General features: G+C 71.5%; 43 protein-coding genes and 2 pseudogenes (1 of these 45 running past the window's edge). 19 read left to right on the top strand and 26 right to left on the bottom strand.

Annotated features, from left to right (window positions below; all coding sequences use genetic code 11):
• Positions 1–129 precede the first annotated feature (129 nt).
• Both KYY02_RS04080 and glgB read left to right on the top strand, forming a co-directional pair.
• Positions 130–1,539 carry a maltokinase N-terminal cap-like domain-containing protein gene (locus tag KYY02_RS04080; RefSeq protein ID WP_371236003.1) on the top strand — a complete coding sequence of 470 codons (1,410 nt, stop codon included), beginning with the start codon at positions 130–132 and terminating at the stop codon, positions 1,537–1,539.
• Between the two features lie 32 nt (positions 1,540–1,571).
• Positions 1,572–4,037 (top strand): 1,4-alpha-glucan branching enzyme, encoded by a 2,466-nt coding sequence (glgB, locus tag KYY02_RS04075; RefSeq protein ID WP_371236002.1) that lies wholly within the window; start codon positions 1,572–1,574, stop codon positions 4,035–4,037.
• Between the two features lie 15 nt (positions 4,038–4,052).
• On the opposite strand, the gene KYY02_RS04070 is transcribed toward glgB, so the two are convergent.
• From KYY02_RS04070 to KYY02_RS04055, 4 genes and pseudogenes are all read right to left on the bottom strand, one after another.
• Positions 4,053–6,284, bottom strand: a complete 2,232-nt coding sequence (locus tag KYY02_RS04070; protein ID WP_371236018.1) for a HelD family protein — start codon at positions 6,282–6,284, stop codon at positions 4,053–4,055.
• A 169-nt stretch (positions 6,285–6,453) separates the two neighbouring features.
• Positions 6,454–6,777, bottom strand: coding sequence for a thioredoxin family protein (locus KYY02_RS04065; RefSeq protein WP_371236001.1), 324 nt, complete (start codon positions 6,775–6,777; stop codon positions 6,454–6,456).
• A pseudogene (locus KYY02_RS04060) lies at positions 6,774–7,278 on the bottom strand (MerR family transcriptional regulator). Before KYY02_RS04060 ends, KYY02_RS04065 begins: the two are co-directional and overlap by 4 nt.
• A 213-nt stretch (positions 7,279–7,491) precedes the next feature.
• Positions 7,492–8,892, bottom strand: a complete 1,401-nt coding sequence (locus tag KYY02_RS04055) for a cation:dicarboxylate symporter family transporter (RefSeq protein WP_371236000.1) — start codon at positions 8,890–8,892, stop codon at positions 7,492–7,494.
• A gap of 156 nt (positions 8,893–9,048) precedes the next feature.
• Here KYY02_RS04055 and KYY02_RS04050 point away from each other — a divergent pair, with 156 nt between their 5' ends.
• On the top strand, positions 9,049–10,689 hold the full coding sequence (locus tag KYY02_RS04050) for a sensor histidine kinase (protein ID WP_371235999.1): 1,641 nt from the start codon (positions 9,049–9,051) through the stop codon (positions 10,687–10,689).
• Entirely contained in the window at positions 10,686–11,387 is a 702-nt protein-coding gene (locus tag KYY02_RS04045) for a response regulator (protein WP_371235998.1), read from the top strand. Before KYY02_RS04050 ends, KYY02_RS04045 begins: the two co-directional genes overlap by 4 nt.
• 380 nt (positions 11,388–11,767) lie before the next feature.
• Here KYY02_RS04045 and KYY02_RS04040 read toward each other — a convergent pair whose 3' ends face one another.
• The 3 genes from KYY02_RS04040 to KYY02_RS04030 all read right to left on the bottom strand — a co-directional run bounded on the left by KYY02_RS04040 (position 11,768) and on the right by KYY02_RS04030 (position 15,346).
• Positions 11,768–13,615, bottom strand: coding sequence for a peptidoglycan recognition protein family protein (locus KYY02_RS04040; RefSeq protein ID WP_371236017.1), 1,848 nt, complete (start codon positions 13,613–13,615; stop codon positions 11,768–11,770).
• A gap of 270 nt (positions 13,616–13,885) precedes the next feature.
• Positions 13,886–14,245: a hypothetical protein gene (locus KYY02_RS04035; protein WP_371235997.1), complete on the bottom strand. Its 360-nt coding sequence runs from the start codon at positions 14,243–14,245 to the stop codon at positions 13,886–13,888.
• Positions 14,246–14,320: 75 nt separating this feature from the next.
• On the bottom strand, positions 14,321–15,346 hold the full coding sequence (locus tag KYY02_RS04030; RefSeq protein WP_371235996.1) for an ATP-dependent 6-phosphofructokinase: 1,026 nt from the start codon (positions 15,344–15,346) through the stop codon (positions 14,321–14,323).
• A gap of 201 nt (positions 15,347–15,547) precedes the next feature.
• Between KYY02_RS04030 and pta the strand changes: the two genes are divergently transcribed.
• The 3 genes from pta to pyk all read left to right on the top strand — a co-directional run bounded on the left by pta (position 15,548) and on the right by pyk (position 20,416).
• On the top strand, positions 15,548–17,656 hold the full coding sequence (gene pta / locus KYY02_RS04025) for a phosphate acetyltransferase (RefSeq protein ID WP_371235995.1): 2,109 nt from the start codon (positions 15,548–15,550) through the stop codon (positions 17,654–17,656).
• A complete protein-coding gene (locus KYY02_RS04020; RefSeq protein WP_371235994.1) occupies positions 17,653–18,915 on the top strand; it encodes an acetate kinase in 1,263 nt (420 codons plus the stop codon). The genes pta and KYY02_RS04020 overlap by 4 nt, the downstream gene beginning before the upstream one ends.
• Before the next feature lie 73 nt (positions 18,916–18,988).
• Positions 18,989–20,416: a pyruvate kinase gene (gene pyk / locus KYY02_RS04015; RefSeq protein ID WP_371235993.1), complete on the top strand. Its 1,428-nt coding sequence runs from the start codon at positions 18,989–18,991 to the stop codon at positions 20,414–20,416.
• 88 nt (positions 20,417–20,504) lie between these two features.
• On the opposite strand, the gene KYY02_RS04010 is transcribed toward pyk, so the two are convergent.
• From KYY02_RS04010 to KYY02_RS03995, 4 genes are all read right to left on the bottom strand, one after another.
• Entirely contained in the window at positions 20,505–21,722 is a 1,218-nt protein-coding gene (locus tag KYY02_RS04010) for a hypothetical protein (protein ID WP_371235992.1), read from the bottom strand.
• A 58-nt stretch (positions 21,723–21,780) separates the two neighbouring features.
• Positions 21,781–22,356, bottom strand: coding sequence for a DUF6114 domain-containing protein (locus KYY02_RS04005; protein ID WP_371235991.1), 576 nt, complete (start codon positions 22,354–22,356; stop codon positions 21,781–21,783).
• A gap of 183 nt (positions 22,357–22,539) precedes the next feature.
• Positions 22,540–23,184, bottom strand: a complete 645-nt coding sequence (locus KYY02_RS04000; protein ID WP_371235990.1) for a DUF6230 family protein — start codon at positions 23,182–23,184, stop codon at positions 22,540–22,542.
• Positions 23,185–23,839: 655 nt separating this feature from the next.
• On the bottom strand, positions 23,840–24,817 hold the full coding sequence (locus KYY02_RS03995) for a tetratricopeptide repeat protein (protein ID WP_371235988.1): 978 nt from the start codon (positions 24,815–24,817) through the stop codon (positions 23,840–23,842).
• A gap of 235 nt (positions 24,818–25,052) precedes the next feature.
• Here KYY02_RS03995 and KYY02_RS03990 point away from each other — a divergent pair, with 235 nt between their 5' ends.
• The 4 genes from KYY02_RS03990 to KYY02_RS03975 all read left to right on the top strand — a co-directional run bounded on the left by KYY02_RS03990 (position 25,053) and on the right by KYY02_RS03975 (position 28,905).
• Positions 25,053–25,673 carry a TetR/AcrR family transcriptional regulator gene (locus tag KYY02_RS03990; protein ID WP_371235987.1) on the top strand — a complete coding sequence of 207 codons (621 nt, stop codon included), beginning with the start codon at positions 25,053–25,055 and terminating at the stop codon, positions 25,671–25,673.
• Between the two features lie 119 nt (positions 25,674–25,792).
• Positions 25,793–26,611 (top strand): SAM-dependent methyltransferase, encoded by an 819-nt coding sequence (locus KYY02_RS03985; protein ID WP_371235986.1) that lies wholly within the window; start codon positions 25,793–25,795, stop codon positions 26,609–26,611.
• A 100-nt stretch (positions 26,612–26,711) separates the two neighbouring features.
• Complete coding sequence (locus tag KYY02_RS03980) at positions 26,712–27,146, top strand: VOC family protein (RefSeq protein WP_371235985.1); 435 nt, start codon at positions 26,712–26,714, stop codon at positions 27,144–27,146.
• Positions 27,147–27,552: 406 nt separating this feature from the next.
• Complete coding sequence (locus KYY02_RS03975; RefSeq protein WP_371235984.1) at positions 27,553–28,905, top strand: YncE family protein; 1,353 nt, start codon at positions 27,553–27,555, stop codon at positions 28,903–28,905.
• A gap of 186 nt (positions 28,906–29,091) precedes the next feature.
• Here KYY02_RS03975 and icmA read toward each other — a convergent pair whose 3' ends face one another.
• From icmA to KYY02_RS03935, 8 genes and pseudogenes are all read right to left on the bottom strand, one after another.
• A complete protein-coding gene (gene icmA / locus KYY02_RS03970) occupies positions 29,092–30,792 on the bottom strand; it encodes a coenzyme B12-dependent isobutyryl-CoA mutase large subunit (protein ID WP_371235983.1) in 1,701 nt (566 codons plus the stop codon).
• 79 nt (positions 30,793–30,871) lie between these two features.
• A complete protein-coding gene (locus KYY02_RS03965) occupies positions 30,872–31,204 on the bottom strand; it encodes a DUF3817 domain-containing protein (RefSeq protein WP_371235982.1) in 333 nt (110 codons plus the stop codon).
• 59 nt (positions 31,205–31,263) lie between these two features.
• A pseudogene (locus KYY02_RS03960) lies at positions 31,264–31,669 on the bottom strand (hypothetical protein).
• 170 nt (positions 31,670–31,839) lie between these two features.
• On the bottom strand, positions 31,840–32,790 hold the full coding sequence (locus KYY02_RS03955; RefSeq protein ID WP_371235981.1) for a methyltransferase domain-containing protein: 951 nt from the start codon (positions 32,788–32,790) through the stop codon (positions 31,840–31,842).
• A 157-nt stretch (positions 32,791–32,947) separates the two neighbouring features.
• Positions 32,948–33,925 (bottom strand): MvdC/MvdD family ATP grasp protein, encoded by a 978-nt coding sequence (locus tag KYY02_RS03950; protein WP_371235980.1) that lies wholly within the window; start codon positions 33,923–33,925, stop codon positions 32,948–32,950.
• Between the two features lie 4 nt (positions 33,926–33,929).
• Positions 33,930–34,205: a hypothetical protein gene (locus KYY02_RS03945; protein WP_371235979.1), complete on the bottom strand. Its 276-nt coding sequence runs from the start codon at positions 34,203–34,205 to the stop codon at positions 33,930–33,932.
• Positions 34,206–34,365: 160 nt separating this feature from the next.
• Positions 34,366–34,605 (bottom strand): hypothetical protein, encoded by a 240-nt coding sequence (locus KYY02_RS03940; RefSeq protein ID WP_371235978.1) that lies wholly within the window; start codon positions 34,603–34,605, stop codon positions 34,366–34,368.
• Complete coding sequence (locus KYY02_RS03935; RefSeq protein ID WP_371235977.1) at positions 34,602–34,766, bottom strand: hypothetical protein; 165 nt, start codon at positions 34,764–34,766, stop codon at positions 34,602–34,604. Before KYY02_RS03935 ends, KYY02_RS03940 begins: the two co-directional genes overlap by 4 nt.
• Positions 34,767–34,926: 160 nt before the next feature.
• On the opposite strand from KYY02_RS03935, the gene KYY02_RS03930 reads away from it, so the two are divergent.
• Complete coding sequence (locus KYY02_RS03930; RefSeq protein ID WP_371235976.1) at positions 34,927–36,093, top strand: helix-turn-helix domain-containing protein; 1,167 nt, start codon at positions 34,927–34,929, stop codon at positions 36,091–36,093.
• 99 nt (positions 36,094–36,192) lie between these two features.
• On the opposite strand, the gene KYY02_RS03925 is transcribed toward KYY02_RS03930, so the two are convergent.
• The 3 genes from KYY02_RS03925 to KYY02_RS03915 are packed head-to-tail and all read right to left on the bottom strand — an operon-like array spanning position 36,193 to position 37,406.
• The gene (locus KYY02_RS03925) at positions 36,193–36,702 is read right to left on the bottom strand and encodes a MarR family winged helix-turn-helix transcriptional regulator (RefSeq protein WP_371235975.1); all 510 of its coding nucleotides are present in this window, start codon (positions 36,700–36,702) and stop codon (positions 36,193–36,195) included.
• A gap of 21 nt (positions 36,703–36,723) precedes the next feature.
• On the bottom strand, positions 36,724–37,065 hold the full coding sequence (locus KYY02_RS03920; protein WP_371235974.1) for an MTH1187 family thiamine-binding protein: 342 nt from the start codon (positions 37,063–37,065) through the stop codon (positions 36,724–36,726).
• Positions 37,062–37,406 (bottom strand): DUF3817 domain-containing protein, encoded by a 345-nt coding sequence (locus KYY02_RS03915; RefSeq protein WP_371235973.1) that lies wholly within the window; start codon positions 37,404–37,406, stop codon positions 37,062–37,064. Before KYY02_RS03915 ends, KYY02_RS03920 begins: the two co-directional genes overlap by 4 nt.
• A gap of 206 nt (positions 37,407–37,612) precedes the next feature.
• On the opposite strand from KYY02_RS03915, the gene KYY02_RS03910 reads away from it, so the two are divergent.
• From KYY02_RS03910 to KYY02_RS03895, 4 genes are all read left to right on the top strand, one after another.
• Positions 37,613–38,245: an AIM24 family protein gene (locus tag KYY02_RS03910; RefSeq protein ID WP_371236016.1), complete on the top strand. Its 633-nt coding sequence runs from the start codon at positions 37,613–37,615 to the stop codon at positions 38,243–38,245.
• Position 38,246: 1 nt separating this feature from the next.
• Complete coding sequence (locus tag KYY02_RS03905; protein WP_371235972.1) at positions 38,247–38,897, top strand: AIM24 family protein; 651 nt, start codon at positions 38,247–38,249, stop codon at positions 38,895–38,897.
• Positions 38,894–39,670, top strand: coding sequence for an AIM24 family protein (locus tag KYY02_RS03900; RefSeq protein WP_371235971.1), 777 nt, complete (start codon positions 38,894–38,896; stop codon positions 39,668–39,670). Before KYY02_RS03905 ends, KYY02_RS03900 begins: the two co-directional genes overlap by 4 nt.
• A 97-nt stretch (positions 39,671–39,767) precedes the next feature.
• Complete coding sequence (locus KYY02_RS03895; protein ID WP_371235970.1) at positions 39,768–40,244, top strand: MarR family winged helix-turn-helix transcriptional regulator; 477 nt, start codon at positions 39,768–39,770, stop codon at positions 40,242–40,244.
• 6 nt (positions 40,245–40,250) lie between these two features.
• Here KYY02_RS03895 and KYY02_RS03890 read toward each other — a convergent pair whose 3' ends face one another.
• Together KYY02_RS03890 and KYY02_RS03885 are read right to left on the bottom strand one after the other, a co-directional pair.
• Positions 40,251–41,669: a sensor histidine kinase gene (locus tag KYY02_RS03890; protein ID WP_371235969.1), complete on the bottom strand. Its 1,419-nt coding sequence runs from the start codon at positions 41,667–41,669 to the stop codon at positions 40,251–40,253.
• Positions 41,666–42,331: a response regulator transcription factor gene (locus tag KYY02_RS03885; protein ID WP_371235968.1), complete on the bottom strand. Its 666-nt coding sequence runs from the start codon at positions 42,329–42,331 to the stop codon at positions 41,666–41,668. The genes KYY02_RS03890 and KYY02_RS03885 overlap by 4 nt, the downstream gene beginning before the upstream one ends.
• Positions 42,332–42,452: 121 nt before the next feature.
• Here KYY02_RS03885 and KYY02_RS03880 point away from each other — a divergent pair, with 121 nt between their 5' ends.
• On the top strand, positions 42,453–43,121 hold the full coding sequence (locus KYY02_RS03880) for a PepSY domain-containing protein (RefSeq protein WP_371235966.1): 669 nt from the start codon (positions 42,453–42,455) through the stop codon (positions 43,119–43,121).
• Positions 43,122–43,237: 116 nt separating this feature from the next.
• Here the strand turns inward: KYY02_RS03880 and meaB are convergent, their stop codons facing one another.
• Positions 43,238–44,212: a methylmalonyl Co-A mutase-associated GTPase MeaB gene (gene meaB, locus KYY02_RS03875; protein WP_371236015.1), complete on the bottom strand. Its 975-nt coding sequence runs from the start codon at positions 44,210–44,212 to the stop codon at positions 43,238–43,240.
• A gap of 51 nt (positions 44,213–44,263) precedes the next feature.
• Positions 44,264–45,496, bottom strand: coding sequence for an acetyl-CoA C-acetyltransferase (locus KYY02_RS03870; protein WP_371235965.1), 1,233 nt, complete (start codon positions 45,494–45,496; stop codon positions 44,264–44,266).
• 147 nt (positions 45,497–45,643) lie between these two features.
• On the opposite strand from KYY02_RS03870, the gene mce reads away from it, so the two are divergent.
• Together mce and scy are read left to right on the top strand one after the other, a co-directional pair.
• Positions 45,644–46,084 (top strand): methylmalonyl-CoA epimerase, encoded by a 441-nt coding sequence (gene mce / locus KYY02_RS03865; protein WP_371235964.1) that lies wholly within the window; start codon positions 45,644–45,646, stop codon positions 46,082–46,084.
• 228 nt (positions 46,085–46,312) lie between these two features.
• Positions 46,313–46,760: the beginning of a polarized growth protein Scy gene (gene scy / locus KYY02_RS03860; RefSeq protein WP_371235963.1), read on the top strand. The gene runs 3,431 nt beyond the window's last position; the window shows 448 of its 3,879 coding nt (coding positions 1–448); the start codon lies at positions 46,313–46,315; the stop codon falls past the right edge of the window.

Raw genomic sequence — 46,760 nt, 5'->3', positions numbered from 1 at the left:
CGCAAGGACGCCGCGTAGAACCCGGGGCGGGGCGGTTTCCACCGCTCCGCCCGGGGCACGCATGAGTAACACCCCGCCCACCGGCGGCACCCCCGTGGGCGCGCCGAAAAGGGGAAAGGACGCGACGCCATGTCGGAAGCCGTCACACGCACCGTCACGACCCCGCCCGGCCTCCTTGCGTCACTGGATCCACTGCTGAGGGAATGGCTGCCGCGACAGCGCTGGTTCGCGGGCAAGGGACACCCCGTCACGGGCTTCTCCCTGGTGGCGGCCACCGAACTGCTGCCGCCCACGGCCAAGCTGGGCCTGTACCACCTGCTGGTGCGCACGCGCCAGCCGCTCCAGCCGGGCGGCCCCGAGCAGCCCGGCGACTGCTACCAGCTGTTCATAGGCGTGCGCGAGGCGCTGCCGCCCCGGCTCGCGCCCGCGCTGATCGGTCATGTGACGCGGGGCCCGCTGGCCGGGCTGACGGTCTACGAGGCCCTGCACGACACCCGGCCCGCCGAGCTGCTCCTGGAGGCCCTGCGCACCCAGGCCCGGATCGGCGGGCTTCGCTTCGAGCGGGACCCGCGCCAGGAGATCCGGTCCGGTCTGGTGCCGCGCCTGATGACCGTCGAGCAGTCGAACTCGTCGGTCGTCTACGGAGATACGTTCATCCTGAAGTTGCTGCGCCGGGTGCTGCCCGGGACCAACCCCGACCTGGAGCTGCCGCTGGCGCTGGCCCGCGAGGGCTGCCCCCGGGTGCCCCCGCCGACGGCCTGGCTGGTCGCGGAGCCCGGGGTGGCGCCCGGCCCACCGCCGACCGAGCCGTACGTCCTGGGGGTGCTCCAGCCGTTCGTGCAGGGCGCGACCGACGGCTGGGAGCTGGCGCTGCGGGAGCTGGCCAAGGGGGAGGACTTCGTCGCCGAGGCGCGGGACCTGGGACGGGTCACCGCCGAGGTGCACACCGCGCTGGCCCGCGCGCTGCCCACGGTCACGCTGGGGCACGCCCAGCTCCGCACCATGGTCGTCGGCATGACCGAGCGGCTCGAGGCGGCCGCGCACGCGGTGCCCGCGCTGCGGCCGTACGCGGACGGGCTGCGCTCGGCGTTCACGGCGCTGGACGACCTGGCCGCCGAGGGCCGCGTCTGGACCGCCCAGCGGGTGCACGGCGACCTGCACCTCGGGCAGTGCCTGCGCTCCCCGGCCGGTGAGTGGTCCCTGATCGACTTCGAGGGGGAACCGGCCCGGCCGCTGGCCGAGCGGCGGATGCCGCAGCCGGTGGTGCGGGACGTGGCCGGCATGCTGCGGTCCTTCGACTACGCGGCGCGTTCGGTGGCCCCGGCACAACCGGACTGGGCCGTGCGGTGCCGGGCGGCGTACTGCTCCGGCTACGCGGAGACGGCCGGCCGGGACCCGCGCACCGATCCGGTGCTGATGCGCGCGTACGAGACCGACAAGGCGGTCTACGAGGTGGTCTACGAGGCCCGGCACCGTCCCCAGTGGCTGCCCGTACCGCTGGCCGCCGTGCACCGGCTCGCCACGACCGACCTGATCTGACCCATCCGACCCGCGTCCAGGAGGCTTCGCCCGTGACCCCCCGCCCCGAGTCCAGCGGTCCGCATCCGGAGCAGCCGGCCGAGCGACGGCCCGCGGCGGCCGAGCCGGCGAAGAAGGCCGCGAAGAAGGCGGCCGCGGCGTCGAAGAAGGCCACGGCCGAGAAGGCAGCGGCCAAGAAGACGGCGGCCCCGAAGACGACGGCCGGGAAGGCGGCGGCCAAGAAGGGGACGGCCGGGGGCCCGGCCGGGCGGACCCCGGCGCCGGAGGAGGCCGTGCGGGACGCCGCCGCCCCGCGCGGGAGGGAGATCGCCGTCTCCCCCGCCGTGGACAGCGCCGACCGGGAGCGGCTGCTGAACGGCACGCACCACGCCCCGCACTCCGTGCTCGGCGCGCATCCGGTGCCCGGCGGGGTCGTCCTGCGGGCGTTCCGGCCGTACGCCCTCGCGGTGACCGTCGTCTCCGGGGGCCTCACCGTCGAGCTGCACGACGACGGCGACGGCTTCTTCTCGGGACTGCTGCCGCTGGGCGGGGTCCCGGCGTACCGGCTGCTCGTCACGTACGAGGGGACGGTGCAGGAGACGGAGGACGCGTACCGCTTCCTGCCCACGCTCGGCGAGTTCGACCTGCACCTGATCGGCGAGGGCCGGCACGAGGAGCTGTGGACGGTCCTCGGCGCGCACCCGATGACCCACCAGGGGGTCACCGGCACCCGGTTCTCGGTGTGGGCGCCGAACGCGCGCGGGGTGCGGGTGGCCGGCACCTTCAACTTCTGGGACGGCACCGGCTTCCCCATGCGCTCGCTGGGCTCGACGGGGGTGTGGGAGCTGTTCGTGCCGGGGATCGGCGAGGGCGAGCTGTACAAGTTCGAGATCACCCGCCCCGACGGCTCGAAGACCCTGCGCGCCGACCCGATGGCCCGCCGTACGGAGGTGCCGCCGGCCACGTCGTCGGTCGTCACGTCCTCCGCGTACGAGTGGGGTGACGCCGAGTGGCTGGAGCGCCGGGCCGAGGCGCCCGCGCACCGGGCGCCGTTCTCCGTGTACGAGGTGCACCTGCCGTCCTGGCGCCCCGGACTGACGTACCGTCAGCTCGCCGAGCAGCTCCCCGCGTACGTCAAGGACCTCGGCTTCACCCACGTGGAGCTGATGCCGGTCGCCGAGCACCCCTTCGGCGGCTCCTGGGGCTATCAGGTCACCGGGTTCTACGCGCCCACCGCGCGCCTGGGCACCCCGGACGACTTCCGGTGCCTGGTCGACGCCCTGCACCGGGCCGGGATCGGCGTGCTGATGGACTGGGTGCCGGCGCACTTCCCGCGCGACGCGTGGGCGCTGGCCGAGTTCGACGGGCGTCCGCTGTACGAGCACGGGGATCCGCTGCGGGCCGCGCACCCCGACTGGGGCACCCTGGAGTTCGACTTCGGGCGGCGCGAGGTGCGCAACTTCCTGGTGGCCAACGCCGTGTACTGGTGCGAGGAGTTCCACATCGACGGGCTGCGGGTGGACGCGGTCGCCTCGATGCTCTACCTCGACTACTCGCGTGAGCCCGGCCAGTGGACGCCGAACGAGCGCGGCGGCCGGGAGAACCTGGACGCGGTGGCGTTCCTGCAGGAGATGAACGCGACCGTGTACCGCAGGGTGCCGGGGGTCGTGACGATCGCGGAGGAGTCCACGGCCTGGGACGGCGTCACCCGGGCCACCCACCACAGGGGCCCCAGCGGCTTCGGCGGGCTCGGGTTCGGGCTGAAGTGGAACATGGGCTGGATGCACGACTCGCTCCAGTACATGAGCCACGACCCGGTCCACCGCCGCCACCACCACGGCGAGATGACCTTCTCGATGGTGTACGCCTACAGCGAGAACTACGTGCTGCCCATCTCCCACGACGAGGTGGTGCACGGCAAGCGGTCCCTGGTGTCGAAGATGCCCGGCGACTGGTGGCAGCAGCGCGCCAGCCTGCGCGCCTACCTGGGCTTCATGTGGGCCCACCCGGGCAAGCAGCTCCTCTTCATGGGCCAGGAGTTCGCGCAGGGCGCCGAGTGGTCGGAGGCGCACGGCCCTGACTGGTGGCTGCTGGACCCGCACTACGGCGCGGAGGCCGACCACCGCGGGGTGCGGGACCTGGTGCGCGACCTCAACACCGTGTACCGGGACACCCCGGCGCTGTGGCGGTGCGACACCGAGCCGTCCGGTTTCCGGTGGGTGACCGGGGACGCGGCCGAGGACAACGTGTTCGCGTTCCTGCGGTACGACGGCGACGGCTCCCCGCTGCTCGCGGTGGCGCACCTGGCCCCGGTGGTCCGGCAGGACTACCGCATCGGGGTCCCCGACGACGTGCCCGCCTGGCGCGAGGTGGTGAACACCGACGCCGGCCGCTACGGCGGCAGTGACGTCACCCGTCCGGACCCGGTCAAACCGGAGCCGCAGGGACGGCACGGGTTCCCGGCGAGCATCCGGCTGACCCTGCCGCCCCTGGCGACCGTCTGGCTGCGCCCGGCCTGACCCCCGGGCCCCCGCTCAGCCCAGGGCGTCGGCCAACGGCTTCGGCAGCGGCTCGGTGTGCAGGACCCCGAGCCGCTGGGTGGCGCGGGTGAGGGCCACGTACAGGTCGCTGGTGCCGTAGCGGGCCGGCTCGACCACGAGGACCGAGTCGAACTCCAGGCCCTTGGCCTGGCGCGGGTCGAGCAGCACCACTCCGTGCGCCAGATCGGGTTCGGCGCCCGCCGTCACCCCGTCGAGGCGGGCGGCCAGGGCACGGTGCAGCTCGCGCGGGGCGATGACGGCGAGGCGGCCCTCGTGGGGGGTGAGCTCCGCGACGGCCCCGGCGACCGCGCCGGGCAGGTCGTCGGTGGCGCGGGCCCAGGGCCGTACGCCCGTGGAGCGCACCGAGCCGGGCGGCTCGAAGCCGGGGTGCTCCGCGCGGCCCACGGCCGCGGCGACGTCCATGATCTCGGCGGGGGTGCGGTAGTTGACGCCGAGCCGGGTGTGCTCCCAGCGGTCCTCGACGTAGGGGGTGAGAATGTCCGCCCAGGAGCCGACACCGGCCGCCTCGGACGTCTGTGCCGGGTCGCCGACCAGGGTCATCGAGCGGGTGGGGCTGCGCCGCATCAGCAGCCGCCACGCCATCGGGGAGAGCTCCTGCGCCTCGTCGACGACGATGTGCCCGAACGCCCAGGTGCGGTCGGCGGCGGCGCGCTCGGCGGCGCTGCGGTGGTCGTCCTCCTCGTGTCGTTCGGCGAAGCGTTCGGCGTCGATGATGTCGTGCGCGGACAGCACCTCGGAGGAGTCCGGGTCGTCCTCCTCCTTGTCCTCGAACTCGAAGGTGCGGGAGGCGTACGAGACGTCCAGGACGCCCTGCGCGAAGGCGATCCGCGTCTGCCGCTCGCGTTCGGCCCGTTCGCGGGTGAGGCGGTCGTCCTCGCCGAGGAGTTCGGCGGCCTCGTCGAGCAGGGGCACGTCGGAGACGGTCCAGTGCCGGGTGACCGGGCGGCGGACGGCGGCGGCGTCCTCGTCGGGCAGATACCCCTCGGGGGCGGCGAGGAAGTCGGCGACCAGGCGCTGCGGGGTGATCCTCGGCCACAACTGGTCGATGGCGGACCGGACCTCGGGGTTGTCGGCGAGTTCGTCGCGGATCTGGGTGATGTCGCTGGGGTCGAGCAGGTTGGAGCCGTCGTAGGGGTCGGTGCCGATGCGTTCGGCGACCATGTCGGTGAGCGCGTTGAGGATGTGGCCCTCGAAGTGCTCCCGGGCCACGTTGTGGGGCAGTTTCGCGGCGCGGGTGCGTTCGCGGGCGACGTTCACCAGGCCGTCGTCGAGCATGAGGATCTCGCGGTCGTGCTCGATCACGATCACCGGGTCGGGCAGCGCCTGCCGGTCGCGCACGACGTCGGCGAGGACGTCGGCCATCTCCGCGCGGCCCTTGACGGCGGCGGCCTCGGGGGTGTCGGTCCGGGTGGTCCTCACACCGGGGTACAGCTCGCCGACGGTCGCCAGGAGGACACCGGTCTCGCCGAGGCTGGGCAGCACCTCGCCGATGTAGCCGAGGAACGCCGGGTTGGGGCCGACGATCAGGACGGCGCGGCGGGCCAGCAGCTCGCGGTGCTCGTAGAGGAGGTAGGCGGCGCGGTGCAGGGCGACGGCGGTCTTGCCGGTGCCGGGGCCGCCCTCGACGACCAGGACCCCGCGGTGCGGGGCGCGGATGATGCGGTCCTGGTCGGCCTGGATGGTGCGCACGATGTCGCCCATGCGGCCGGTGCGCGCGGAGTTCAGCGCGGCGAGCAGCACGGCGTCGCCGGTCGGGTCCTCGTGGCCGGTGCGGGTCTCGTCGCCGAGGTCGAGGACCTCGTCGTGCAGGGCGGTGACCCGGCGGCCCTCGGTGGAGATGTGCCGGCGGCGCCGCAGGCCCATCGTGGTGTGGCCGGTGGCCAGGTAGAACGGGCGGGCCACGTCGGCGCGCCAGTCGATGAGGACGGGCGTGCGTTCGGCGTCGTCGGCGCGCAGGCCGATCCGGCCGATGTGGTGGGTGGCGCCGGAGGCGAGGTCGATCCGGCCGAAGCAGAGGGAGCCGTCCACCGCGTTCAGCGCGGCGAGCAGCCCGGAGCGTTCGGCGACCAGGATGTCCCGCTCCAGCCTGGCCTGCCGGGGGGTGTGACCCTGGGCGAGCGCCTCCGTGACGGACACCTCGGCGTCGCCGCGCAGGGCGTCCACGCGTGCGTACAGTCCGTCGACGAATTGCTGTTCCTGCCGCAATTCGGCGTCCGGAAATTCGGTGTTTGACAATTCCGCTCCCGCCCGGATATACTGTGTTCATTGAGCTTCACCGCGACTCCCTCAAAAACGAAGTCGCGAATCAATGAATATACGCAAAGAAAACCCCCGGGCGCAATTGCCCGGGGGTTTTCTTGTGCCGCGTACCAGGTCAGAGCACGTCCGCCGGCTCCTCGAGGAGCCGCCGCCTGGGCCTGGCCCCCACCATCGACCGCAGCGGCTCCCCGCCGCGGAACACCATGAAGGTCGGCATCGACAGCACCTTGTAGGCGTTGATCGTCTCGGGATTGACGTCCACGTTCAGCTGGACGACTTTCAGCCGGCCCTCCTCCTCGGCGGCCAGCGCGCTCAGCACCGGCGCCATCTGCCGGCACGGCGGACACCAGTCGGCCGTGAACTCCACCAGCACCGGCAGCGCCGACCCGATCACCTCTTCCTCGAAATCCGCGTCCGTGACGTCCGGCACTCCGCTCATCGCAGTTCCCCTCCCAGTTCGCACATCGGCTCCGGACCTCCCGGAACCGCCGCTTCGGCGGCCGGCCCTCCCCCGGTTCCCGGCTTCGCTCGAGCCGGGGGGACCCCCGTCGCGCCGACTCCGCCCGCGCCAGCTGCTCGCCGATCCTCGCCCGTACCGCGCGCAGCTCGCCGATCAGGGCGTCGAGCTCGTCCAGCTTGCGCCGGTAGACCTGGAGCGAGGCGGGACAGGAGTCGCCCTCGGGGTGCCCGGCGCGCAGGCACTCCACGAAGGGCCGGGTGTCCTCCAGGTCGAACCCGAAGTCCTGGAGCGTGCGGATCTGCCGCAGCAGCTTCAGATCGTTCTCGTCGTAGGTCCGGTGTCCTCCCCCAGCTCTCGGCTCCGCTCGAGCCGGGGGGACCCCCACCCGGTGCGCCGCGCGGACAGCAGTCCGCGCGGCTCGTAGTACCGCAGCGTCCGCGTGGTGGTCCCGGCACGCGCGGCCAGTTCGCCGATTCGCATGGGGACGAACGTAAGCCTTGACGTCGGCGTCAGGGCAAGGGCGGACGGGACGAGCGGGACGGAAGGAGCCGAGCGGCCGGACCCACGGGGAAGGGAGTCCGGCCGCTCGGCGGCTGCGGAGGCCCGGATACGGGCGGGCCTCCGGTGACCGGGCGGCTGAGCAACGGGGGGAGTGTCCCAGCCGCCCGGGTCCAGGGGGTGGAGCGTCGGCCGTCAGGCCCTGGCCAGCTCCTTCTCGCCGCCCTTCTCGGGCAGCTCGGCGCGGGGCTCGTCGGCGTCACCGCCGGTGCCGTGGTCGTCGTCCAGCAGCGTCCTCTCGTCGAAGGGGGCGCGGCCGGCCAGGACCTCGTCCACCCGGTCCCGGTCGATCTCCTTGGTCCAGGTGCCGATCAGGACGGTGGCGACGGCGTTGCCCGCGAAGTTGGTGAGGGCGCGGGCCTCGCTCATGAAGCGGTCGATGCCGACGATCAGGCCGATGCCGTCCACCAGGGCCGGCTTGTGCGACTGGAGGCCACCGGCCAGCGTGGCGAGACCGGCGCCGGAGACGCCGGCCGCGCCCTTGGAGGCCACCAGCAGGAAGAGCAGCAGCGGGATCTGCTCGCCGATCGACATCGGCGTGCCCATGGCGTCGGCGATGAACAGCGAGGCCATGGTCATGTAGATCATGGTGCCGTCGAGGTTGAAGGAGTAGCCCGTCGGGACGGTGATGCCGACCACTGGCTTGCTGACGCCCAGGTGCTCCATCTTCGCGATGAGGCGCGGCAGCGCCGACTCCGACGAGGAGGTGGACAGGATCAGCAGGAACTCGCGGCCCAGGTACTTGAAGAGCGAGAAGACGTTCACGCCCGCGACGAGGCGCAGCATCGTGCCCAGCACCAGGAAGACGAACAGGACGCAGGTGACGTAGAAACCGAGCATCAGCACGGCCAGGCTCTTGAGCGCGTCGACGCCGGCCGAACCGGTGACCGCGGCGATGGCGCCGAAGGCGCCGACCGGGGCCGCCCACATGATCATCGCCAGGACGCGGAAGACCAGCCGCTGGATGTGCTCGATGCCGCGCAGGACGGGCTGCCCGGCGGAGCCCATGGCCTGCAGGGCGAAGCCGCAGAGCAGGGCGACCAGCAGGGTCTGCAGGACCTCGCCGGCGGTGAACGCGGAGACGATCGTGGTCGGGATGATCCCCATCAGGAAGTCGACGGTGCTCTTGGCCTCCGCGTCGACCTGCGCCTGACCGGTCTCCTTGACGGCGTCGGTGACCGCGAGGCCCGTGCCCGGGTCCAGGATGTTGCCGACGACCAGGCCGATGGCGAGCGCGACGACCGACATCACCATGAAGTAGCCGAGCGCGATGCCGCCGACCGCGCCGACCTTGGCGGCCTTCCGCACGGAGCCGATGCCCAGCACGATCGTGCAGAAGATGATCGGCGAGATCATCATCTTGATCAGGCTCACGAAGCCGCTGCCGAGCGGCTTCAGCTCGGTCGCGAAGTCGGGAGCGATCAGACCGACGGCGATACCGAGGGCGACCGCGATGATCACCGCGATGTAGAGATAGTGCGTGCGGTCCCGCTTGGCCTTGGGTGCGGCAGGTGCCGTAGCGGTGGTGCTGGTCACGGCGGCCCTCCTTGACGACGTCGTCGGCATCACCGGCGTGCGGCTCACGTCCGGGGGATGGGTTTTAAGGAACGCCGTGACTATGTCGTGCCCTGTGAGCGCGGTCACCCTTCCGTTCATTGAGTTCACCGTGGGCCCCGGAGGCAGACTTGCGGCATGCGCATCCCCCTCCCCCGGCCCCGCAGCCTCGCGGGCCAGCTCTTCGCCATGCAGGCCGTGCTCATCGCGGTGGTCGTGGCCGGGTACGCGCTGTTCACGTACGTCAGCAACCGCGGCCAGGCCGAGCAGGCGGCGGGCCGCCAGGCCACCGCGGTCGCCCGCTCGGTCGCCGACTCCCCTTCCGTACGGCAGGCGATCCGCTCCTTCGCCCCCTCGGCCCGGCTCCAGCCGTACGCGCTGGAGGTGGTGCGCGACACCGACGTCGACTTCGTCACGATCATGGATCCCCGGGGCATCCGCTGGACCCACCCCGACCCGGACCAGATCGGCCTGGTCTTCCAGGGCAACACGGCCCCGGCGCTCCGGGGCCTCACCTTCACCGAGACCTACACCGGCACCCTCGGCCCGTCGGTCCGTGCGGTCACCCCGGTCCGGGACGGCGGCCGGATCACCGGCCTGGTCAGCGCCGGCATAAGGGTCGAGGAGATCAGCCAGCGCGCCCAGGAGCAGCTGACGGCGCTGCTCGCGGTCGCGGCCGGCGCCCTCGGGCTCGGCGCGATCGGCACGTACGTCATCAACGCACGGCTGCGCCGGCACACCCACGGCATGAACGCGACCGAGCTCAGCCACATGCACGACTACCATCAGGCCGCGCTGCACGCCGTGCGCGAGGGGCTGCTGATGCTGGACGGCCAGTACAGGGTGGCGCTGATCAACGACGGCGGCCGGGAGCTGCTGGGCATGACCTCGGAGGAGAACGTGGTGGGCAGGTCGGTGGCGCAGCTGGGGCTGCCCACACCGCTGACGGGTGCGCTGCTGGCCTCCGAGCCCCGGGTGGACGAGGTGCACCTGACGGCGGACCGGGTGCTGGTGGTGAACACCTCACCGGTCACCGGCGGCCAGCGGCGCGGCTCGGTGGTGACCCTGCGGGACGTGACCGAGCTCCAGTCGCTGATGGGCGAGCTGGACTCCGAGCGGGGCTTCACCCAGGCGCTGCGGTCGCAGGCGCACGAGGCGGCGAACCGGCTGCACACCGTGGTCTCGCTGATCGAGCTGGGCCGGGCCGAGGAGGCGGTGGACTTCGCGACGGCCGAGCTGGAACTGGCGCAGGCGCTCACCGACCAGGTGGTGGCGGCGGTGAGCGAGCCGGTCCTCGCGGCGCTGCTGCTCGGCAAGACCGCCCAGGCCAACGAGCGGGGCGTGGAGCTGGTGGTGTCGGACGACAGCCGCCTGGACGACGGCCTGCTCCCGGACACCCTGCCCGCCCGGGACCTGGTCACCATCCTCGGCAACCTGATCGACAACGCCGTGGACGCGGCACAGGGCGGGGTGCGGCCCCGTGTGACGGTGACGGCGCTGACCGGGGAGGACGGCTCGGAGCTGATCCTGCGGGTCTCCGACACCGGTCCCGGGGTGGACCCGGACCACGCGGAGGCGGTCTTCCGGCGCGGCTTCACGACCAAGCCGTCCGGTCCGGGCGGGCGAGGGCTGGGCCTGGCGCTGGTCCGGCAGGCGGCGGGCCGGCACGGCGGGGTGCTGTCGGTGACGTCCGGGAGCCGGGGCGGCGCGGTGTTCGAGGCGCGGCTGCCGCTGCGGGACGCCGCGGTCGTCGCGAAGTCGCCGGGAGGCGCCGTATGAGCGGGACGAGCGCGGGCGGCGGGGAGCCCATCAGAGTACTGGTGGTCGAGGACGACCCGGTGGCCGCCGACGCCCATGTGATGTACGTCGGCCGGGTGCCCGGGTTCGTCGCCGTGGGCAAGGCGCACACCGGGGCGGAGGCGCGGCGGGTCCTGGAGCGCGCCCCCGTCGACCTGCTCCTCCTCGACCTGCACCTGCCGGATGTGCACGGACTCCAGCTGGCGCGCTCGCTGCGGGCGGGCGGCCACCACGCCGACGTGATCGCGGTGACGTCGGCGCGGGATCTGGCGGTCGTGCGGGAGGGGGTGTCGCTCGGGGTCGTGCAGTACGTGCTGAAGCCGTTCACGTTCGCGACCCTGCGGGACCGCCTGGTGCGGTACGCCGAGTTCCGCGCGGCGGTGGGCGAGGCCAGCGGCCAGGACGAGGTGGACCGGGCGCTGGCCGCCCTGCGCGCCCCCGGTCCCGTCGCCCTGCCCAAGGGCCTGAGCGGGCCGACGCTGGAACGGGTGACCGTGGTCCTGCGGGACGCCGGCGAGGGCCTCACCGCCACCGGCGTCGCGAAGGCGGTCGGCATCTCCCGCATCACCGCCCGCCGCTATCTGGAGCACCTGGTCGACGCGGGCCTCGCCGCCCGCCGCCCGCAGTACGGCACGGTGGGGCGCCCGGAGCTGCAGTACCGGTGGGGCACCGGGAACTGAGGCTCACGAGCCCTCTCACCCACCGCGCGGTCATCCGCCGGCCGCCGCACGACGAGGCGTTCCGGGACGGGCCCGGCGGATCGTCGGGCCCTGCCTCTGTGTTCGGCGGCGCATTCTCAGCGCGGCTTCCCGTGACACCCGGTACCGAAGCTGTGTGCCGCCGATCCGGAGCTGCCAGGACAGCCCCCGATCGGCGTCATCGCAGTGTGAGTGAGTACGGGCGGCCCTCAACTGCTCGACGGCTCGGGGCCACCCGCAGGCGACTGCCTGGAAGACCGGCTCCGCCGCACGGTCCACCTCTTGCGGCCCTTCCCCGTCGGGCCCGGCCGCGCACACGCGGTCGGGCCCCGGTCTTCGTGGTCCGCCGGGGCGGACGGCCGTCACTTGAGGTAGACGATGCCGTCGGTGGTGACGGCCGGACGGCCGCTGGTGCCGACGACGACGATCCTGATCGTGTGCTTGGCGCTGCCGCTCCAGGTCCTGGTCCAGATCGCGTCGCGGTACTTGGTGGTGGACGACTTCAGGTCCACGGTGGCGGCCTTCCTGCCGTCCACGTAGATGTGGGCCTGGCCGGAGGTGGCGGCGCGGGAGACGGTCCAGGCGACGGACCGGCCGGTGGAGGTCCAGCTCAGCGAGGCGTTCCTGGAGGAGCTGGTGTACGACTTGCCGCCGAGGTAGCTGGAGGAGGACCTGGTCGTCCACGTCCCGGACCTGGTGGCGGAGCTCTCCTGGAAGACGACCGGGGTGCCGGCGACCGAGGCGGTGGCGGTGTTGCCGGCCCGGTCGTGGACCTTCATCGACCAGGTGGTGGCGGAGCCGGACCTGGCGGTGTGGTGGGCGCTGGTGGTCGTGGGTCCGTAGGTCCTGGCGGTCGGGGCGGTGAGCCGGACCTCCTTCAGCGCGACGCCGTCGGTGGCCTTCCACTTCAGCGTCAGCGGAACGGCGGCGGTGTTGACCGTGCCGGTGCGCAGGGCCAGGTTCGGCTTGGTGGTGAAGGCGGGGACGGTGGTCTCGGCGACGACGGTCGCGGCCGCCGTGGTGGTCGTCCTGTCCGACTGGTGGACGGCGCGGACGGCGACCCGGTGGGTGCCGGCGGCCAGGGTGGCCTTGGCGGAGGTGGCGGTGCCGGCGGCGGTGGCCACGGCCTCGCCGTCCACCAGGAGTTCGTACTTCGCGATGAGCGCGGCCGGGATGGTGGCCGACCAGTTCACCGTGACGGCGGCCCTGGTGTAGGTGGTCGTTCCGGAGGTGCCGGCGCCGGTGACGGACTTCAGGGTGAGACCGGAGACCGGTCCGCCCGCCCGGGCGCGGACGGTGGCGAGCTTGTCGTAGAAGGCGTCACCGGGGCACTGGGTGTTGTAGCCGTCGCGGTGGCCGTGGATGGCGGGCAGGGTCAGCCGGCCGCCCTTGGCCCAGGTCTTCCCGGAGTGGCTGCGGCCGCTGTCGCCCGCGGTGAGGGTGGCGGTGGAAGTGGGGTCGACGCCGTACTGGCCGAGCTTCCACGCGGCGATCCGGGCGACGGAGGTCATGGCGGCCGTGGAGGGCGCGGTGGAGGTGTAGGTGCCCAGCACGGCTATGCCGGTGGTCTCGCTGTTGAAGCCGTAGGCGTGGGCGCCCATCACCGGCCGGTCGACTCCGCCCTTGCGGCCCTCGTAGACCGTGCCGCACTTGTCGACCAGGAAGTTGTAGCCCAGGTCTTTCCAGCCCAGCTGCTTCACGTGGTATGCGTAGATGCCGCGCACCACGGCCGGGCCCTGGGTGCAGGTGTAGTCGTTGGACTCGGCGGTGTGGTGCACCACGACTGCCTTGATCTCCCCGCCGGGCAGGTAGCTCGGCTCCTCCGGGCTGATCGACTCGTCCGCGCCCCAGGCGGCGCGGGTGGTGATCCGCGGGCTCGGCGCGGTGGACGGCGGCGCGGGCGGGACGCTCACCGAGGGGCCGGGGGAGGCGGTGGGTGAGGAGGAGGTGTCCGGGGCGGACGGCGGGACGGGGGCCGACGGCTCGGTCACCGAGGGCTGAGGCGCCGAGGGCTCGGAAGGGGACGGCTCGGGCGGCGTCCCGGAGGCGGGAGTCTCCGGGGCGGCGGCGTCCGGCTGCGGCTCGGTGCCGGTCTCCGGCTCGGTGACCGAGGGGGTGGGCCCCTCGCTCTCCTCGGCCCCCTCGGCCACGTACGGGATCTGCTCACCGGAACGAGGACGGAGCGACAACGGACACCCCGACGACCGCATGGGCTCCCGGAACGTCCCGAGCACGCCCGCGGATCACACCGGCGCACCGGGAAACCCCAAGGTCCCCGAGGGAGTCAAGCCGGTTCGAGGAGCATTTCGCCTCATCGGTAGCCTGCATCACCATGATGCGCGCTTCGCCTACCTGCGCCAACGCACGTCACCGCGAACGTTCTGACCTCCGCAGCGAGAAGGGCATCCGCCGGGGCGAACACCCCCTCGCACCCGCAGCCTGACCGAACCCGTGACGTGGCAGGCACGACAAGCTGTCTCTCAGCCTTCCCGAGGTCCGACTGGGCCAGCTGTCCGGGCGCCTGAATCCTTGCGTGCCGAGAGCAGGAGCAGAACCACGGCGGCGGCGATGAACCCGAAGCCGACGCTGCTGCAGGCCATGACCGTCTCGAATGAGGCGTCGGCGATCCGGGGGGTGCCGTTGACGAGTATGAAGGCGTAGATGCACAGAATGCCGTAGGCGCGAAGCCGCATCCCGGCTTGTCGCTTGCGCATCCACGGCGGCGTCCATCCTGCCAGTATCGCCACCGGCACCGGCAGCATGAGCGCCGTGGACACTGCCAGCGTTGTCCAGTGGTACAGCGGATTGCCGTTCACTCCGCCCCCTTCGTAGGTGATCACCAGCCTACGGAGGGGTGGCGAGGCCCGTCCATGCCGAACACCGCGAGCTTCCGGCGGACCGATCCGGTCGGAGCGCTAGAAGACCGACTCCGCCTCGTCCATCCGGTCCTTCGGGACCGTCTTCAGCTCGGTGACCGCCTCCGCCAGCGGCACCATCACGATGTCGGTCCCCCGCAGCGAGGTCATCCTGCCGAACTCGCCCTGGTGCGCCGCCTCCACCGCGTGCCAGCCGAAGCGGGTGGCGAGGACGCGGTCGTACGCCGTCGGCACGCCGCCGCGCTGGACGTGGCCGAGGATGACCGGCTTGGCCTCCTTGCCCAGCCGCCGCTCCAGCTCGTACGCCAGGGCCGTGCCGATGCCCTGGAAGCGCTCGTGGCCGAACTTGTCGATCTCGCCCTTGCCGTAGTCCATGGTTCCGTCGGCCGGGTGCGCGCCCTCGGCGACGCAGATCACCGCGAACTTCTTGCCGCGGGCGAAGCGTTCCTCGACCATCTTGACCAACTGGACCGGGTCGAAGGGACGTTCGGGCAGGCAGATGCCGTGGGCGCCGGCGGCCATGCCGGACTCCAGGGCGATCCAGCCCGCGTGCCGGCCCATGACCTCGACGACCATCACGCGCTGGTGCGACTCGGCGGTGGTCTTGAGGCGGTCCATCGCCTCCGTGGCGACGCCGACCGCCGTGTCGAAGCCGAAGGTGCGGTCGGTGGAGGAGATGTCGTTGTCGATCGTCTTCGGGACGCCGACCACCGGCAGGCCCGCCTCCGACAGCATGTGCGCCGCGGTGAGCGTGCCCTCGCCGCCGATCGGGATCAGCGCGTCGATACCGAAGTCGCGGATCATGTCGGAGGCGTTCTCACAGGCCTCGCGGAGCCGGTCGCGCTCCAGCCGGGAGGAGCCCAGTATGGTGCCGCCCCGGGCCAGGATGCCGCTGACCGCGTCGAGGTCGAGCGGGCGGTAGCGGCCGTCGAGCAGGCCGGAGTAGCCGTCCTCGAACCCGATGACCTCGTCGCCGTAGTTGTCGACCGCCCGGTGCACGACCGACCGGATCACTGCGTTCAGTCCAGGGCAGTCGCCGCCTGCGGTGAGTACTCCTATGCGCATGGTGCCGTGTCTCCTGGTCGCTGTCGGTACCGGTGAGCCAGTCCCGATTGTTTCACGTCCCCCCGGGCGCCGCCGACACCGTACGGGCGGGCGTCCTAGCCAGCGTCGGAGGTATTGTCAAGAGGGGTTCGCTCACCTGGGTGGGCGATTTTTACGGCCCCGCCGAAGACCCTTGCGGCCTCGACGAAACGGAGAGCGCGCGTGACCCGCAGCGTGTACGTGACCGGTATCGACCGCGGTGACGGCCGCCAGGTCGTCGAACTCGGGGTCATGGAGCTCCTGACCCGGCAGGTCGACCGGGTGGGCGTCTTCCGTCCCCTGGTCCACGACGGGCCCGACCGCCTCTTCGAACTGCTGCGGGCCCGGTACCGGCTCACGCAGGACCCCACGACCGTGTACGGCATGGACTACGCGGAGGCGTCCGCCCTCCAGGCCGAGCAGGGCACGGACGAGCTGGTGTCCACCCTCGTCGAGCGGTTCCACCGGGTCACCCGCGACTACGACGTGGTCCTCGTCCTCGGCACCGACTACGCCGACACCCAGTTCCCGGACGAGCTGAGCCTGAACGCCCGGCTCGCCAACGAGTTCGGCGCCTCGGTGATCCCGGTCGTCGGCGGTCGCAGGCAGACCGCCGAGGCGGTGCGCGCCGAGACCCGCAACGCCTACCGCGCCTACGACACCCTGGGCTGCGACGTGCTCGCCATGGTGGTCAACCGGGTCGCGGTCGAGGAACGGGACGAGATCGCCGAGCGGCTCGCCACCCGGCTCCCGGTGCCCTGCTACGTGCTGCCCGACGAGCCCGCGCTGTCCGCCCCGACCGTCTCCCAGATCGTCCACGCCCTCGGCGCGAAGGTGGTGCTCGGCGACGACTCGGGGCTCGCCCGCGACGCCCTGGACTTCGTGTTCGGCGGCGCCATGCTGCCGAACCTCCTCGCCGCCCTGACCCCGGGCTGCCTGGTCGTCACGCCGGGCGACCGCGCCGACCTGGTCGTCGGTTCGCTGGCCGCGCACAGCGCCGGCACCCCGCCGATAGCCGGGGTGCTGCTGACCCTGGACGAGGTGCCCGGCGAGCGCATCCTCACCCTCGCCGACCGTCTCGCGCCCGGCACGCCGGTGCTCTCGGTGCCGAGCAACAGCTTTCCCACCGCCGAGCAGCTGTTCTCCCTGGAGGGGAAGCTGAACGCGGCCACCCCGCGCAAGGCGGAGCGGGCGCTCGGCCTCTTCGAGCGGTACGCCGACACCGCGGACCTCACCAAGCGGGTCTCCGCGCCCAGCAGCGACCGCGTCACCCCGATGATGTTCGAGCACAAGCTGCTGGAGCAGGCCCGCTCGGACCTGCGCCGGGTCGTGCTCCCCGAGGGCGTCGAGGAGCGGGTGCTGCACGCGGCCGAGGTGCTGCTGCGCCGGGGCGTGTGCGAGCTGACGCTGCTCGGCGACGTGGACCAGATCCGCAAGAAGGCCGCCGACCTGGGCATCGACCTCGGCGACACCCAGCTGATCGACCCGGCCACCTCCGAGCTGCGCGACCCCTTCGCCGAGAAGTACGCGGCCCTGCGCGCCCACCGGGGCGTCACCGTGGAGCTGGCCTACGACGTCGTCTCCGACGTGAACTACTTCGGCACGCTGATGGTGCAGGAGGGTCTCGCCGACGGCATGGTGTCCGGTTCGGTGCACTCCACGGCGGCGACCATCCGGCCGGCCTTCGAGATCATCAAGACCAAGCCGGACGCGGACATCGTCTCCTCCGTCTTCTTCATGTGCCTGGCCGACAAGGTGCTGGTCTACGGCGACTGCGCGGTCAACCCCGACCCGGACGCCGAGCAGCTCGCCGACATCGCCGTGCAGTCGGCGGTCACGGCCGCGCGGTTCGGGGTGGAGCCGCGGATCGCGATGCTGTCGTACTCGACCGGCACGTCCGGTACGGGCGCCGACGTCGACAAGGTGCGCGCCGCCACCGAACTGGTGCGCGCGCGCCGGCCCGACCTGCGGATCGAGGGGCCGATCCAGTACGACGCGGCCGTGGAGCCGTCGGTCGCGGCGACCAAGCTGCCGGGCTCGGAGGTGGCCGGTCAGGCGACCGTGCTGATCTTCCCCGACCTGAATACCGGCAACAACACCTACAAGGCCGTGCAGCGCTCGGCCGGCGCCATCGCCGTCGGGCCGGTGCTCCAGGGTCTGCGCAAGCCGGTCAACGACCTGTCCCGGGGCGCCCTGGTCCAGGACATCGTGAACACCGTCGCCATCACGGCGATCCAGGCCCAGTCCCAGGCCCCCTCCCCGGCCCCGAACGAGAAGGCAGCCGCCCAGTGAGTCCCGCCCGCCCCTCTCCCGCCACCCCGTCCGACGAGCTGCGCTCGGTCCCTCCCACCCGTGTCCTCGTCCTCAACTCCGGTTCCTCGTCGGTGAAGTACCAACTGCTGGACATGCGCGGCGGCAGCCGGCTGGCCGCCGGGCTGATCGAGCGGATCGGCGAGCGGACCTCCCTCGTGCGGCACGCCCCGCTCGCGGCGGGCGGGGAGGCCCGGGAGCGCACCGGGCAGGTCGCCGACCACGCCGCCGCCCTGGGGGCGATGGCCGAGGAGCTGGCCGCCGACGGGCTGGGCCTCGACTCCCCCGAGCTGGTCGCGATCGGCCACCGGGTGGTGCACGGCGGCAAGCGCTTCACCGAGCCGACGGTGATCGACGACCGGGTGCTGGCGGAGATCGAACGGCTGATCCCGGTGGCGCCGCTGCACAACCCGGCCAACCTCACCGGCATCCGCACCGCCATGACGCTGCGCCCGGACCTGCCGCAGGTCGCCGTCTTCGACACCGCCTTCCACACCACGATGCCGGAGTCGGCGGCCCGCTACGCGATCGACGTCGAGACCGCCGACGCGCACCGCATCCGCCGCTACGGCTTCCACGGCACCTCCCACGCGTACGTCTCGCGGGAGACCGCGAAGCTGCTGGGGAAGGCTCCCGAGGAGGTGAACGTCATCGTGCTGCACCTGGGCAACGGGGCGTCCGCCTCGGCCGTGCGGGGCGGTCGTTGCGTGGACACCTCCATGGGACTGACACCCTTGGAGGGGCTCGTGATGGGTACGCGGTCCGGAGACATGGACCCGGCCGTCATCTTCCATTTGATGCGTGTTGGCGGAATGTCCGCCGACGAGATCGACACTCTCCTCAACAAGAAGAGCGGTCTGGTCGGGCTGTGCGGTGACAACGACATGCGGGAGATCCGGCGCCGGATCGACGAGGGCGACGAACAGGCGCAGCTGGCGTTCGACATCTACATTCACCGTCTGAAGAAGTACATCGGCGCCTATTACGCCGTTCTCGGGCGGGTGGACGCGGTGGCCTTCACCGCCGGGGTCGGCGAGAACGCCGCCCCGGTGCGGGAGGCGGCCGTGGCGGGCCTGGAAGGGCTGGGTCTGGCGGTGGACGGCGGGCGCAACGCCGTGCGCGGCGGCGGGCCCCGGCTGATCTCGCCCGAGGGCGCGCGGGTCGCGGTCGCGGTGGTGCCGACGGACGAGGAAATGGAGATCGCTCAGCAGACATACGCACTGGCCGGAAAGCACAACTGAGCAGGGACTTTCTCATGTGTATTCTCCGCCAGCCGGAATATTCCGCTGCGAAACAAACCGATAGGATCGCCCCATGCGCCGTTCGAAAATCGTCTGTACCCTCGGCCCCGCGGTCGACTCCCACGAGCAGCTTGTCGCCCTGATCGAAGCCGGCATGAACGTGGCCCGCTTCAACTTCAGCCACGGCTCGCACGCCGAGCACCAGGGCCGGTACGACCGGGTCCGCGCCGCCGCCAAGGAGACGGGCAGGGCCATCGGCGTCCTCGCCGACCTCCAGGGCCCGAAGATCCGCCTGGAGACCTTCGCGGAGGGGCCCGTCGAGCTGGTGCGCGGTGACGAGTTCACCATCACCACCGAGGACGTCCCGGGCGACAGGACGATCTGCGGAACGACCTACAAGGGCCTGCCGGGCGACGTCTCGCGCGGCGACCAGATCCTCATCAACGACGGCAACGTCGAGCTGAAGGTCCTGGACGTCGAGGGCCCGCGGGTGAAGTCGATCGTCATCGAGGGCGGCGTCATCTCCGACCACAAGGGCATCAACCTGCCCGGCGCGGCGGTGAACGTGCCCGCCCTGTCCGAGAAGGACGTCGAGGACCTGCGGTTCGCCCTGCGGATGGGCTGCGACCTGGTCGCGCTGTCCTTCGTCCGGGACGCCAAGGACGTCGCCGACGTCCACCGCGTGATGGACGAGGAGGGACGCCGGGTCCCGGTCGTCGCCAAGGTGGAGAAGCCGCAGGCGGTGGAGAACATGGAGGCCGTCGTGGCGGCCTTCGACGCCGTCATGGTCGCCCGCGGCGACCTGGCCGTCGAGTACCCGCTCGAGAAGGTCCCCATGGTGCAGAAGCGCCTGATCGAGCTGTGCCGGCGCAACGCCAAGCCGGTGATCGTGGCGACCCAGATGATGGAGTCGATGATCACCAACTCGCGGCCGACCCGCGCCGAGGCCTCCGACGTGGCCAACGCGATCCTGGACGGCGCCGACGCGGTCATGCTGTCGGCCGAGTCGAGCGTGGGCGCGTACCCGATCGAGACCGTGCGGACGATGTCGAAGATCGTCCGGGCGGCCGAGCAGGAGCTGCTCTCCAAGGGCCTGCAGCCGCTGGTGCCGGGCAAGAAGCCGCGCACCCAGGGCGGTTCGGTGGCCCGTGCCGCCTGCGAGATCGCCGACTTCCTCGGCGGCAAGGGCCTGGTGGCCTTCACCCAGTCCGGTGACACGGCCCGGCGGCTGAGCCGCTACCGCGCCGCCCAGCCGATCCTGGCGTTCACCACGGACGAGTCCACCCGCAACCAGCTGGCGCTCAGCTGGGGCGTGGAGCCGTACGTCGCGCCGTTCGTGAACAGCACCGACGAGATGGTCGAGCTGGTGGAGCAGGAGCTGCTCAAGCTGAACCGCTTCAGCGAGGGCGACATCGTGATCATCACGGCCGGCTCGCCCCCCGGCGTCCCCGGCACCACCAACATGGTCCGCGTCCACCACCTGGGCGAGGCGACCGCCTGACCGTGAGGGTCCGGTACGGCACCGAGGGCGCCCCCCGCGACGGGGGGCGCCCTCGGTGTCGCGGGCTCCCGGGAGGGTCCGAAGGCGTTCAGACGGTGATGTACTGCCGCAGCCCGGGCACGTGCAGGGTGCCGCCGAACTGGCCTGCCTGCTTCACCGTCACCTCGGTGAAGTGGATCAGCGGGATGTCCAGCGGGGGCGGGTGCTCCGGGTCGAACGTGACCGGGATCAGGCCGAGCAGGTTGCCGGAGATGCTCTCCGTGTACATCACGGTGTCGCCGTCGCGGATGGTGGACGTCGACCCCTCGGCCGCCTGCACGTGGTGGGTCGCGCCGGACCGCTTGTCCGTGACCGTCTGGTGCAGGTCCCCGATGTCGGTGCCGTCGGAGATGACGTACTTCAGCACCCTCTTGGTGGCGCCGCTTGCGGTCCGCACCTCGACGATGCCCTTGTACGAGGCGCCCTTCAGCGTCAGCGAGCTGGCGTTGAGGGTCCAGGGGTCCTCGGGCAGCAGAAGCTCGTTGTCGACGCCGCCCTCGGCGTCGGTGGCGACCGGGCAGTCCTCGGGGTCGACCGTGGCCGACGCGGAGGGGCTGGGAGAGGCGGTGGCCCCGGGGATCGCGGTCGCTTCCCCGGCGGCCTCCCCGGCGGCTTCGCCGACCGTCTCCTCGGTGCCCTCGGCGTCCTCGACGGCCTCCGAGGCCCTGTCGCCGATGTCCTTGACGGTGTCCTCGGCCGCCTCGGCGGTACCGGCCTTCTCCTGCGCCTTCTCTTCGGAGGCGGAGGCGGAGGCGGACGGGGCGGGGCTCTCCTCCACCTGCTTGCCCTTCGGGGCGAAGACGTCCTCGAGGGCGCCCCCGAGGTCCTCCAGGAGGCTGCGGTCGGTCTTCGAAGGGGTGGGATCGGGCTCGGCCGGGTCCTCGGCGGAGGGGGCGGAGGCGGAGGGAACGGGCGCAGGTTCGTCCTCGTCGTCGGAACCTGAATCCGACGGAGGGGACGACGCGGACGTGCCCTGGTCCGTGCCCTGGTCCGCCTCCGGGGCCTGCTGCCCGGGGGCCTCCGCCGAGGTCTCCTCGTCCGGGGACGCGCTCCCGCTCGCCGACGCGGACGGCGTGGGCGAGGCGGAGGCGTCGTCCTCGGCTCCCTCGACGATCTCCAGACAGGCCTGGTACTCGTCGACGGTCAGGCTGTTCGCCGTCGGCTTCCCGTCGTTGCCGTCGGCGAGGGCCAGCGTCGGCGTGAACCCCATCCCCATGAGGACCGCCGTGGGCATCGCCGCCAGGGCTATCGCCTTGCCGCTCGGCACGTGCAATCTGGTGAGCAGCGGTTTCCTCGGGGCCGCGTGGCGCGGTCCGCGCACCCCGTCAGCCGACACGGTGCCCCCCTGCCGCCCTGACGCCGTCCGCCCCTCCGTCCTCACCCTTCCCGTGAGGAGCGGCCGGGAACCGCGGCGTCACGGCGGGGCCGTGGAGCGTGCCGTCCAGCGCCGCCTCACCTGTGGGCGCGTCGGCGCCGTCGTGCTCGCCCGCTGCCTCGACCGGCGGCTCGCCCGGCACCCAGGAGAGGGAGAGCGCACCGCCGACCAGCGCGAGCAGGAAGCCGGCCAGGAAGCCGCCTATGTTGGAGATCACCAGTGACACCAGGGCCAGCAGGATCGTCGCGACACCGGCGAAGACCCGGGTGGCGGACTGGAACCACATGGTCAGGCCCAGCGTGACCAGCAGCACGCCGATGATCAGCGAGCCCGCACCGGCCGTCGTGGCCATGGCGATCGACATGTGGCCCAGCTTGAGCGTGGCGTAGGGGAAGTACGCGATGGGGATGCCGCCCAGCAGCGTGAACAGACCGGCCCAGAACGGCCGGGTGCCCCGCCAGTCGCGGAATCGCAGACGCAGCCGGGTGAAGGTACCGGTGCTCTGGACCGGAGTCTCGGCACTCATGGAAAACAGCTCCCTGGGTCCGGGGAAGTACGTACCGGCTCGGCCGTAGGCGTGGAAAGCCGGAAGTGTGGGTCGGTGAGGGTGGCCCGGCACGCGGACCTGCCGGGCTGCAGACGGAGAAGCGATGGCTTCTCCGCCCCCGGGACAGCTCAGCTGCCCCGGGTCACCCCGGTGACGGAGCCGTCAGTAGCACTCCATGTCCGGGTCCATACCGAGACGCATCGACAGGCCGTTCAGCGTGAACGTGCCGGCCGTGGTCGCCCACGCCGTCTGCTCGACGCCGTAGAGGTGGGCCACCCTCGCCTGCTGGGCGAAACCGCCCGGCTTGGTGGTCTTCTCGTCCTTGTTCACGGGACCGCGGCTCTTGTCCTGGAGCGCAACACCGATGTCGATGTCCTCGAACTTCGCGTCGGCGTCGAGCTGGGCGACGTCGATGTAGAGGTTCTCGGCCGTGACCGGCTTCTTCGGGTTGTTGCCCGCCTCAAGACGAAGGTAGACCGTCTTGCCAATGAGAGGGACCTTCGTCGCCACCGACTGGCACATCTTGGTGATCTCCGCGGTGTCGAACGACGAGATCGCGACCGGGACCGGCTTCTTTTCCTTGCCCTCGGTCGACGCGTAGACGGTGTCGACACCGCCGTACTGGGCGAACCCGTCGCCCTTCAGGTAATCGGCCGTCACCTTGAACTGCTGGCCCGACACGCTGAACGACGCCGCGAGGGCGCCCTGCGCCAGGCCGACACCCACCGCCGCCGTCGCGAGCACGCTGGGCACCATGACCACGGCGAACCGCTTCCATCTGGTCCCGCCACGCACTTGGGACTCCATCTTTCCTCCTTCTCGGACGTACATCTCCTGCTCCGGCCCGTCGCCGTGAACGACGGCTCGGCCGGGCAGGGATGGGAGAAGTGCAACGTCCTCGGGAAGGAGAGCGCCCGCGCTCGGCGGCGCGCACGACGCGCCCGATCACCGGCGATCACCCCCGAGCGACAACCACTGGTCGCGCCTGACACGCATCACGCACAACCCTGCCGGACAGGCTTCGCCGGGTGGGCGAAGACCCCCTGTCCGAGAACCGGCGTCACTGCCGCCGGTCCTGCTCGGTGGGGACCCAGGAGTTCCCGCGGCCCGACCGGCTGTCGGGTGTACGGGTAAGGGACCGAGCGTCGCCGATCGTGGTGCATTCTCGCCGTCGGCACAAGGGGGTTCGTTACTCGCCGGTAATGACCGGATGACCGTGCGGCGGCACGCCGGTGCCGCACGGCGACGCTGGGTGCACCGGAAGCGCCGTACGGAACAGCCGATCCGCGGACGGAATCAGACAGATCGCCGATCGCGACTTACTGGCAGTAACAGCGGCCGCGATTGCCAAGATTCGGCAAAGCGCGGCCGCATGGACATCGTGATCCGTTCGACGGCTCGAACCCCGTGAACCCGAATCACCGGCAGATCAACCGGAATCGGGCAACGGCGCCCGGATGGCTCAGAACAGGGCCCGCGCCAGCGCCCGACGGGCGGCGATCACGCGCGGATCGTCGGCGCCGACCACCTCGAACAGCTTCAGCAGCCGCACCCGTACGGTCTCGCGGTCGTCGCCCGCCGTGCGCCCCACCGTCTCGATGAGCCGGCCGAAGGCGTCCTCGACATGACCGCCCGCCAGGTCCAGGTCGGCTGCGGCGATCTGCGCCTCGGCGTCCCCCGGCTTCTCGGCGGCCTCCTTGCGCACCTGCTGGGGGTCCATCTCCTGCACGCGCTGGAGCAGTTCGGCCTGGGCGAGACCCAGTGCGGCCTCGGGGTTGGTCGGGTCGTCGGCGAGCACGTTCCGGTACGCCTGGACGGCGCCGGTGAGGTCACCGCCGTCCAGGGCCCGTACGGCGGCCTCCAGCAGGGCGTCGTACGGGCCGGCCGCCTCGGCCGGAGCGGCCTGCGCGCCGCCGCCCGGCTCGGCTTCGGGGTCGACGACGAGGCCGGTCAGGCCGAAGCGCTGCTCGCCGACCTGCACCAGCTGGTCCAGGGTCTGGCGGATCTCCGCCTCGCCCATGGCCCCCTGGAAGAGCGGCAGCGCCTGCCCGGCGACCACCGCGAAGACCGCCGGGATCCCCTGGATCCCGAACTGCTGCATCAGCATCTGGTTGGCGTCGACGTCGATCTTGGCGAGGAGGACGCGCCCGTTGTACTCGACGGTGAGCCGCTCCAGCAGCGGGCTCAGCTGCTTGCAGGGCTCGCACCACTCGGCCCAGAAGTCGATGACGACCGGGACCTCGGTGGACCGCTGCAGGACGTCGCGCTCGAATCCGGCCTCGTCGACGTCGATGACGAGATCGGCCGGGGAGATCGCGCCCCCGCCGCCCTGCCGGGCCGCTTCCGCGCGCGCCTGCTCCGCCTTCGCCTTGGCCTCTTGGGCCGCCTTCACCGCGGCGAGGTCGACGACTCCGCTCATGGACATGTTCCGTGGCTGCATGCGTCTATCCTCCCCCGTACACCGCGTGTGCGTGAAAACGCCCGGGAAAGCCAGGCGTACGTGTGTGGTTGGCGCCGGGTCCCCACCCCACGCCGGTGGTCGTCGCTCGGGCACGCCGGTCACGCGTGCTTTCGCTACGGGTCGTAGCGTAATACCGGCCGGTCCCCGCTGAACAGGGCGCCCCGGTGATCTCCCTCACGTACGGCCGCGCGGAGTCCGCCGTTATCGTCGTGCCATGCAGAGCCGCACCCCAGCCGGTCACGCCGGGCGTCCGCGCAGCGCCGCCGCGGACGCCGCGATCCTGGCCGCGACCCGTGCCGCTCTGGTCGAGCTGGGGTGGTCCAAGCTCACCCTGGGGGACGTGGCGCTCCGCGCCGGGGTCGCGAAGACCACCCTCTACCGGCGCTGGGCGGGCAAGAACGAGCTGGTCGTGGACGCGGTCGCGGAACTCTTCGACGAGCTGGCCCTGCCCGACCGCGGCTCGCTGGCCGCCGACATCGAGGGCGTGGTGCTCCAGTTCGCCGCGATCCTGGCGCGTCCGGAGGCCCGGAACGGGCTGATGGCGGTGGTCGCGGAGGCCACCCGGGACGACGCCCTGCGCGAGCGCATCCGCGCCTCGATCGTGGACCGGCAGAAGCGCCTCGTCCTCGCCGGCCGGGCGCGGGCGCAGGCGCGGGGCGAGCTGCCGCCGGAGTCCGACGCCGGCGAGGCGGCCCGCACGGTCGACCTGATCTTCGACATGGTGGCCGGCGCGGTGGTGCACCGCACCCTGGTGAGCGCGGAACCGGCCGACGAGGAGTGGGTGCACGGCTTCACCCGGGTCCTGCTCTCGGGTCTTGCAGCGGCAGCGCCCTGAACCGGCCACGGTCGGCCGGTAGCCGCCTGTCACCGCCCCCGGTGCGCTGCGAGGATCGTGATCACCCCGCACCGGGACGCAGGGGACGCACGGGACGCCGAGCAGCCAGGGAGGCGCACATGACCGGGACAGGGACCGAACCCGCCACCGCACGGATCGACACCTCCAGGCCGCACCCGGCCCGGGTCTACGACTGGTTCCTCGGCGGCAAGGACAACTACCCGGTCGACGAGGAGCTGGGCCGGCGGATCATGAGCGTCGACGGCACGGCCCGGCACATCGCCCGCACCAACCGCTGGTTCATGCAGCGGGTCACCCGGTGGCTGGCCGGCGAGGCGGGCGTCCGCCAGTACCTGGACATCGGTACCGGCATCCCCACCGAGCCCAATCTGCACCAGGTGGCCCAGGGCATCGCGCCCGAGTCCCGCGTGGTCTACACGGACAACGATCCCATCGTGCTGAAGCACGCCGAGGCGCTGCTGCGCAGCACCCCCGAGGGCGTCACCGACTACGTCCAGGCCGATGTGCGCGAGCCCGGCCGCATCCTGGAACAGGCCCGCGAGAAGCTGGACTTCGGCCGGCCGGTGGCGCTGTCCCTCGTCGCGCTGACGCACTTCCTCGGCGACGGGGACGATCCGTACGGGCTGGTGGCGCGGCTCGTCGAGGCGCTGCCCTCCGGCAGTCATCTGGTCCTGTCGCAGCTCACGGCGGACTTCGACCCCGAGGCGGTCGGCCGCGGGGTCGAGATGTACAGGGCGGGCGGCGTCACCCTCGCACCCCGCACACGTGCGGAGATCGCCCGCTTCTTCGAAGGACTGGAGCCGGTCGCTCCGGGCCTGGTCCAGCTGACCGACTGGCATCCCGAGCTCGCCGTCGGGGAGAGCACCGACGAGAACGCCGTGATCTCGCTGTACGGGGCGGTGGCCCGCAAGCCGTGACACGATCGCGCGGCGGGGCCCACTCATGTCGAGCGGGCCCCGCCGGCCGCCGGATCCCCACCGGGAAACGGGCGACGGAACCCCTTGTTATGGTGCCCCGATGACATCGGTCAGGAAGTTCCAAGTCACCTTCGACTGCGCGGAACCCGAGCGCCTCGCTCGTTTCTGGTGCGAGGTGTTGGGATACGTCGTACCGCCGCCGCCGGAGGGGTTCGCCACCTGGGACGACTACCATCACTCGCTGCCGTCCGAGCATGAGGTCGCATGGTTCGCGTGCGTTGACCCCTCAGGTGTGGGCCCGCGGCTGCTCTTCCAGCGCGTCCCCGAAGGCAAGGTCGTCAAGAACCGGGTGCATCTCGACGTGCGGGCCGGTACCGGGCTCGTGGGTGAGGAGCGCCTCGCCACGCTCGAGGCCGAGTGCGCACGACTGGCCGCGCTCGGCGCGGTGCACGAGCGAACGCTGTACGCCGACGAGGACAACGAGTCGTGCATCGTGATGCGGGACATCGAGGGCAACGAGTTCTGTCTCGACTGAGCGTCTCCCGTGCCGCGGTGCCCCGGCCGACGGGCTGTGCCCGGTGGGGCGGAGGCCGGCCGGGTGACCCACTCGCCGCTCACCGGCATCGGTCCGTGGTGGAGCGGGGCTCCACGGCCGGGTTCCGTGCCGCCCGCCGTGCGGACCGGATCACCGCGGCACGCGCGGAAACCGGTCGGGGAGGCGCGTCGAGCCGCGGATACGGGGTTCCGAATTCCTGGCCCCGCGCCGCGGAATCCCGGCGGACGGCGCCCCGCGCCGCCCCCTCCGGTCGTCCCACCGGTGCGCCGACGTGATTCGAGGGACTCCGCGCCGCAGAATCCTGGCGGACGGCGCCCCGCGCCGCCCCCTCCGGTCGTCCAACCGGTGTGCCGACGTGATTCATGGGACACAGAAGGGCACTACCTTGCGCATACTCGGACGCGCGCTGGGCACCACGCTCACCGCGGCTCTCGGCTCGCTGCTGCTGACCGTTCCGGGAGCCTCCCCGGCGTTCGCGGCGGACCCCGTACCGCTGCCGATGTACTCCCTCGCCGACATGGAGGTCGACGGGAGCAACCGGCAGGTCTTCCTCAGCATGCCCGCGGGAGCGGACGGCCGGGTCGTGGTGACGGACTACGACGGCGGGAACAGCACCTGGCTGGGCGGCCTGCCGGGCGCCGGCGGGCTGGCCCTCTCGCCCGACTCCCGGACCCTCTACGTGGCCGCGCGGGACATCGACACCATCGTCGCGTACGACACCGCGACACTGACGGAGACCGCACGGTACTTCGTGGGCGAGGACACCGCCCCGTGGAGCCTGGCTCTCGCGGGCGGGAAGCTGTGGTTCGGATACGGCAGCACCGGGGACCTCGGGTCGGTCGACGTGTCCGGTGCCGAACCGGTGGTCGAGCTCGGTCTGGACGGTTCGCTGGACCGGGGGGCGGATCTCGTCGCCTCTCCCGCCGACCTCGACGTGCTGGTGGCCGGCACGGGCAACCCCGACGTCAACACCCTCACGGTGTACGACGTGAGCAGCGGATCACCCGAGGTGACCGCTCGACGGGTCTTCTCCGGGACCGAGATGAACGGTCTGCGGGACCTGGACGTGACACCCGACGGCCGGAGCGTCGTCGTGGCCGCCCTCGTATCGCCCGGCTACCAGGCCTTCCGCCTCGACGACCTCTCGGACCAGGGAACCCCCGCGGCTTCGTCCTCTCCCCTGGCCGTCGCCGTCGCACCCGACGGCACGGTGGCCGGAGGAACCTCCAACAACAGCGTCGACGTGCCGGACCTGTCCTTCTACGCGCCGGGCGCCGCGGCTCCGCTGACCACGGTCGAGCTGGGCGGTGACACCGAGAGCCTGGTGGAGGAGGGGCTGGCCTGGGCGCCGGACAGGAGCCGGGTCTTCGCCGTGACGCGGCAGACCGGCGTCATGGGACTCCGGTTCCACGCGCGGCAGGTCGCCACCACCGTGCAGACCACCCTCGCCCTCGAGGCGCCCCCGACCAGCAGGAGGTACCGGGAACTGACCGTCACCGGCACCCTCGCTCCGGCGGCCAGCTTCGCTCCCGGCACCACCGTCGCGGTGAAGCGCTACGACGCCGCCGCTCCGGAAGGGACCTCGCTGGGCACCGTCACCGTGTCGGCCGACGGCACCTTCACCGTGACCGACACGCCGAGCAGGACCGGTCAGGTGAGGTACGGCGTGACGTACGCCGGTGACCCCTGGCACACCGCGGCCTCCGCCGAGGTGACCGTGGAGATCACCCGCCGCTGACATGGCCTCCGGCGCGGACGTCGCCGTGGCCCGGTTCAGAACCACGGGTCCCGGCGATCTCCCCTCCGCGCGGTCCCGGAGCAGGACACCGGCTCCCCGCCCGGAACACCTCCGACCGGCAGCCGCGACGGCGGGGGCAGCCGCGTCGGCGGACGCCCCCGCCGCCCTGACCGAGTGGCGTCGCGCCTAGAAGCCGGCGGGCTCCGTGTACACGCCCCACTCGTCGCGCAGGACACCGCAGATCTCGCCGAGCGTCGCCTCCGCGCGCACGGCGTCCAGCATCGGCTCGATCATGTTGGCGCCGGAACGGGCGGCCGCGACCATGGCGTCGAGCGCGCCGCGCACCTTCGCGTCGTCGCGGGCGGCCTTGCGCTCGCCGAGGAGCCGCACCTGCTCACGCTCCACCTCGTGGCTGACGCGCAGGATCTCCAGGTCGCCGGTGACGGACCCGGTGTGGACGTTGACGCCGACGACCCGCTTGTCGCCCTTCTCCAGCGCCTGCTGGTAGCGGAACGCCGACTCGGCGATCTCGCCGGTGAACCAGCCGTCCTCGATGCCGCGCAGGATGCCGGAGGTGATCGGCCCGATCGGGTGCCTGCCGTCCGGGTGGGCCCGCAGGCCCCGCTCCTTGATCTGCTCGAAGATCTTCTCGGCATCCGCCTCGATGCGGTCGGTGAGCTGCTCGACGTACCAGGAACCGCCCAGCGGGTCGGCGACGTTGCCGACGCCGGTCTCCTCCATCAGCACCTGCTGGGTGCGCAGGGCGATCTCGGCGGCCTGCTCGCTGGGCAGCGCGAGGGTCTCGTCGAGGGCGTTGGTGTGCAGGGAGTTGGTCCCGCCGAGCACGGCGGCCAGGGCCTCCACGGCGGTCCGTACGACGTTGTTGTACGGCTGCTGCGCGGTCAGCGAGACACCGGCGGTCTGGGTGTGGAAGCGCAGCCACTGCGCCTTGTCGCTCTTCGCGCCGTAGACGTCCCGCATCCAGCGGGCCCAGATCCGCCGGGCCGCGCGGAACTTGGCGATCTCCTCGAAGAAGTCGACGTGCGCGTCGAAGAAGAAGGACAGGCCGGGCGCGAACACGTCCACGTCGAGCCCGCGGCTGAGCCCCAGCTCCACGTACCCGAAGCCGTCCGCGAGCGTGTACGCCAGCTCCTGCGCGGCCGTCGCCCCGGCCTCGCGGATGTGGTATCCGGAGACCGACAGCGGCTTGTAGGCGGGGATGCCGGCCGCGCAGTGCTCCATGAGGTCGCCGATGAGGCGCAGATGGGGCTCGGGCTGGAAGAGCCACTCCTTCTGCGCGATGTACTCCTTGAAGATGTCCGTCTGCAGGGTGCCGTTGAGCACGCCGGGGTCGACGCCCTGGCGCTCGGCGGCGACGAGGTACATGCAGAAGACGGGCACGGCGGGCCCGCTGATCGTCATGGAGGTCGTCACGTCCCCGAGCGGGATCTCCCGGAACAGGACCTCCATGTCGGCGGCCGAGTCGATCGCCACCCCGCAGTGGCCGACCTCGCCCAGGGAGCGCGGGTCGTCGGAGTCGCGGCCCATGAGCGTCGGCATGTCGAAGGCGACGGAGAGGCCGCCCCCGCCGTTGCCGAGGATCATCTTGTACCGCTCGTTGGTCTGCTCGGCGTTGCCGAACCCGGCGAACTGCCGGATGGTCCACGTGCGCCCCCGGTAGCCGGTCGGATACAGCCCGCGGGTGAAGGGGTACTCCCCCGGCCAGCCGATCCGCTCGAACCCGTCATAGGTGTCCCCGGTCCGGGGTCCGTACACCGGCTCCACGGGATCGCCGGAGAGCGTGGTGAAATCCGCGTCGCGCTTGCGAGCGGCGTCGTAGCGGGCCTGCCAGCGTCGGCGGCCCTCCTCGATGGCGTCAGCGTCCATACCCTCGAATTTACTAGGACGTCCTAGTAAATGTCGATGGGAGACCGCCGTACGCTCTTCCGTACGGCGGTGAGACGCGTTACGCGACCGCGGGGGCCTCCTGCGCGACCTCGTCCTCCAGCTCGCGGCTGATCCTGCGCTCCACGAAGAACGCGGCGGTGGGGACGGTCCCGGCGAGCAGCACCCAGAGCTGCTTCCTGACCGGCCACTTCGCCTTGGAACCGAGGTCGAAGGCGAAGATCAGGTAGACGACGTACAGCCACCCGTGGGCGATGCTGACCACCTGCGTGAAGTCGGCCGCCCCGCCCATGTCGAGCGCGTACTTGCCGATCATGCCGAGGGTCAGCGCGACGAGGAGGACACCGGTGACGTAGGCCATGATCCGGTAGCGGGTCAGCACGCTCTTCTTCATGCACACGAGCGTAACGGCCCGTTCCGGGAGATCTTGGCGGGGGTCGATCCCCCTCGAAGTCAGCGGGTGGCGCCCTCCGGCCACAGGACCCGTACCGGGGTGCCGCTCCGCGTACGAGACCACGTCCGCGGTGCCGCCGAAGCCCCGGGCAGGCTTGCCGTCCCACACCGCGAGGAGTTCGTTGGACAGGCCCACGAGGATCTCCGAGCCCGCCATGTGCGCCTCGGACGTCGACTCGCCCATGCCGGTCTCACGGACGTCGGACGCCTGCCCCAGCAGGACGTCATAGGCGGCGTGGTACCACTCCGGGAGGGCGTCTCGGCACCCGGCCGCTGGAATGCCCACCTCAAGACGGCCACCGTGCTCCACCACGGCTTCGGCGAACCAGGCGTCGGGGCCGTCCGCGATGCACGAAACGCCGACCGGCTCGGCAGCGTCGTAGGCGCCCACTGCCTCGACAAGCATCTCCCGCACGCGCCGCTCCACGTCCGCGGTGAGTCCTCGGTGACCGGTGATCCCCACCCGCGTGCCTGCCCTCCTACAGATAGGCGCCGTGCAGGCGCTCGCCGAAGTCGCGCACCACCTTGGGCGGCGCTGGTCGTGAGGGTACGGCGCACAGCGCGGGCCCAGCAGGATCACGACCGGTGACTCAGCCATTCCTGTGGCAGCTCCTGGCCGGGTTCGTCGAGCCAGTACGTCTGGCCTTCCGGGGTGACGGTCACGCCGAAGCGTTCGCGCGTGGGGTGCCCGTGGGACTCGAACCACTCGTATGCGCGTTCCGCGGTGTCCCACAGCTTGCGGGGGCCGCTCTGGTGGACGGTGCCGTCTTCGACGTGCGCCCACGATCCGTCGCTGGTCCACATGCGGTGGCCAGTGACGGTACCGCCACTCATCTCCTGGGCTTCGCCGACCTCGCCGACGACGAGGGAGTGCATGAAGCGGAAACCCTCGTCGCCGAGGTCGCGAGGGTCGAAGGCGGCATGCCGGTGGGTGGGGTTGCCAGGCTGCTCCGGGTAGGGGACGCCGTCTGTGCTGTTCTCGTCGCGGGCCTTCATGAAGTAGGAGCCACCGGCCAGAAAGCGTCCCAGGAGGGTGCCGTCCCCGCCGACGGTCATGCGAGCGTTGCCCCAACCGAGGGGACAGACGATGACGCCTCCGGGCCGGACACCGCGTGCCAGGACGTAGGAGAAGGCGTCGAATCCGCAGGTGATGATCAGCCGGTCCAACGGGGTGTCGGCCGGGAAACCGGTACGGGCGTCCGCTGTCCGCACTGTCGGGTGGTAGCCGACCTCGCCGAGGCGGGCCTTGGCCAGACGAGTGAGGTGGGCGTCCACCTCCACGGTGACCAGGTTCTTGTCGCCTGACCGGTGACAGATCAGAGCCGCGTTGTAGCCGGTTCCGGTGGCGACCTCCCCGATCGCGTCGCCGTCCTCGACGCCGAGTGCTTCGAGCATCCGGAGCATGAGGCTGGGCTGGGCTGGGATGAGGAGGAGATGGCCACGCCTTCGGACACCTGCGTCGTCAGCGCGCGGTCGCTGTAGACCGCGTCGAAGTATCCATCGTCGTCGGCCGTGACGACGGCCCACTCACTGTTCACCTGGCGGTGGAAGACGGGGACGAACACGTGGCAGGGCGTCCCGGCGACCGCCCTGTACCGGGCGGGATCGTGGAGGTGACCGTCGTCGGCGAGCCGCTGGGTCATGTCCTGTCGCAGGACTTGGACGGCAGGGGTGTCCGGGTAGCTCAACCGATCGCTCCTCGCAGGAGGGAGGCGTGCGCCTCCGTGATGGGCAGCCCGGTGGCCTGGGCGATGAACTGCCACTGGCCGGCCGGGTTGCACTCGTAGAAGACCCATTCGCCGTCCGGACGTACGGCGAAGTCGAAGGCCCCGTAGTTCATTTGATAGAAGTTCATGAAGCGTCGCACTCGCCGGTTGACATCTTCGGGGATATCGACGGGCTCGTACTCCAGGGCGTCGTAGTCGCTGCGCCAGTCGGCGCGTCCCCGTTCGCTTCTGGAGTGGACGGCGACGGGGAACATGCGGCTCCCGACGACGGTGAGGCGCACCTCGTACGCCTTGGGCACCCACTCCTGGAGATAGTGGGCGGTCAGTTCCAGGGAGTCGTCCAGGTCGCTGACGTCGAGGCGGCGGGTGGGAATCATCAGCGGCGGCCGGCCGACGAGGTCGAGAGAGGCCGCGGCGATGGGCTTGCACGCAAGCGGACCACCGACGTTTTCACCCCATGTGCGTGCGGCGGCGAGGTCGTTGCCGATGAAGGAGCGGGGTACGCGCAGGCCGCACACGGTGGCGGTGGTGAGTTGGCCCGGCTTGTGGGCGCCGGCCCGGTAGACGTCCGGGTGGTTCATCCAGGTGACCGGTAGCGAGGTGAGGACCTGCACCATGCCGACCAGGGCCTGGGACAACGCCCATGCGCGGTAGGCGTCATCGACCTCGGGAGAGAGGACCGGGAGGCCGGGCCGCCCGTAGTAGACGGCCCGGACCTCCTGGAACCGCACCGCGCGCCGGCTGGTCTCCAGGCTTCCGATCCATCCGGGCGCTGTGGCCCTGTGCTCGGCGGCCAGGGCGACCTGCTGGGGGAACTCGGCCAGATCGAACCGCAGTACAGGCGTTCCGCTCTCGGTGAGTGCGTGAACCACCAGGTCGGCGGTGGGATCGAGTTGCTCGGCGACGACGAGGACATGCCCGCGCGGTGTGGTCACTGTGTTACCTCGCGGCCTTCATCAGGCCGTGCGCGGCCGGCGCCTGCCCGGGGTCGGGCTCCTCGAACAGGTACGGGTCCTTCGTCTCGTCCGCCGGCCCGTTGGAGTCGTTGTTGGTTGCGGTGGAGGAGGCCGCGACGGGTTCCATGGCCCACAGTCCGCCGTCGGGGGTGACGTTGAACTGGCGGTCCTCGTCATAGTGGAACGAGCTGGGGTCGATGGTGACGGTGTAGGTGGGTGCCGGCGCCTGGGCGCCGAGGGGTACGAGGGTCGTGGTCATAAGGACTGCCTCCTTGAATGAGTGTGGATGTCGTCGTGCGGCCCGCCCCGGTGACGGTGCGAGTGGGGTCGCCGGGGCGGGGTGGTGCCCCACCTCCCTGGCGCGGTCTTCCGTCGGGGAGCCATCGGATCGGTTGTGCAGGGAGACGGGAGTCGGGTGTTCAGGCGCGGTCCCTCGCGGCGCAGTACTGCCACACCATGTGGTCCAGTTCGGCGATGCACATCGCGCAGCCGTAGAGCGGGGCCTGTGCGCCGGAGGAGACGACGGGACCGATCCAGGCCACGGTGACGTTCGAGCGTCGGCAGTACAGCCAGCACGTGCCGGTGGCCCAGGGGCCGTCCGGCAGTCGGCGGCCCTCGGAAGTGGGGGCGTCACACGCGATGCGTCCGGGAGTGCTCACCGGGATGCGACGGCAAGACCGTGGAGACGGTGTCGAGGACACCTGCGGGGCGGCCAGTTGTCGACGAGCGGGATCGTCTTGATCGGCGTCACTTCGTGCTCCTCGCGGATCACGATCCTCTTGCCGTCCGGAGTCACCCGGTACACCGCCATGGTCATCATGTCAGTCCTCAGCTCGCGGACGTTCCGTTGTTCGCTGTCTGTAATCAGTCGACGACACACTGAGTGAGTGAAGGTGCACAGGAAGTGCACAAGAGCGCCGCATGGGTACTCGTGGCCGAGAACATGAGGGGCGGAGCATCCGACTGGGAAGACATCACGTATGAGCGCAGAGAGCACCACGCCTGGGCCGGGCGCCAACGTCAAGGTCCTGCGCGTGCAGCGCGGCTGGCTGCAAGACCATCTGGCCGCCAGGGCGGGCATGTCGAAGTCCATGCTCGGCAAGATCGAGCGGGGTGAGCGCCCACTGACCCAGGGCATGGGCGCGGCATTGTCGAACGCTTTCGGGATCACGCTCGACGAGCTGCTCGGCCAGAGCCCGGTCGCCCCGGGCGAGGAGGACCGGCTGGAGGAACTGCGGAATGTCATACGGCGCTTCGATCTGCCCACGGACGAGCCGGTGCGCGCCGAACTCCTGGAGCAGGGCCTGGCGGAACTCTTCCAGCTCCGCGGCGACGCCGATCTGGCCGGGGTGACGCAGCGGTTGCCCGGTCTGCTGCGCCGGGCGCAGGACCACGCACATGCGACAGGTCTGCCGGAGCACTGGGCGCGGGTGGCTGACGCCTACAGCGCGGTCTACTGGCTCGCCGCGCGGCACCGCTGGATGACGCTGGCGGAACTGGCGGTGGTCAAGCAGCGGCAGGCGGCGGAGCGGGCGAACGCGTTGACTCGCGCCGTCGCGGCCCGGGACGAGGCCGGTACGTTCCTCAACGGAGGAGATTTCGCGGGCGGCCTTGCCGTGGTCGACCAGGCGGTGGTGGAGGTCGAGTCGACGCTGTCGGGCCGGACCCGCAGCCTCGGGCTGCTGCATCTGCGGGGGATGACGCTCGCCGGCCGACTGGCGGACAAGAAGACCGCGCAGCGGCACATCGTGGCGGCGCTGAAGGCGGCCGAGGTCATCGACACGGATGTGAACGTCAACGGCATGCACTTCGGGCCGGAGAACACCGCGACGCACGTGGTGGCGACCAACGCGGACCTGAACCGGCACGCGGACGCCCTGGAGGCCGGGGAGAGGTACCTGCGGGAAGGCCCCACGCTGCCCGCGACGCGCATCGGCCCGCTGCACATGAACGTGGCCCGGTCGAAGCTGGCGCTCGGGGACCGTGACGGGGCGGTGGACTCTCTCGCCGACGCGTGGAGGGCGACGCCTCAGATGGCGAAAGTGCACCCGACCTTCCAGGAACTGAGCCGGGTGCTGGTGTCGCTGCACAAGCGGAGCAACCCGAAGGTGACCGCGCTGGCGAAGCGGGCGGGGATCGCCCTGTAGCGAGGGGCAGCAGTAGCCGTTCGCCGGCTCACCGCTGTACACCATCATGGTGAAGAGGCTGCGCCCCTGAACGCTGCCGCCGCGCCGTGGCATCGGCCGTCACTCTTCGTCGAAGTCCCCCGCCGCCAGCCGCAGCGGGCGGAGCATCGCGAAGATCTCGCCGCACTCCTCGGCGTCGTAGGCGCCCAGGCCGAAGTCCACGGCCATCAGGTCGCGGGTGGCGGACTCGACCACCTCGCGGCCCTTGCCGGTGATGGTCGCGAGGGTGCCGCGGCCGTCGTTGGGGTTGGGGCGCTTGGCGACCAGGCCCGAGCGCACCAGGCGGTCCACGGTGTTCGTCACCGACGTGGGGTGCACCATGAGCCGCTCGCCGATCTTGGACATCGGCAGCTCGCCCGATTTGGAGAAGGTCAGCAGCACCAGGGCCTCGTACCGCGCGAACGTGAGTCCGTACGGCTTGACGACCGCGTCCACCTCGGCCAGCAGGATCTGCTGCGCCCGCATGATCGAGGTGATCGCGGCCATCGACGGCACGTTTCCCCAGCGCTGCTTCCAGAGCTCGTCGGCGCGGGCGATGGGATCGAACGAGAGACTGAGCGGCTTCGGCACGGACCAGACCCTACCGGCCGGTCATATGCCGGTCAGCCCCGTCTCACTCATCGGTCCCCGCCGGCCGTCACCTCGCGCCAGGTGCCGTTCCACGGTCTCCACCTTGGACGTCAGTCCGTCCTCCACACCCGGGCGGATGTCCGCCTTGAGGACCAGGGAGACGCGCGGTGCGCGCGCCTCCACGGCGGCCACGGCGCGCTTGACCACGTCCATCACCTCGTCCCACTCACCTTCGATCGAGGTGAACATGGCGTCCGTGCGGTTCGGCAGGCCGGATGCGCGGACCACCCGCACGGCGTCGGCGACGTACTCCCCCACGTCCTCGCCGACGCCCAGCGGCGTCACGGAGAAGGCGACGATCATGCGCCCACGACCCCCTCGCCGCGGGCGCGGGAGGCGATCACCGCGTCCTCGGCCTCGCGCTTGAGCCGGCGGTCGGCGAAGAAGCCGCCGGTGGGCAGGACCGACATCAGGAAGTAGAAGGCGGCGGTCCCCGGCGACCACTTGGCGCGGTTCCAGGCGTCGGCCCAGAAGAGCACGTACAGGACGAAGAGGAAGCCGTGGACCGCACCCATCACCGGGACGGCGTTGAAGTCGGTCGTCCGCTTCAGGACCGAGCAGACGAGCAGCAGCAGGAACGAGATCGCTTCGGGGCCCGAGACCAGGCGGAGGCGGCGGAGGGCGGAGGCGGTCTTGATGTCCACGGGTCACCTTCGGTGGGAGAGACGTCGGCGTCGACGGGTCGGACGCCTTGTGAACGCACGCACAAGCGTCACGCCATTGTGGCAAACGCCGTCCGCGATCACCGGAGGGGGGCCCGCGCGTCCCGTAAGGGGCCGGTCAGGGTGCGACTCCACCTTCGGGATCTGTCGGCGGGGGCGAAGGTGCGGATAACGTCACAGGCGTGGCGATGTTCCGACTTCAGAGCAGCAAGGTGCTCGCCGTCGACATGACCGGGGACGCCGTGAAGGCGAAGAACGGCTCCATGGTCGCGTACGACGGGGAGATGGCCTTCAAGAAGCTCAGCGGTGGCGGTGAGGGGCTGCGGGGGATGGTGACCCGGCGGCTCACGGGTGAGCAGATGACGCTGATGGAGGTGAAAGGGCACGGGACCTGCTTCTTCGCGGACCGCGCCTCCGAGATCAATCTGGTGGGTCTGCAGGGCGACAAGCTGTACGTGGAGTCCAGCAACCTGCTGGCGACGGACGGGGGGCTGCGCACCGGGACCACGTTCACGGGGATGCGCGGGGCCTCGCAGGGCAACGGGCTGTTCACGACCACGGTCGAGGGACACGGCCAGGCCGCGCTCCTGTCCGACGGGCCGGCCGTGCTGCTGCGGGTCAGCCCGCAGTACCCGCTGACGGTCGACCCCGGCGCCTACGTGGCCCACCAGGGGAACCTGCGGCAGTCCTTCCAGTCGGGCGTGACCTTCCGCACGCTGGTGGGAGAGGGCGGCGGCGAGGCCTTCCAGATCCGGTTCGAGGGCGACGGGCTGGTCTACGTGCAGCCCAGTGAGCGGAACACGATCGCGGGGGACGTGTGACATGGGCTTCCGGGAGATCAACTCGAAGATGATCGAGGCGACCGTGTCGCCGGGGCAGCGGCTGTTCAGCCAGCGCGGCGCGATGCTCGCGTACAAGGGCGAGGTCGCCTTCACCCCGAACCTGCACGGCGGGCAGGGCGGGGTGATGTCGATGATCGGGCGGCGGGTCGCCGACGAGGACACGCCCCTGATGACCGTCGAGGGCAGCGGCACCGTCCTGTTCGGGCACGGTGGCCACCACATCCAGGTGATCGACCTCGCCGGGGACACGCTGTACGTCGAGGCCGACCGGCTGCTGGCCTTCGAGGGCACGCTGCAGCAGGGGACGGTGTTCCTGGGTTCGCAGGGCGGGGTGATGGGCATGGTCCGGGGGCAGGTCTCCGGGCAGGGCCTCTTCACGACCTCGCTCAAGGGGCACGGCGCGGTCGCCGTGATGGCCCACGGAGGGGTGGTCGAGCTCCCGATCACCCCGCAGCGGCCGGTGCGCGTCGACCCGCAGGCCTACGTCGCCCACCACGGCGACGTCCGCAACAAGCTGTCGACCGCCCTCGGCTGGCGGGACATGGTGGGCCGGGGCTCCGGCGAGGCCTTCCAGTTGGAACTGAGCGGCAGCGGTGCCGTGTACGTGCAGGCGTCGGAGGAGAAGCTGTGAGCACCACCGTCCACGACCCGACGACGCTGCCGTCCGACGACAACGTCGATCCCTACACCTTCTGCGTGGAGCTCAAGGGCACCCAGTGGTTCATGCAGAAGGGGAAGATGATCGCCTACTACGGTTCGATCGATTTCAACGGCATCGGGCACGGGCGGCTCGACCGGCTCGTCCGTACGTCGTTCCATTCGCCTCTGCACGCGAGCGACTGGGTCGTGGCGGAGGGATCGGGCAAGATGCTCCTCGCCGACCGGGCCTTCGACGTGAACGCGTACGACCTCGAGGACGGCAACCTGACCATTCGCTCAGGCAACTTGCTGGCTTTTCAGCCAAGTCTGTCGCTGAAGCAGTCGATCGTGCCGGGCTTCCTGACGCTGATCGGGACCGGGAAGTTCGTGGCCGCGTCGAACGGTCCGGTGGTGTTCATGGAACCTCCCATCCGGGTGGATCCGCAGGCGCTGGTCGGGTGGGCGGACTGCCCGTCCCCGTGCCACCACTACGACCACGGCTACATGACCGGTCTGATGGGCGGTCTACGTGCGATGACGGGCCTCGGCGGGGCCTCCGGCGAGGAGCACCAGTTCGAGTTCGTGGGGGCGGGCACGGTGCTGCTCCAGTCGTCCGAGGCGTTGCTGGCGGAGCAGGCCACGGGGGCGACTCCGCACGAGCCCGGGGTGCCCGGGAGCGGGGTTCCGGGTGGCCACGGCCAGGGTGCGGGCGCACCGCGCCTTCCCGGACAGCTGGGAGACCTCCAGCGTCGCTTCGGGCTGTGAGCGGTAATGTGCGGGGTGTGACATCGAACGCCTGCGCGTGGCGTCACACGGAAGCCTTATTAGTTCGCCATTCAACTTCCTTAGGTAGACTTCATTCATGGAGACCGAGACGGCCACCCGCTGGCTGACCAATGCGGAGCAGTGCGCCTGGCGCACCCACCTGGAGGTCAACAGGCTGTTGACGTACCAGCTCGAGAAGGACCTGCAGCCGTTCGGACTGACGATGAACGACTACGAGATCCTGGTGAACCTGTCCGAGTCGGAGGACCGGCGGATGCGGATGAGCGACCTCGCCTCCGCGACCATGCAGTCCAAGAGCCGCCTCTCGCACCAGATCACCCGCATGGAGAACGCGAGCCTGGTGCGGCGGGAGAACTGCGAGTCCGACCGCCGCGGGCTCTACGCGGTCCTCACCGACCAGGGTCTGGAGACCATGCGGAAGGTCGCGCCCCATCACGTGGCGTCCGTGCGCCGGCACTTCATCGACCTGCTCTCCCCCGAGGCCCTCATCGAGCTCGACAAGGCCCTCAAGCCCATCGCCGAGCACCTGCGGGGGCAGCGGGGACGTCACTGACGCCCTTCAGCGGGCGAGCGGCAGGCGGAGTTCGAACAGGGCTCCGCCGGTCGGCGCCGCGTCCGCCGTGAGCGTCCCGCCGTGCCGTACGGCGACGTCCCTCGCGATCGCCAGCCCCAGCCCCGCGCCACCGTCGTCGCGGCTGCGGGCGGCGTCCAGCCGTACGAACCGCTGGAAGATCCGCTCCCGGTCGGCCCCGGCCACCCCGTCGCCGTCGTCGGCCACCTCCAGGACCGCCCAGCCGCCCTCCCGTCGCACGGTCACGGTGACCCGCTCGCGGGCGTGCCGGCCGCCGTTGTCCAGCAGATTGGCGAGCACGCGCCCCAGCTGTCCCCACGATCCGGTCACCTCCGCCGGCTCCGCGTCCACTGTCACGCCCGTACGTCCCGCGGCCTCCTCGCGGGCCAGCGCGGCCAGGTCGACCCGGGCGTCGGCGGGCCGCTCCCCCGCGTCCAGCCGGGCGAGCAGCAGCAGATCGGCGGCGAGGCGCTGGAGCCGCACGGTGTCCTCGACGGCGCCGTCCAGATCGAGCAGCTCGGGGTGGGCGGCGGCCACCTCCAGCTGGGTGCGCAGGGACGCGATCGGGCTGCGCAGTTCGTGCGAGGCGTCGGCGACGAACCGCCGCTGCCGCTCCACGGACGCCTCCAGGGCGGCGAGCGTCTCGTTGGTGGTGCGGGCGAGACGGGCGATCTCGTCGTGGGTCGCCGGTTCGGGGACGCGGCGGGCGAGGTCCTCGGAGGCGGTGATCGCGGCCATCTCGCTCCGGATGCCCTCCACCGGGCGCAGGGCGCGGCCGGTGACCAGCCAGGTCACGCCGGCGACCACGCCGAGCAGGACGGGGAGGCCGATGAGCATCCCGGTCAGCGTGGTGCTCACGGCGCTGTGCTCGGCGGCGAGCGGGGCGCCCGCGTAAACGGTGAGACGGCCCCGGTCGGAGGTCTCCACCTCCAGGACGGCGAAACGGTAGTCCTCGGTGTCGCCGTCGATGGTGGCGGAGCCGTTGGTGAAGGCGGTCCCGTCGTCGATCTCGCCGGGGGCGGGGGAGTCACCGGAGTCGTCCGCGTCGTCGCCAAAGTCCTCGTCGTCCTCGTCCGGCTCCGGCGACCGCGGTGTCACGTCGGCCGTGGCGGTGCCGGTGATCCGCTCCAGGTCCTCGCTCGCCGCGACCAGCCGTCCGTCCTCGTCGACGACCTGCACCGGGCGGTCCTCGCCGTCCAGCCCCGACAGGTCGCCGTACGGCGTCCGGGCGACGAGTTCGGAGGCGACCGCCCGCGCGGCGCGCTCCGCCTGGGTGTCGGCCTCGCCGATCAGGTTGGAGCGCAGGGACAGCAGTACGGCGGTGCCGGCCACGACGAGGGCGACCGCGACCACGAGGGTGGCGCCGAGCGTCGCCCGCGCGCGGACCGAGCCGAACAGGCGGCTCACGGCGCCGTCTCCAGGCGGTAGCCGGCGCCGCGAACGGTCCGGATGAGACCGGCGCGCAGTTTGCGGCGCAGGACGCTGATGTAGACCTCGACGATGTTGGGGTCCCCGTCGTAGGCGAAGTCCCAGACGTGTTCGAGGATGTCGGCCTTGGAGACCACCTCGCCGGCCCGCAGCACCAGGTGCTCGAGCACCGAGAACTCCTTGGCGGTCAGGACCACCTCCCCCTCGCCCAGGAAGACCCGGCGGGCGGCGGTGTCCACCTTGAGGTCGCCGTGCACATGGACCGGGGAGGCCCCGGTGGCCGGCCGGCGGCGCAGCAGCGCCTTGATCCTGGCGACGAGGACGACGTACGAGAACGGCTTGGTGAGGTAGTCGTCGGCGCCGGTGTCCAGGCCCTCGGCCTCGTCGTACTCCCCGTCCTTCGCCGTGAGCATCAGGATCGGCACGTCGTGGCCGGCGGCGCGCAGGGCCGCGCAGACGCGGTAGCCGTTCAGGCCGGGCAGCATGATGTCGAGGATCAGGAGGTCGTACGTCCCCTCCGTGGCCCGGTGCAGCCCCTCCCGGCCGTCGTGGACGACGTCCACGGCGTAGCCCTCGGCCGTGAGGCCCTTGGCGAGGGAGAGGGCGAGGCGTTTTTCGTCCTCCACGATCAACAGGCGCATGGGGTCAAGGGTCGCAAAGGGAACCTGAAGATCCCTTCAGGCGGTTTCAGGTTCCCCTCAGCGCCGGTCGGTGAGATTGATGCCGTACAGCGCGAAACGCAGCGACCCGGGAGGAACCCACATGAGGCGCAACATCGTGATCGCCGTCGTCACGGCCGCGGCCCTGGTCGGGGGCGGTACGGCGACGGCCCTCGCCGTCTCGGGGGACGACGACGGGGCGGCGTCGGCGGCGCAGACGCAGACCCGGGCGGGGGACGACGACAGGCGTGACGGCGGGGAGCGGGACGACGACGGGCACGACGACGAAGGGCGCGACGGCGACCGCGACGAGCGTGCCGTCTCCGGTGACGTGACCGCCGCCGACGCCATCGCCGCCGCGCTGAGGCACACGCCGGGCACGGCCGTCTCCGCCGAGCTGGACGACGACGGGGACGACGACGGCAACGGCGGCAGGACGGTCTGGGAGGTGGACGTCATCGGCGGCAAGGACACCTGGCACAGCGTGCGCGTCGACCCGGGCAGCGGAGAGGTCCTGGACGCCCAGAAGGACGACGAGGACGACGTCGCCGAGGCGCGGGCCGCGTTGCGGGGGACGTCGGTGACGGCCGAGGAGGCCGCGAGGGCTGTTGCCGCCGAGGGGACGGTGACGTCGGTGGACCTGGACGACGACGGGGACGAGGGCTGGGAGGCCGGGACCCGCGCCTCCGGCGGGGACGAGCGGGACTGGCGGGTCGACCCGGGCAGCGGCAAGGTCACGGCCGACCGGGACGACGACTCCGACGACGACTGAGCGTGAGAGGCGGGCGTGGGAGGTTTTCGCCCCCTCCGCCTCTTCCCTCCCCGTCTCCGGGGCTGCGCCCCGGTTCCCTTCGGCCCTGCGGGCCTCGTCCTCGGTCGCCGGACGGGCTAGTCGATGCGGGACGGGCCGGTCGAGGTCAGGCCCGCCACCAGCTCGTCCGCCGCCCGGTACGGGTCCAGGTCGCCGGCGATGATGCGTTCCGCCAGGGCGTCCAGACGGCGGTCGCCGTGGAGGTCGCCGATGCGTTCGCGGAGGGCCGTGACCGCGATGGTCTCGACCTCGCGGGAGGCGCGGGCCAGGCGGCGGGTCGTCAGGACGCCGTGCTCCTCCATCCAGGCCCGGTGCTTCTCCAGGGCCTCGACGACCTCGTCGACGCCCTCCTGGCGCGCGGCGACCGTCTTGACGATCGGGGGGCGCCAGTCGCCGGGGGCGCGGGACTCGCCGAGGCCGAGCATGTGGTTCAGCTCGCGGGCGGTGGCGTCGGCGCCGTCACGGTCGGCCTTGTTGACGACGTAGACGTCGCCGATCTCCAGGATCCCGGCCTTGGCGGCCTGGATGCCGTCGCCCATGCCGGGGGCCAGCAGCACCACCGACGTGTCGGCCTGGGAGGCGATCTCCACCTCCGACTGGCCCACGCCCACCGTCTCGACCAGGACCACGTCGCAGCCCGCCGCGTCCAGGACGCGGATGGCCTGCGGAGCGGCCCACGCGAGGCCGCCCAGGTGGCCGCGGGTGGCCATGGAGCGGATGTAGACGCCGGGGTCGGAGGCGTGCTCCGACATGCGGACGCGGTCGCCGAGCAGGGCGCCGCCGGAGAAGGGGGAGGACGGGTCGACGGCCAGGACGCCGACCCGCCTGCCCTGTTTGCGGTACGCGGTCACCAGGGCCGAGGTGGACGTCGACTTGCCGACGCCCGGGGAACCGGTGAGGCCGACCACGTATGCGTTCCCGGTGAGCGGCGCCAGGGCCGCCATGACTTCCCTGAGCTGCGGGGACGCCCCCTCCACCAGGGAGATCAGCCGGGCCACGGCCCGCGGCCTGCCGTCCCTGGCCTGGGCGACCAGCGAGGGGACGTCCTGCATCACAGCTCCGTTCATGAGAGAAGACCCTGCGAACCCGCGGACAAACCCGGCTCAGGCCTTGGGCACCCGCACGATCAGCGCGTCGCCCTGACCGCCGCCGCCGCACAGCGCCGCCGCGCCGACGCCGCCGCCGCGCCGCTTCAGCTCCAGGGCGAGGTGCAGCACGAGCCGGGCGCCGGACATCCCGATCGGGTGACCCAGCGCGATGGCGCCGCCGTTGACGTTCACCTTTTCGATGGAAACGCCCAGGTCCTTCATGGACTGCACGGCGACCGCGGCGAAGGCCTCGTTGATCTCGACGAGGTCGAGGTCGGAGACCTCCAGGCCCTCCTTCTTCAGTGCGTGCCGGATCGCGTTGGACGGCTGCGACTGGAGGGAGTTGTCGGGTCCGGCCACATTGCCGTGGGCGCCGATCTCGGCGATCCAGTCCAGGCCCAGCTCCTGCGCCCTGGCCTTGCTCATCACGACCACGGCCGCCGCACCGTCCGAGATCTGCGAGGAGGAGCCGGCGGTGATGGTGCCGTCCTCGGCGAACGCCGGGCGCAACTTGCCGAGGGACTCGGCGGTGGTGTCGCCGCGGATGCCCTCGTCCTTGCTGAACAGGACCGGGGCGCCCTTGCGCTGCGGGATCTCGACCGGGGTGATCTCGGCCTCGAAGACGCCGTTCTCCTGCGCGGCGGCGGCCCGCTGGTGGGACAGGGCGGCGATCTCGTCCTGCTCGGGGCGGGCGATGCCGAGGCGGGTGTTGTGCTTCTCGGTGGACTCGCCCATGGCGATGTTCTCGAAGGAGTCGGTCAGACCGTCGTGCGCCATGGCGTCGAGCATCTGCACCGCGCCGTACCTGAAGCCCTCACGGGACTTCGGCAGCAGGTGCGGGGCGTTGGTCATGGACTCCTGGCCGCCGGCGACGATCACGTCGAACTCGCCCGCGCGGATCAGCTGGTCCGCGAGCGCGATGGCGTCGAGGCCGGAGAGGCACACCTTGTTGACGGTGAGCGCCGGGACGTTCATCGGGATGCCGGCCTTGACGGCGGCCTGACGGGCCGGGATCTGCCCCGCCCCGGCCTGGAGCACCTGCCCCATGATCACGTACTGGACCTGGTCGCCGCCGATCCCCGCACGGTCGAGGGCGGCCTTGATCGCGAAGCCGCCGAGGTCGGCTCCGGAGAAGGACTTCAGCGAGCCGAGCAGCCGCCCCATGGGGGTGCGGGCGCCCGCGACGATGACGGACGTCGTGCCGTTCGTTGCGGAGGATGCAGATGATGCGGATGATGCGGAAGTCATGAGCTGCGGTCCCCTTCCGGCTGCACAGCCGAGGAGTGAACGAGGGTTTACTTCGAATGTACTGACGTGCGGTGGACCACGTCATCGGCCTTTCGGTGTGATCGCGCGCACGTTGCGTAACCACCGCGGGAGCGCTGCACTGAATCCATGCTGACGCGAATCGACCACATCGGGATCGCCTGTTTCGACCTGGACGCGACCGTGGAGTTCTACCGGGCCACCTACGGCTTCGAGGTGTTCCACTCCGAGGTCAACGAGGAGCAGGGCGTGCGCGAGGCCATGCTGAAGATCAACGACACCTCCGACGGCGGGGCCTCCTACCTGCAGCTGCTGGAGCCGACCCGGGAGGACTCCACCGTCGCCAAGTGGCTGGCGAAGAACGGGGAGGGCGTCCACCACATCGCCTTCGGCACGGCGGATGTGGACGCGGAGGCCGCCGGCATCAAGGGCAGGGGCGTACGCGTTCTGTACGAAGAGCCCCGGCGCGGCTCCATGGGGTCACGGATCACCTTCCTGCACCCCAAGGACTGCCACGGCGTGCTGACAGAACTGGTCACTTCGGCGCCCGTTGAGCCGTCCGAGCACTGACCCACGTACATAAGGGCCGGTAGGGTTGGGTCCGGTCGCCGCTCATGTGTGGTGACCGACTCCCGTCGTCTTCGGCGGCGGGATCGCCGGGGTCCGGGTTTCGGGGGGCGAGCGCGGGGCTACAGCCCATGCTCCGCCGTTGATCTGACACCATTCCCCGGGGGCCCCGTTCGGCGGATGGACGGGGCTCGGCCAGACTTGCGACCAGGGGACGGATGGGACCGCGCAGTGCGGGGCTACGAGAGCCAGGAGCGAGAGCCGGCGGCTGACGTCGACCACCTCTCTCGGTTCGAAGCCGAGATGAAGCGGCTGAAGACCGAGCGGGAGAAGGCGATCCAGCACGCCGAGGACCTCGGCTACCAGGTCGAGGTGCTGCGCGCCAAGCTGCACGAGGCGCGGCGCACCATCATGTCCCGGCCCGCGTACGACGGCGGTGACATCGGCTACCAGGCCGAGCAGTTGCTGCGCAACGCGCAGGTGCAGGCCGAACAGCTGCGCGCGGACGCCGAGCGGGAGCTGAGCCAGGCGCGGGCGCAGACCCAGCGGATCCTCCAGGAGCACGCGGAGCAGGCGGCCCGGCTCCAGGCGGAGCTGCACCAGGAGGCGGTGACGCGGCGCCAGCAGCTCGACCAGGAGTTGGCGGAGCGCCGGCAGACCGTCGAGTCGCACGTCAACG

It is taken from the genome of Streptomyces pimonensis, from assembly GCF_041380215.1.
In the GTDB taxonomy this organism is placed as follows: Bacteria; Actinomycetota; Actinomycetes; order Streptomycetales; family Streptomycetaceae; genus Streptomyces; species Streptomyces pimonensis.
This window is presented reverse-complemented; position numbering and strand designations above follow the sequence as displayed.

What these genes read in the sequence shown, in the direction of transcription:
- KYY02_RS04040 (WP_371236017.1), bottom strand. Translation starts at nt 13,615, where the DNA reads ATGCGGTCGTCGGGGTGTCCGTTGTCGCTCCGTCCTCGTTCCGGTGAG.
- KYY02_RS03905 (WP_371235972.1), top strand. Translation starts at nt 38,247, where the DNA reads ATGGGCTTCCGGGAGATCAACTCGAAGATGATCGAGGCGACCGTGTCG.
- KYY02_RS03885 (WP_371235968.1), bottom strand. Translation starts at nt 42,331, where the DNA reads ATGCGCCTGTTGATCGTGGAGGACGAAAAACGCCTCGCCCTCTCCCTC.
- KYY02_RS03935 (WP_371235977.1), bottom strand. Translation starts at nt 34,766, where the DNA reads ATGATGACCATGGCGGTGTACCGGGTGACTCCGGACGGCAAGAGGATC.
- KYY02_RS04065 (WP_371236001.1), bottom strand. Translation starts at nt 6,777, where the DNA reads ATGAGCGGAGTGCCGGACGTCACGGACGCGGATTTCGAGGAAGAGGTG.
- meaB (WP_371236015.1), bottom strand. Translation starts at nt 44,212, where the DNA reads ATGCAGGACGTCCCCTCGCTGGTCGCCCAGGCCAGGGACGGCAGGCCG.
- KYY02_RS03990 (WP_371235987.1), top strand. Translation starts at nt 25,053, where the DNA reads ATGCAGAGCCGCACCCCAGCCGGTCACGCCGGGCGTCCGCGCAGCGCC.
- KYY02_RS03895 (WP_371235970.1), top strand. Translation starts at nt 39,768, where the DNA reads ATGGAGACCGAGACGGCCACCCGCTGGCTGACCAATGCGGAGCAGTGC.
- KYY02_RS03870 (WP_371235965.1), bottom strand. Translation starts at nt 45,496, where the DNA reads ATGACTTCCGCATCATCCGCATCATCTGCATCCTCCGCAACGAACGGC.
- KYY02_RS03945 (WP_371235979.1), bottom strand. Translation starts at nt 34,205, where the DNA reads ATGACCACGACCCTCGTACCCCTCGGCGCCCAGGCGCCGGCACCCACC.
- mce (WP_371235964.1), top strand. Translation starts at nt 45,644, where the DNA reads ATGCTGACGCGAATCGACCACATCGGGATCGCCTGTTTCGACCTGGAC.
- KYY02_RS03980 (WP_371235985.1), top strand. Translation starts at nt 26,712, where the DNA reads ATGACATCGGTCAGGAAGTTCCAAGTCACCTTCGACTGCGCGGAACCC.
- KYY02_RS03910 (WP_371236016.1), top strand. Translation starts at nt 37,613, where the DNA reads ATGTTCCGACTTCAGAGCAGCAAGGTGCTCGCCGTCGACATGACCGGG.
- KYY02_RS03930 (WP_371235976.1), top strand. Translation starts at nt 34,927, where the DNA reads ATGAGCGCAGAGAGCACCACGCCTGGGCCGGGCGCCAACGTCAAGGTC.
- KYY02_RS04005 (WP_371235991.1), bottom strand. Translation starts at nt 22,356, where the DNA reads ATGAGTGCCGAGACTCCGGTCCAGAGCACCGGTACCTTCACCCGGCTG.
- KYY02_RS04045 (WP_371235998.1), top strand. Translation starts at nt 10,686, where the DNA reads ATGAGCGGGACGAGCGCGGGCGGCGGGGAGCCCATCAGAGTACTGGTG.
- KYY02_RS04000 (WP_371235990.1), bottom strand. Translation starts at nt 23,184, where the DNA reads ATGGAGTCCCAAGTGCGTGGCGGGACCAGATGGAAGCGGTTCGCCGTG.
- KYY02_RS03985 (WP_371235986.1), top strand. Translation starts at nt 25,793, where the DNA reads ATGACCGGGACAGGGACCGAACCCGCCACCGCACGGATCGACACCTCC.
- pyk (WP_371235993.1), top strand. Translation starts at nt 18,989, where the DNA reads ATGCGCCGTTCGAAAATCGTCTGTACCCTCGGCCCCGCGGTCGACTCC.
- KYY02_RS04080 (WP_371236003.1), top strand. Translation starts at nt 130, where the DNA reads ATGTCGGAAGCCGTCACACGCACCGTCACGACCCCGCCCGGCCTCCTT.
- icmA (WP_371235983.1), bottom strand. Translation starts at nt 30,792, where the DNA reads ATGGACGCTGACGCCATCGAGGAGGGCCGCCGACGCTGGCAGGCCCGC.
- KYY02_RS03880 (WP_371235966.1), top strand. Translation starts at nt 42,453, where the DNA reads ATGAGGCGCAACATCGTGATCGCCGTCGTCACGGCCGCGGCCCTGGTC.
- KYY02_RS03995 (WP_371235988.1), bottom strand. Translation starts at nt 24,817, where the DNA reads ATGCAGCCACGGAACATGTCCATGAGCGGAGTCGTCGACCTCGCCGCG.
- KYY02_RS03920 (WP_371235974.1), bottom strand. Translation starts at nt 37,065, where the DNA reads ATGATCGTCGCCTTCTCCGTGACGCCGCTGGGCGTCGGCGAGGACGTG.
- KYY02_RS03965 (WP_371235982.1), bottom strand. Translation starts at nt 31,204, where the DNA reads ATGAAGAAGAGCGTGCTGACCCGCTACCGGATCATGGCCTACGTCACC.
- KYY02_RS04030 (WP_371235996.1), bottom strand. Translation starts at nt 15,346, where the DNA reads ATGCGCATAGGAGTACTCACCGCAGGCGGCGACTGCCCTGGACTGAAC.
- KYY02_RS04050 (WP_371235999.1), top strand. Translation starts at nt 9,049, where the DNA reads ATGCGCATCCCCCTCCCCCGGCCCCGCAGCCTCGCGGGCCAGCTCTTC.